Source organism: Mesorhizobium sp. IMUNJ 23232, assembly GCF_044326205.1.
In the GTDB taxonomy this organism is placed as follows: Bacteria; Pseudomonadota; Alphaproteobacteria; order Rhizobiales; family Rhizobiaceae; genus Kumtagia.
In genome coordinates this window covers 1-57671 of record NZ_JBIRCY010000007.1, presented here as the reverse complement: position 1 = coordinate 57671, position 57671 = coordinate 1, and the positions used below count along the sequence as shown (strand labels likewise).

Here is a 57671-nt window from a genome sequence, read left to right as displayed (position 1 = left end):
GGCGCGAACCTCCTCCCGGTTGCGCGCTCCGTAAACCCCAAACAACAGTCCGGGCGCAACCCGGACCGCGAACAGGGGTACGTGAATGCTTCGCAAACTGGCCGGTATCGTCCTCGCCGCCTCGCTCAGCCTTCCCATCGTTTCCGCCGCCGACGCGGCGCCCAAGAAAGACTTCAAGATCTGCTGGTCGATCTATGTCGGCTGGATGCCCTGGGGCTATCTCTCCGACAGCGGCATCATGAAGAAATGGGCCGACAAATACGGGATCAATGTCGAGATTACCCGCATCAACGACTATGTCGAGTCGATCAACCAGTACACGGCCGGCGGTTTCGACGGCTGCTCGATGACCAACATGGACGCCCTGTCGATCCCGGCCGGCGGCGGCGTCGACACCACGGCGCTGATCATCGGCGATTTCTCCAACGGCAATGACGCGGTGATCCTCAAGGACAAGTCCGCGCTGGCCGACATTGCCGGCCAGAAGGTCAATCTCGTCGAGCTTTCCGTCTCGCACTACCTGCTGGCGCGGGCGCTGGAGACCGTCAAGCTCGCCGAGAAGGACATCACGGTGGTGAACACCTCGGATGCCGACATGGTCGCGGCCTATGGCACCGCCGACGTCACGTCGGTCGTCACCTGGAATCCCCTCGTCTCCGAGATTCTCGCAATGCCGGGCGCCAGCAAGGTTTTCGATTCGTCGCAGATCCCCGGCGAGATCATCGACATGATGGTCGTCAACACCGAGACGCTGAAGGACAATCCGGCGCTGGGCAAGGCGCTGGCCGGCGCGTGGTACGAAGTCATGGGCCTGATGAAATCAGGCTCGCCGGAAGGCCAGGCGGCCAAGGAGGAGATGGCGAAGGCTTCCGGTACCGACCTCGCCGGCTTCGACGCGCAGCTTGCCTCGACGCAGATGTTCTTCGAAGCCGCCAAGGCGGTCGATTTCACCAAAAGCCCGGAGCTGCCGAAGACCATGGACCTCGTCCGCAACTTCCTGTTCGACCACGGCATCCTCGGCACCAATGCAACCAGTGTAGACATGGTCGGCATGAGCTTCCCCGACGGCTCGACGCTGGGCGACGCCGACAATATCAAGCTGCGGTTCGACCCGGCCTATATGGCGGAGGCGGCGGGCGGGAAGCTCTGAGGCGGCGGGCGCGGCATGCTGTCCAGGGGATCCGGCGCGATGGGAGCGGTGGTCGACGCCGGCAGGCCCGAGGAGCCCTTGCCAGTGCACCGGCCAAAAGTCCGGCTGCGGCTGGTCAATGCCAAGGTGTCGCGCGGCGCGGCGCTGTTTCTCGGCGCCCTGCCGTTCCTCGCCGTGGCGATCGCCTATCTGCTCGCGTCGGGCGAGAGGCTGTCGGTCAACCCGAACGACAAGCTGCTGCCGTCGCCGGCCCAGATGTGGCGGACGTTTCTCGAGCTTGCCACGGTTCCCGACAAGCGCTCCGGCGACCTCATCCTGTGGGTCGACACCTATGCGAGCCTGCTGAGGCTGTTCGCCGGCGTGGGGATCGCAACGCTCGCGGCGCTGACGCTGGGTATCGCCATCGGCTTCATTCCGCGCGTAAAGGCCTTCCTGCTGCCGTTCGTCACCGTCGTCTGCGTCATCCCGCCGCTGGCCCTGCTGCCGATCCTGTTCATCGCGCTCGGCCTTGGCGAGACGGCGAAGATCACGCTGATCGCCGTCGGCGTCGCGCCGGTCATGGTGCGCGACATCGCCAACCGGGTCATGGAACTGCCGGCCGAACTCGTCGCCAAGGCGCAGACGCTGGGCGGCAACAGCTGGACCATGGTGCTGCGGCTCGTGCTGCCGCAGGTCATGCCGCGCCTCATCACCTGCGTGCGCCTGGCGCTCGGGCCGGCCTGGCTGTTTCTCATCGCCGCCGAAGCCATCGCTTCAACAGAGGGCCTCGGCTACCGCATCTTCCTGGTCCGCCGCTATCTGTCGATGGACATCATTCTTCCCTACGTCGCCTGGATCACGCTGCTTGCCGTCATCACCGACTGGCTGCTGGTGCGGCTTTCCCGCGCGATCTCCCCCTGGGCGCATCCGGTGGGCAAATGAGCCGCATCGTCGTCCATGCGCTTGAGAAGAACTACGGCGACGCCCGCGTGCTGGAGCGGGTCAGTGTCACCGCCGAAACGGGTGAATTCCTGTCGCTGGTCGGGGCCAGCGGCTGCGGGAAATCGACCTTCCTGCGCATCCTGCTCGGCCAGGAGCAGCAGAGCGGCGGTGTGATCGTGGTCGACGACCGGCCGATCGTGCCGCAGCCGACGCCGCAGCGCGGCATAGTCTTCCAGCGCTATTCGGTGTTTCCGCATCTGACCGCCCTGCAGAACCTGATGCTGGTCGAGGATTTCCGTTCCGGCGGACCGTTCGGCCGCGTTTTCGGCGTCCGGCGCAAAGAGGCGCGCCGGGAGGCCGAGATCATGCTGGAGCGCGTCGGCCTCGCCCACGTCCGCGATCTCTATCCGGCGTCGCTGTCGGGCGGCATGCAGCAGCGGCTGGCCATCGCCCAGACGCTTCTCGGGCGTCCCAAAATCCTGCTTCTCGACGAACCGTTCGGGGCGCTCGATCCCGGCATCCGCGTCGAGATGCACGAGTTGCTCACCGAATTGTGGACCGAGCACGGCATGACGGTGGTCATGGTCACCCACGACATCGCAGAGGCGTTCAAGCTCGGCACCCGCGTGCTGGTCTTCGACAAGGTGCGCCACGATCCGCAATTCCCGTCGGCCTATGGCGCGACGATCACCTACGATCTGAAGCTCGACCGCAAGAACCGGGCTTCCCAAAAGGACGTGGCCGAAGTGGCCGCGATGGTCGGGACGGCCCGGCTGAAAACCGCCGATGCGGCGACGGCGCCGCAAGGGAGACTTTGAAATGCCCAGAAACATTCCGGAACGCGGCCACCGCCGCGCGGGTTTTTTCGCCCGCGAGCCGATGCAGCGCTTCCACCATCCCGATTTCGACGCCCGCGGCACCCAGGGCTGGAAGTCGATCGAGGCCGAGGGGAAATTGCCCGAAAGCGGCTGGCGCAAGGAGCAGCAATGGGCGCTCGACATGGGCCTGCCGGGTTCGGACTCCATCGTCGACAAATCGATCCCGACTTTTGCGCGCGGGGAGCTGCCGCATTTTGCCGGCATCAACACTTTCCTGAAGGCGCCCTATGTCGAGAATGTCCGCGACGTCGGCAAATATGACGCCGCTGTCATGGGCATCCCTTTCGACAGCGGCACCACCTACCGCCCCGGAACCCGCTTCGGGCCGCAAGGCATACGCCGCATCTCCGCGCTCTACACGCCGTACAATTACGAGCTCGGCGTCGACCTGCGCGAGCAAATGACGCTGTGCGACGCCGGCGACGTCTTCACCATCCCAGCCAATCTCGAGAAAAGCTTCGACCAGATCACCAAGGGCGTCAGCCATGTTGCCTCGTCCGGCGCGCTGCCGATCATGCTGGGCGGCGACCATTCGATCGGCTTCCCCTGCGTTCGCGGCATCGCCGACGTCACCTCCAAAAAGATCGGCATCATCCATTTCGACCGCCACATCGACATCCAGGAAAAGGACCTCGACGAGCGCATGCACACCACGCCCTGGTACTGGGCGACCAATTTGCCGAACGTCTCGGCAACCAACCTCGTGCAGCTCGGCATCGGTGGCTGGCAGGTTCCGCGCTACGGCGTTGCCGAGGCACGCAAGCGCGGCACCAATGTGCTCACCATTTCCGACATCGAGCAGATGGGCCTTGAAAAGGCGGCCGAAGTCGCACTTGAGCTTGCCTGGAAGGGCACCGACGCCGTCTACATCTCCTTCGACGTCGACAGCCTCGATTGCGGTTTCGTGCCGGGCACGGGCTGGCCGGAGCCTGGCGGTTTCCTGCCGCGCGAGGCGCTGAAGCTGCTCGGACTGGTCACTGCGCCCGGCATATGCGGGTTGGAAGTGGTGGAGGTCTCGCCGCCCTACGACACGTCCGACATCACGGCGCTGTTCGGCGTGCGCGTCGTCGTCGAGGCGCTTGGCTCGATGGTCGCCCACGGCAATCTCGGCAAGCACAAGGCGATCATCGACAAGCCGGTGAGTTTTTAGCCATGCACGACGATCATCATCACCATCACGACCATGACGGCCATCACCACCATCATGGAACGAACGGCCACCACCATCCTCACTCGCCCGGCCACAATGGGCCTGCGGGCAAGCCGCTGCAGTGGCAGACGCCGCATCTGCCGCCCGACCAAGCCAGGGAGGCGCCGGTCGATCCGGGAACTGTCGATCTCGATCTGGTCGAGACGGCCTTCCTCGAAGGATTTGCACGAGCGCCCGACCCGTCCAGCTTCCTGCGGCTGGCTGGTATTCCATTCGTCGGCGAAACCGGCGACGGAACGCGGCTGCATCTGCTTCGGGTCGAGACCGAGGATCTGGTCGATGTCGGCGCGGTCATGCCGCTCGTCGGTGGCGCCGGCGTCGCCTATCACCCGCTGCCGGCGCGGCTCACCTCGCACCGGCGTAAGCTCGCCTTCGTCTATCACGACGGCGTGGAACAAAGGCAACTTGGCTTCGCCGCCGCTCGCGCGCTCGGCGACCGTTCCGCCGCCTCGCAATTTGCCGTTCCCGGACGTTGATGCCGGAAACCCAAACCAGTTTCATCAAACAGGTACGATCATGAAAATCTCCTCAAAACTCTCCTTGGCAGCGCTGTCGCTCACGGCGGCGCTGATGCCCTCGCCGGCATTCGCCCATCCCGGCGGCGACCACGTCCACGGTCTGCTCGCGGGTCTCGAACATCCGCTGTTCGGCGTCGATCACCTGCTTGCCATGGTGGCCATCGGCATGATTGCGGCGCGTAGTGGCAGGATCGGATTTCTCGTCGTTCCGCCGGCGTTTGTGCTGGCCATGATGGCGGGCGCCGCGTTCGGCATCGCCGGCGTCGGCTTACCCTCAATCGAGACCGGCATCGCGCTGTCGCTCGTGGTCTTCGGCGCCATGGTGGCGCTGGCGAGGCCGCTGCCGTTGGCGGCCACCGCATCGCTCGCGGCCATCTTCGGGCTCTTCCACGGTAGCGCTCACGGGCTCGAAATCCCGGAAAGCGCCAGCGGCCTCGCCTACGCCGCCGGTTTCGTCGTCGCCACATCGGCCCTGCATGCGGCCGGCGCGCTGTCGGCTCTCAAGCTCGCTGGCCGGTCAGGAATGGTCCGCGCGGCGGGTGCCGCGACCTCGCTGGTCGGAATGGCCATGGTCTCGCAGGTGTTCTGAACGGGGCGCCGGAAGGCCCTTTCTCCAACCCGGAATGGAAGATTGCGATGAAGCAAAAGTGGCTCATGGGACTTCGGCGTGTTCGCCACATCTTGTATCAGTTCATGAAAGTCCGCGCCGAGCGGCTGTAAGAGGGGGGGCTTGGTCTTTAGCAGAAGGTTTGGGTATGCCCGCCGCGATGTGGACGCAAGGCGTTTGGCGATCGGCCCGAAAGTCGCATAAGATGCAGTCCTCCCCCAGCCGCGTGGGAAGGAGATCGTCGATGGGATAAGGCCGCTGGTCTCCAACTCTCTTTCACGCGGCGGCGAGGACCTCGCTGACATAGCGACGCCAGCCCCCGAACCTGGAAATGTCGATTGCACCGCGCAGGCCAGCGCTTTCCACAAGGAATCCCTTGCAGTTCGCGCCGTCCTCAAGCTCCAAGGTTCCGATTCCGAGCGGCGCCGGGACTGCTGCCACGAAACGCCCGAACGACGCGGGATCGAGACGCCATATCTCGACCTCGATGGATTCGCCGCCGTCGGCGGTGCGCACAAGGCCGGGCTTGGCCACTTTCTGGCCGGCCAGCGCGTAAAGCTTGTACGAGGACGCCGTACGCGTCGTCCGGCAGAAACGTGCGCCCAAGTCCTGAAGCTGCCAGTTCAGCGGCATGCCGGAGAGATGCGCGCCGACGACGGCCAGTTCGATGCCGTCGGCCGCCTCCGCTGGTTTTTCCCGTGCAGCGAGAAGCGGCCAGCCGGTTCCGCCAAGCGGGACGCCGGCCAGCGCATGCACCTGTTCGGCAAGCGACGCGACAAGCCCGTCCTTGCCCGCAGCGGCGAGCAACGTGACGCTCATCGGCAATCCGTCCGAGCGTTTGCCTGAAGGTACGGCAATGCCGCACATGTCGAGCAGGTTGACGAAATTGGTGTAGGTGCCGTTGCGGCTGTTGGTGACGACCGGGTCGGTCAGCACCGCATCGACCGTGTAGTGCGTCGGCGCGGTCGGCACGCAGATCAGGTCGACCGAGGCAATCAGCGGCGCCAGCTTGGCCTTGTAGGCCTGCAGCGCGTAGAGGCCGCGAAACGCATCCGCCGCCGAGAGTTTTCGCGCCCCGCCGATGATCTTTGCGGTCACCGGATGCATTTCAGCCTCATGCGCGTCCATGAAGCCGGCAATCGTCGCATAACGTTCCGCCACCCAGGCGCCTTCATAGAGGAGATTGGCGGTGTCGTAGAAATCGCCGAAGGGAATCTCGACGAGACGGCAGCCCAGCGACTGGAGTTTTGCGAGCGCGGCGTCGAAGCCGGCTTCCATGGCCGCGTCGCCGAAGAATTGCCGGTCGGCGCGTGCCGGGACGCCGACGGTCACGACCGGCGGGCAGGGTGCCAATGGTGCGACTGCCACGGTCTTCGAATAGGGGTCCGAGGCGTCGGGAGCCGCCGCCACCGAAAACACCGAATAGGCATCGTAGACCGTCAACGCAAAGATCGAAACGGAATCGAGGGTCCGGCAGGCAGGCACCACGCCGGTGGTCGACAGCGCGCCGACGGTCGGCTTCAGCCCGACGATGTTGTTAAGGCCGGCCGGCACGCGTCCCGAGCCGGCCGTGTCGGTGCCAAGCGCAAAGGAGACGATGCCTTGCGCCACGGCCACGGCTGACCCGGAGGACGAGCCGCCGGGTACAAGCGCCGGATCGATGGCGTTGCGCGGGACCGGATAGGGCGTACGCACGCCGACGAGGCCGGTGGCGAACTGGTCGAGATTGGTCTTGCCGATCACCAAAGCGCCGGCCGCCTTGAGCCGAGCCACGACGGTCGCATCCTTGTCCGGTGTGTAGGCGAAGGCGGGGCAGGCGGCCGTGGTCGGCATGCCGGCGACGTCGATATTGTCCTTCACCGCGAAGGGAACGCCCCAGAGCGGTTTTGCAACCGGATCGAAGGCGCCGAGCGCCCCGGCCTCGGCCAGCAACGATTTCCTGTCGGCGAGATGGAGGAAGATGCCGGGATCATCGACGGCTTCCAGCCGGGCGAAAACCGCCTCGATAGCGGCTTCAACGGAAAGCCCGCCCGCATAGGCTTCCTGCAGGCTCCTGATGTCGAGGCGAATCGCGATCATATCGTCTCCCTCACGAAGATCACCGGCAGGTCCCACTGGATCAACACGACGCAGCCATTTTCCGTCCATACGGAATGTTCCGTGCCCACCGGGTTGAGCACCACGCTGCCGGCGGCATAGTCGCCATTCTCGTCCGACTGGATGCCCTCCAGCACCACGATCGTCTCCAACCCTGCATGCCGGTGTCGCGGCACCCCGGCGCCGGGCTGGTATTTCAGGACCGCGACCGACGGTTCGACCGGGCCGCCCTTGAGCAGCCAGTGCACCCCGATCCCGTCGCGAAAATGCTCGAACGCCAGATCGCGCCAGCCTCCGTTTATGAGGCCGGCAAAACTCAGATTAGGCATCCGCTATTCCCTGAAGCACCTCGTCGGTGGTCGCGGTCCAGCCGACGATCGCGCCCTGGGCGCGGATCATCGCCAACGCTGCCGCCTTGAACTCCGGAAAATAGCTTTCCGTGGCGTCCTCGGCGAGCAGGCATTCATAACCCCGGTCGTTGGCCTCGCGCATGGTCGTCTGCACGCAGACTTCCGTGGTAACGCCGGCAAAGACAAGCTGCCGCGCGCCGAGCCGCTTCAGCTCGTCGCCGAAGGGTGTGGCATAGAAGGCGCCCTTGCCGGGTTTTTCGATGACGATCTCGCCGGGCAACGGCGCTAGCTCCTCCAATATCGCCGTGCCCGGCTCGCCGGCGATGAGAACGCGGCCCATGGGACCCTCGTCGCCGATGCGGATTGTGGGGTTGCCGCGGTCGCGCTTGGCGGGCGGCAGGTCGGAAAGGTCGGGCCGGTGGCATTCCATCGTGTGGATCACCGGCAGGCCGGCAGCGCGAAATCCCTCGATGAGTTTCTTCACCGTCGGCACGATCTTCTGGACGCGCGACACGTCGTTGCCGAGGCTCGCGCCGAAGCCGCCGGGCTCGGCGAAATCGCGCTGCATGTCGATGACCACCAGCGCCATGGACTTCGGGTCGAAGGTGAACGGGAATGGTGCGGCTGGAATCTCTGCCATCAGTGGTGCCCCGCCATGTGCTCGCCGATCGCCTGCACGCTGGCCGTTGCGATCGGCGTTTCATAAACCAGCGCGCCGTCGGACATGACCAGGATTCGATCGGAGAGCTCCAGCAATTCGTCGAGATCCTCCGACATCAGCAGCACCGCCGCACCGGCATTGCGCGCCTTCATGATGCGGGCGCGAATTTCGGCCACCGCCGAGAAATCCAGCCCGAAACACGGGTTGGAGACAATCAGCAGGTCGACCGCGCCGGTGAGTTCGCGCGCCAGCACGGCACGCTGTACGTTGCCGCCCGACAGCGACTGGATCGGCGAGGCCAGCGAGGCGGTCTTGACCTTGAACTGCGCAACCAGTTGCGCCGCATAGGCCTTGATGGCGCTGGCCGACACCCACCTCACCGGCTTGCCTGACTTGCCGAGGTCGAAAGTACGGAAGGCGATGTTTTCGGCCACGGTCATTTTCGGCGCGCAGGCGTTGCGCAGGGGTTCTTCCGGGATGAAGCGCACGTTGAGCACCCGCGCCTCGCCACGGCTCGCGCCATAGGGCGCGCCCTTGACCTTGACCTCGCCCGCATCGCGTGGGCGCTGGCCGGCCAGCACCTCCAGAAACTCCTTCTGGCCGTTGCCGGAAATGCCGGCGATGCCGACGATCTCGCCCGACTTCACGTCGAGGTCGGCGATGTTGATGGTCTTGAGACCCGTGCGGTCGGGCGCCTTGAGCCCCTTCACCGCCAGCACCGTCTTCGACGAGCCGTTGAAATGGGTGCGCGTGTCGAGCTTGGCGATCGGCTGGTCGCCGATCATCATCGCCGCCATGGCCTGCCGGTCATGCTCTGACACCCTGCCCGTACCCGTCATCCTGCCCTTGCGCAGGACCGTAAAATCGTCGGCGAAGGATGTTACCTCATGGAACTTGTGGCTGATCATCAGCACGGTCAGGTCGCCCGCCACCGTCATGCCGCGCACCAGCCCCAGCACCTCCTCCGCCTCGCCTGGAGTCAGCACCGAGGTCGGCTCGTCGAGCACGAGGAAGTTGCGGCCGAGATAGAGCTGCTTGATGATCTCGAGCTTCTGCTTCTCGCCCGCCGCCATCTCCGCCACCTTGGCGTCGAGCGGCAGCTTGAACGGCATCGTCTCCATGAAGGTGGCGAGCGCCTTGCGTTCGTTGGCCCAGTCGATGACGCGCGGCACGTTCTCGCGCGAGATCACGAGGTTCTCCGCGCCGGTCAGCGACGGGACGAGGGTGAAATGCTGGTAGACCATGCCGAGCCCGAGCGCGGAAGCATCCTTCGGGCTGGCGATCGGCTCCTCCTTGCCGTCGACCATGATCTGGCCGGAGGTCGGGTGGTAAAAACCCATGATGCATTTCACCAGCGTCGACTTGCCGGCGCCGTTCTCGCCGAGCAGGGCGTGGAAGGAGCCGGCCGGCACCTTGATCGACACGTCGTCCAGCGCCGTGAAGGCGCCGAAGCGCATGGTCATGCCGAATGTCGAGACGCCGACGGCCTTGTTCTCGCGCGGGGCGGGCGGCGGGATGATCATGGCAACTGCTCCACGAAGGTCTTGGAATTCGACACCGCGCCGAAAACGCCGCCCTGCATCTTGATCATCTTGATCGCCGCGAGATGGTTGCCGTAGTCGGTGGCACCGCAGCAATCCTCCAGCATCACGCATTCGAAGCCGCGGTCGTTGGCCTCGCGCATGGTGGTGTGCACGCACACATCGGTCGTGATGCCGGTCAGCACGATGTTCTCGATGCCGCGCTGGTTGAGGATGAGTTCAAGGTCCGTCGCGCAGAACGAGCCCTTGCCGGGCTTGTCGATGATCGGCTCGCCCTCGATCGGATAGAGGTCGGGGATGATGTCCCAGCCCGGTTCGCCGCGCACCAGGATGCGGCCGCATGGGCCGGGATCGCCAATGCCGGCATTGATGCGCCGCGAGCGCCAGCGCTTGTTGGCGGGCAGGTCGGCGAGGTCCGGACGGTGGCCTTCGCGCGTGTGGATGATCGTATAGCCCTTGGCCCGCATGACTGACAGTACCGACTTGATCGGCTCGATCGGCGCGCGCACCAGAGACAGGTCGTAGCCCATGTGATCGACGTAGCCGCCCGGACCGCAGAAATCGGTCTGCATGTCGATGATGATCAGCGCTGTGTTGTCGGGCCTGAGCGCGCCGTTATAGGGCCATGGATAAGGATCGGCCTCGATGAATTTTTCGGAGATTTCCAGCATGGCATCCACAGCGAAAACTCCTATTTGGTGATCGACAGTTCGCCGGGTGCGCCGGCCAGCGACCGGCCGGGCGACGAGGTGAGGATCATGATGGCGAGGGTCAGCAGGTAGGGCGCGGCGTAGAATAGGTAATAGCCCTGGGTGACGCCGACGGATTGCAGCGCCGGCCCAAGCGCCCCCGCGCCGCCGAACAGCAGTGCGGCGGCGAAGCAGCCGAGCGGATTCCAGCGGGCGAAGATGACCAGCGCCACCGCCATCAGGCCCTGTCCGGACGACACGCCCTCGCTCCAGCTTCCGGGATAATAGAGCGACAGGTAGGCGCCGCCGATGGCGGCGAGCGCGCCGCCGGTCGCCGTGGCCAATAGGCGCACGGTGTCGGGATTGAGGCCCATGGCGCGGGCGGCATCCGAACTGTCACCGACGACGCGCAGGATCAGGCCGGCGCGGGTGTTCTTGAACGCCCACCACAGGAACACGGCCAGTGCTGCGCCGATCAAGAACAGCACGTTGATGCTGAGCGCGGCCTGCACCTGCGGGATCGATGACCACCAGCCGAAGGGGATCGCCGGCAGGTCCGGCGCCGACGGCTGGATGAACGGTTTGCCGAAGAAGAAGGCGAGGCCGGAGCCGAACAGCATCAGTGCGATGCCGATGGCGATGTCGTTCACCTTCGGGAACTTGCAGATCCAGCCATGGAAGAGGCCGAACACCCCGCCGGTCGCGGCAGCGACCAGCACGCCCAGCCATGGCGAGCCGGTCAGCACAGCGGTCGCATAGGCCGACATCGCGCCAAAGACGAGAATGCCTTCGAGGCCGAGATTGATTCGTCCCGACCGTTCGGTGATCGCCTCGCCGAGCGACACGAAGATGAACGGAGTGGAGACACGGATCGCCCCGGCCAGAATGGCGAGCGGCACGCCCCAGAGGCCGATGTCGACGGGCTCCATCATGCGCTCCTTTTCCAGAGGTCCGGATTGAAGGCCTTGAAGCGGCCGTAGAAGGTCTCGCTGAACAGGATGACGATGAACAGCATGCCCTGCAGCACCTGCACGGTGGCGTCGGGCAGTTCCATGCGCCGCTGCAGCAGACCGCCCGAAGCGTCGATGCCGCCGAGCAGGATGGCGACGGGAATGATCGCCAGCGGATTGTGGCGCGCCAGGAAGGCGACCAGGATGCCGGAATAGCCGTAGCCGGCTGCCAGCGAGCCGTTGGCGTTGCCCTGCACCGCCGCCACCTCGATCATGCCCGCGAGCCCGGCAAAGGCGCCTGCCAGCGCGCAGAAGCCGAGGATCAACGGACCGACGGCAAGACCCTGTACCTGGGCCGCGCGCACATTGCCGCCGGCGATGCGCGCGGCAAAACCCCAGCGCGTCTTCTCAATGAGAATCCACGAGATCACGCAGGCGACGACACCGACGATCAGTCCCCAATGAACATCCATCCCCGGCATCGGCCCGACCACGAAAGCCGGGTCGATCGGATGCGTCGACGGCTTGTTGAGCGAGGCCGGGTCGCGCAGCGGTCCCTCGACCAGATGGTTCATCAGCGCGATCGCGATATAGGCCATCAGCAACGACGAGATGGTTTCGTTGACAGCGCGATAATGGCGAAGTGCGCCGACGGCGCCGATCCAGACGCCGCCGGCGACCGCCCCCGCGATGCCCATCAGGAGAATGCCCACGAAAGACGGAGCGCTCTGCACCCAGACGGCGACGGCCGCCGCCGCGACACCACCGAGCACGATCGCCCCTTCGCCACCGATCACCACCAGCCCGAGCCGGGCCGGCAGCGCCACGCACAGCGCCGCGAGCAGCAGCGGGGCCGCTCGCGAAAGCGTGTTCTGGATCGAGAACCAGGACCCAAAGCCGCCGCGCCACATCAACTCGAACAGTTGCGCCGGCGATTTTCCGAGCAACGCGATGAAGACGGAAAACAGCGCCATGCCGACGACCAACGCGGCGAGGGGAATGACAAAGCCTTCCGCGCGACGCGCCAGCCATTCAAGCGCGGATGAGAGCGCCGGAGAATGAAAGCTCGGTGCTGGATTGGACGCGATGTCGGTCATGGATTGCTCCGATGCGTTGGCAGTTCCATCGACGGGCTTGCGCCCCACCCTCTCCAGCACGACCTTACGAAGTCGAACCGACGACGCCTTCGACCAGATAGTCCATGCTTTCGAGTTCCGGAGCAGTTTCGACGAAGACCTGGCCTTCCGCCGCCACAGCGTCGCCCTTGTTGTTCTTGAGCGGTCCCTTGATGACGGCAAAGCCGCCCTTCATGATTTCCGCCAGCGTATCATCGAACTGCTTCTTAGCCGGCTCACTGACCGCCGGGCCGAGCGGGCTCATCTTGACGAAACCGTCGGCCAGGCCGCCGCGCGTGAAATTCGGCAGTTCCTCGCTGGCCATCAGTTTTTCGACATACATCTTGTAGACGTTTGCCCAGTTCCACTCGGCGCCGGTCAGGTATTTTTCGGGTGCCAGCGGCGACTGGTTGGCATGGTAGCCGCAGATGAAGGCACCGCGGCCGGCGGCCGTCTCGACGACCACCTTCGGGCTGTCGACATGGCAGGTGACGACGTCGACGCCCTGGTCGATCAGCGCGTTGGTGGCTTCCGCCTCCTTGACCGCCAGCGACCACTCGCCGGTGAAGATTACCTGGCAGGTGATCGCCGGATCGACCGCGCGCGCGCCGAGCAGGAACGAATTGATGTTGAGCAGAACCTGCGGGATCGGCTTTGCCGCGACGAAGCCGATCTTCTTGGTCTTCGACGTGTGTCCGGCGACAATGCCATTGAGATATTGGCCCTGGCCGATATATCCGAAATAGGAGCCGGTATTCTTCGGGTGCTTGCCCTCGGTCCACATGCCGCCGCAGTGACGGAACTGGATGTCCGGAAATTTCGCCGCCATCGCCAGCATATGCGGGTCGAAATAGCCGAAGGAGGTCGGGAACAGCAGCGACGCGCCGTCGAGATTGATCATCGATTCCATCGTCTTCTGGACATCGACGGTTTCCGGCACATTCTCTTCCTCGACGATCGTGATCCCTTCGATCGCCTTCAGCGCCGCCGCGCCCTCGGCATGGGCCTGATTGTAGCCATAGTCGTCCTTGGGGCCGACATAGATGAAGCCGATGGTGGCGGAAGCGGCGAGCGCGCTCTGCAGCGGCAGCCCGCCGCCGACGATGCCGAGGGCGGCGCCGGCGGCCGAGGTTTGCAGGAAACGGCGGCGATTGATCAGGAACTGCGGATTCATGAGGATGCTCCGGAAGCGTTCGAGGAAACAGGCATTGGTCCGTTAGGAATGTGTATGCAATGGCTATGCCAACTATTTTTATGACGTAGAAACAATGTGTTGTATAATTTCCAAGGCGCGAATGAGGCTAAGAATGCGCTAAGTGCATGCACAGTGTGATTAAATATTAGCCATGTTGACACATGCATAAATTGTAGGCATACGGGGCTTGTCGCAAAAGGTTCGGCGGCCGCGATTCAGGAACAAGGCCGGGAGGAACTTTGCAGAGATCGGGAAGGAAACTCGTTAGGGCAGGCACGACGGTCGACCAGATGGTGCGTGCCATCTCGGATCGCATTGTCACGGGCGTGCTGCGTCCGGGCGAGAAGCTCGACGAAACCGCGCTGGCCGAGCGCTACGAGGTATCACGCACGCCGGTCAGGGAGGCCCTGAGCCAGTTGAGCGCCATGGGGCTGGTTGACCGCCGGCCGAACCGCGGGGCGATCGTCGCTATCGTCACCCCGCATTACCTGGCTTCGATGTTCGAAGGCATGGCCGAACTGGAAGGGATCTGCGCGAGGCTGTCGGCCGAGCGCATGACGGTGTCGGAGCGGCGCGCGCTGGAGCGCCATCACCAGGACGCGGCGCGCCTGGTGCGCCTGGGCGCGGAGGAAGACTACGAGCAGTTCAACACGGAATTCCACACCCGGCTCTATCTCGGTGCCCACAGTCCGCACATCGCCGACCTGACGACGCAGACGCGCGACCGCCTGTCACCGTTCCGGCGCGCCCAGTTCCGCATCGCCGGCCGTCTCGCGAAGTCCTGGCAGGAGCACGACGCCATCGTAACCGCGATCCTGCGCGGCGATGCCGAAACCTCGCAGCGCGCCGCCACCGCGCATGTCGCCATCGTCAGTGAGGCGAGTTCGATATTCGCCTTATCGGCACTCGACTGATCGGCAGAATCGACAACGGTCGCGCGGCGCATCGACCTCACGCAACCCGTTGTGGGTGGCGTATCTAATCGATTGGGGGGATGATCCCTTCAAGGCCAGCAGCCGACAAGAATGGCTGCATCAAAGGCCGGACACACGACTGCACTCGAGCTGGGCTGCATAACCGAACCAAATTTGCTTCAGCGCGAGAGCCTTCCACACACGTCTAAGGTGGAACGTATCAGGAGCATCTAATACAATAGGTATTATGCCGCTACCCGCTGTGGTAGAGCGATCGGAACGACCGGCGAAAACGCCAAACGCACAAAATTGCGGTAGATCATGACCTGCCGCTCCAGCCTTGAGCTGTCGCCCAAGATCTTGGCCATCAGGATGCCGCCGTCGACGATGCAGCACAGCGCATCCGCCATATCGGACAATTCGATGCCGTTGCGGATCGGATAGACATCCGCGATCTCGCGCAGATAGCCCTGGAAGCGGGCGTTCCAGTCGATTGTGACCTTGCGGATCATCTCGACCACTTCGCGGTCGAACAGCCGCTCCTGATAGCAGATCGAGGCGATCAGGCAGCCCGGGTGTTTTGCCTTCACCTCGGCCAGCGTCTCGGCCAGTAGCTTCAGGCCGATCATGAACGCCTGCAGCGGGTCGTCGGAAAGCTGTTTTCCGCGGCCGAACAGGTCGTCGAAGAGCGCGTTGTTCTCGTCGATGAAGCGACGTACCATCTCGCGCGCCAACTCGTTCTTATCATGGAAATGATAGAAGAAGCCGCTTTTGGTGATGCCGGCCTCGCAGATGATCTCGTCGATCGACGTCGCCTCGAATCCCTTGGCGAGCACCGACGCCTCGGCGATCTCAAGGATTCGTACGCGTGTCTCCGCACCCTTGCCCATGTCACTTTCCCTCGAATTCAGTGCACCAGCGGTACAGTTTTCCGCGTGGCGCAATACCACAAAGGCCGGTCAAAAAACCACAGAAATAGTCAACCTCTTGATTTGTATGGATTTGTCGACACCGCGCCAATTCCGGACCACGAGATTTCTAGTTCCGAGCCTCGCCATAGGCCAAAAAGCAGCATCTTCCAAGGCTGGCCGCGACGCGAATTTGCGCCGGAAGCCATAGAACGAAAATGGAGACGATGATGTCAAAATATCGGCATGACCTGCCGCAGCTGAAGGGCGGACTGTTCTTGAGCGACGGCGGGATGGAAACACAGCTCATCTTCCTGGAAAGTGTGGATCTGCCGCATTTCGCTTCCTACGTGCTTCTGGAGAGCGAAGAGGGGCGGGCGCGGCTGAAGCGCTACTACGAGCATTATCTCGGCATCGCGGCCAGGCGGAATGTGGGATTCTTGCTTGAAAGTGCCACCTGGCGGGCGAACCCGGACTGGGCAGCCAAGATCGGCCACGACGCAGAAGACCTGAAGCGGATCAACACGGCGTCGATCCGGCTGCTCGAAGAGCTGCGGGAGAAGTGGGAAACGCCGGAAATGCCCTGCGTGATCAGCGCGGCGATCGGCCCGCGCGGCGACGGCTACAAGGCCGACCGCATGGAGGCGGACGAGGCGGAGAGCTATCATGCAGCGCAGATCGAGACGCTTGCCGGGACGAATGCCGACATGGTGTCGGCCTTCACCATGAACAACCACAACGAGGCGATCGGCATTGCGCGGGCGGCGAAGAAGATAGGCATGCCCTGCATGATCTCCTTCACCGTCGAAACCGACGGAAAGCTGGTCACCGGCATGACGCTGGGCGACGCGGTCAATGCGGTGGACGACGCCACCGGCGGCGCGCCGGCCTATTACATGATCAACTGCGCGCACCCGACGCATTTTTCGCTGGCGCTTGCCGCCGGCGAGAGCTGGATCGAACGCGTGCGCGGGGTGCGGGCCAACGCCTCAGCCAGGAGCCATCAGGAACTCGACGAGTCCGACACGCTCGACGCCGGCGATCCGATCGATCTCGGCCGCCGCTATCAAGCGCTCCGCCGCGATTTCCCCGGCATGCGTATCCTGGGCGGCTGCTGCGGCACCGACCACCGCCATGTCGCCGCCATCTGCGAGGCCTGCGTGCCCGATGAAGCAAAGGTCGCCTGAGGCCCGCTGGGCGACTCGACTGATCACATCCCCGGCGTGGCCCATCCGGCCGCCCTTTGGACAGACCGGCAGGCGGGCTCCCGCACCGGAGAAGGATTTCGACATGACCACGCATTACCGAGCCGCCCGCGCGACGGGCGGCCTGACCGACTTGTTCGGCCTGCTTTTCTCGCCCTGGAGACCAAGGGCCGGCGGTCGGTTGCAGCGCACCGAACTGGAGGTCCTCAACGACCACCTGTTGCGCGACATCGGACTGACACGCCTGCCGAACCGGCTGCACCGCCGCGACTGACGCGGCCCGCACAGTCTTCACATGCCGGCGCGTGATCCGCGCCCGGCGCCAAAGCCCCGCCGTTCCCAAGAGGCGGGAGCAACGATCGGCCGAGAATGCCGACGACCAATCCATGCTGGAAAAATCTGACCACACAGCAACGGGCGCCGCGACCGGCAGCCCGAACGGAGAATCATCATGGCTACCATACGTTTCGAAGGCGCCTCGGCGCTCAATCTCGAGGATTCCGGGCTCGTCGCGTTCGACAGTTCCTTCACCAGGCAGAACGACTTCTGGCGCTACGAGACGACCGTCGGAGACTTCGTCGAGGTCACCGGCGGCGGCTTCAAATATGACGATGGCGGGCGGCCTGTCGCCGGCACGGTTACCGACATCGCCATCGACATCGGCGGTGACTTCGGCGCGCGCAACGTCATCATCGGCGGCCTCAACGTCGCCGCCAGCGAACTCGACAACAGCCCGCAGAAATTCTGGGATCTGGTGCTCGGCGGCAAGGACGTGATCAATGTCCAGGGCCTCGACACCTCCAAGGTCGGCCAGAACTCGTCGCTTGTGTTCGGCGACGACATCCAAGCGGCGGTGAGCACCAGCGCGACTGTCATCACCGACCGCGGCGACAACGACGTGTTCATCACCGGCGACGGCTCCTACACGCTGATCGGCGACGTGGCTTTCGTCGGCGGCGGCACCCGCCAGGAATTCATCCCGGCGCAACCGGGCACGGGTACAACGCCGCCGGTCTCGGGCGGGCTGGTGACCGTGACGGAGTTCGCCCGCTACGACGCCGGCAACGATTTGATCACCGGCGTCTCAACGGACGAACGCCAGCAATTTATCGGCGACGCCCGCGAGGTCGGCGGCCGTGGTACGCTGCTCGGCGGCGACGACAAGGTGTCGATTGCCAGCATCACCGGCGACTCCATCGCCGTCGGCGACGCCTTCCGCGCAGGTGGCGACGCGGCGGACGCCAAGGCGCGAGTCGAGGGCGGCAACGACACCATCACTGGGCTCGATCCGGTACGGGTTGACGGATCGCGCGCGATTCTTGCCGGCGACGTCGCGTTCGTCAGCGACTTCGCCGACGTTATCGGCGGCAACGACACGATCGAGGGCAGCGACGAGGGTGAACTCATCACCGGCGACGTCGTGCAGGATATTTCCGAGGCTGGCAGCCGTATCGAAGGCGGCGACGACATCATCAACGGTGACGGAGGAAACGACGAGATCGCCGGCGATCTGTTCGCATCGGTCGCCAGCAATTTGGCTTCGCAATCCCTGACAACGACAGAGGGTTTCGCCATCGCAGCAACCGGCGCGGCAACGGTCGTCGGCGGCAACGACACGATCCATGGCGGCGATGGCGACGACACGATCTTCGGCGAACTCGCCTCCAATAGCGCGGCGGACCTCGCCCGGGTCAGCGGCGGCAACGACAAGCTGTTCGGCGACAACGGCAACGACATCATCTTCGGGCAGAGCGGGAACGACCTGGTCGACGGCGGGTCCGGCGACGACGACATGGCCGGCGGCACGGGCGACGACATCTTCATCGTCGACTCGGTTCGTGACGAGGTGATCGAGAAGGACAACGAAGGCACCGCCGACCGCGTCAAGGCGACGGTGGATTATGCGCTCGACGCCGGCACCCGCATCGAGATCCTGACGACGATCCTGTCGACTCAAACGGTCGACATCGACCTGACCGGCAACACACTTGCCCAGGAAATCGCCGGCAACGCCGGGGCCAACGTGCTGCATGACGGCGGCAAGGGCGCCGCCGACATTCTGCGCGGTTTCGGCGGCGACGACACCTACCGGGTGTTCAACACCGGCGACACCATCGTCGAGACTTTTTCGCAAGGTGCTTCCGACCGGGTGATAGCGGCGGTCGACTACACGCTGGGCAAGGGCGTCTATGGCGAACATCTCACCACCAACGGCTCGTCCGGCACGTCCAGCATCGATCTCACCGGCAACGAGATCGGCCAGCAGATCGCCGGCAATGCCGGCGTCAACATCATCGACGGCAAGGGCGGCGCGGACGAACTGCGCGGCGGCAGCGGCAAGGACTTTTTCGTCTTCTCCACCGCCCTCGGCGCCGGCAATGTCGATACGATTGTCGATTATTCGATCGCGGCCGACACCGTCAGATTGGAAAATGCCGTATTCACGGCGCTGGCGGCGACGGGCGTCCTCAACGCCGCCGCCTTCCGCGTCAACACCACCGGGCTTGCCGACGATGCGACCGACCGCATCATCTTTGAAAGCGATACCGGAAAGCTGTTCTACGACGCGGACGGCACAGGTGTGACCGCTGGCGTCCACTTCGCCACGCTTGGCGCCGGCTTGGCGCTGACCAATGCGGATTTCGTGGTGATCTGATCCCCTTCAGCCAATCGACCGGCCTTTCGAGGCCGGCCGTCCCCACGTGCTCCCCACTCGGGAGCGCGTCGACCGGTCACGGGTTCTTGAAGGCAGCTTGCGCCGGCCCTCCCAGAAATCGCCTTCCATCAAACCAAGGAAAACGACAATGACCACCAAACTCGTCGGCGCCCTCACGGCGCTCGCGGCGGCCTCGATGCTTGTCTTCGCGGCCCCATCGGCCACGGCGCAGGATATGCCAACAGCCGAAGAGACCTACAAGGACATCGAAATGACCTTCGGCTTCGTGCCGACCTTCATGAAGCTTTATCCCGAGCAAGGCATCGCCGGTGCCTGGGCGATGACCAAGGGCCTGGAGATGGAGAAGGGTGCACTCGAGCCGAAGATGAAGGCGCTCATCAATATTGCGGTGGCCGCGCAGATCCCCTGCCGCTATTGCGTGTGGCTGGACACCAAGTTCGCCAAGGACATGGGTGCCACCGACGCCGAGATCGCCGAAGCGGTCGCCCAGGCGGGCCTTACGCGGAACTGGAGCGCCGTCCTCAACGGAATGCAGGTCGACTTTGAGGCGTTCAAGGCCGAGTTTGAACGGGAGTAAGCAAAGCTCGCGGGACCATAACGGATATTGATCCCCATATCTTCTCAGATGGGCCGCGGCGCAAAATGGCGCCGCGGCTCAGGCGATAGATGGCGGCGTCGATGTGACCTCGGATGGCTGACGGCGGCTCCCTGTCCGCTGGCGTGTCTGCCTCAATGCAAAAGTCGCTGACTCTCATTCGTCGCTGGAGCATGGCAGCCCGCGGTGACGATGTTCAGCGTCAATGTTCGCAGCGGCAATGGGCGATCGGTGGCCGCCACACCGAATCGAGCGGCGTGCATCTCAACGAAGCGTCTCAAGGCCGATATCAACTCGCTGCCGGCAAAGACGGCAAGCGGGAACATGAAGTTCGGAACCTGTTGATTTCCATTGAGAAGTGACCCAGCCGGCTGGGGTTTTTCCACCGAGAATTGACCCATGTTTGAAGCTCGTCACACGCGGTTGTGTGGGGACATCGGCGTTATCGACGTGGAGTTGTTGAGCGTCATTTGACGCTGGCGATACGGGGCCCATTTCTCGATCCGGCCGATATCGCGGCGCACCGGACTATCGAGGAATACGGCCCGCAAATATCTGCGCACGGACGGCCTCGATCCCCAGTTTCCACGGTGGTGGCGGATCCAACAAACTCGATCCCCCGCCGACAAGCTGTCGGCGATGCTGCGTGTGGAGACGGGCAAATCGCGCAAGCATAAGCACACAGACCCATCGTGCCTGCGATGACAATTTATCCAATTTCCAACAAACACCCGGCCTAGTGAGTCAACCATATGGCGCGCGTCCTGATGCGGGCAAGCGTGGGCGGGAGGATCTTATGCGAAAGAGATATTGGGTCGCTGTTTCAATCGTCATCGCCGCGGTCCTGACCCTAACCTGGCATCGTGACGGTGGCCCTGTCGACCTGGAGGAGGCGATTGTCAGGACCGCTGTGGTGGACACGCTAACTGCGGCGGAGTCGCGGTGTCCACTTTCAGATCGGGCGATCGATACAACTGCGTCATGGCTGCTTGCAGCCTGCGCTGAAGGCGGCTTGGCCTGGTATGACGCGGCGCAACGATATGGTGATGATGCGGCCAAGGTATTCACTACGTTTGGTAACGACCCGACATTCAAGGAGATTTTTCAGACGCTCGGCCCACCTGTCGTGCCGGTCGTCACCTATTTCGTCCGCAACGGGTCTACGCAGTACCTACTGCAGGAGACGATCGGACAAGGTGTTTCTCACTTGTGGAACGGCGAGGCGATTGGCTTCGGGATCGCGGAGCTTAGTCCTGAGCAGTACGGGCTGATTGCTATTGAGGAACTCAAGACCCGCGGCCACGAGATGCTGTCGGAATTCGAGATCGTCAATGGAACTGCAGTTCGCAAACAATTCACGCGAACAGTCCTGGGAGCCAAGAGTCTATTCCTGGGCGGAATTTCAGATGTTGAGACAGTGATCGCCCGCGGCGAGAGGCTGCCGAAATGGAGCGAGGTGGGCTGGGCGGCTCTCGACGCAACCGTGATCGCCGGGGGCATCGGAGTTGCCGTCAAATCCTTACGTGTGGCCAAGATACCCGCAACGATTGTGGGACGAGGTTCAACGAAGCTCGCCGTTCTGCGGCGCGCCGCAGGAGGGGCGGTGCGATCGTTGTCGGCGGTCGCCAAAGTGTCGGGCGTTGCGGCGGCAGTGGCAATACCCTACCTGGCCTTCACCCGTCCGCAGCTTGTTGCCACCGCAGCGGGATGGGTTGCCGAACAGATCGGGATGCCCGCTTGGCTGGGCGTGTTCCTGGTCTTCTCTGCGCTATCCCTGACCTTCTTATTCGCGGTTCGGCTCATTCTTGCACCCGCCCTTTTTGTAGCCAGGAGCCTCAATCTGTTACGACTGAGCGCATCCTAACCTAGGGGCTGTGAAATTGGCGACATGTCTGATGGGAAGCAAGCTCCAATATTGGCCCCATTTCGATGTCGTGCGCACTGTTGTGGGAATAGGATTTTACCCTAGAAGCCAATGATCTGGGTGGCCATCAGTCGGATGAGAAAAGCCGGCGATTTTGCGTAATACTTGGATGCATGCTTTTTTCCAAAACAATAAAGGAACTTACCATTTCTAAATGGCGCCGATCTTCGGTGCATATCCGTATGCGTCCGCTTGGGTGGCTTGCGATGTCGTGCCGCAATGTTCGACGTCCTGATTAGGTGGCGGTGTGCCGGCATCGCGAGTTATTTGTCTAGTCAAAAGGCTCGCCGGCTACTACGCTTGATGCACAATGCACCGAACCGGTTCCTCTGCATCCCTGCCTATCAGCCTTCAGTCATAACTCGAGCTGCAACGAGACCGCCGAGATGTCCCTTGATATCGCTTTGCTCAGCCTTGCTCAGCTTTCGCAACTGATCCGACAGAGGAAGATCTCCCCAGTCGAATTGGTCGAAAACTATGTGGACCGGATCGAGCGCCTCGATCCCCTGCTGCACAGCTTCAACCATGTGCTACTTGCCGAGAGCATCGAGTCGGCGCGTGTCGCGGAACGGGAGCTGATGGGAGGTACATGTTACGGTCCCCTTCACGGGATACCGATCGGCTTGAAGGATCTCATAGATGTGGCCGGCGCCCCTACGACGGCACAGTCAGCCCATCTGCGTGACAACATCGCGACCGCTGACGCCGAGGTTGTGAAAGCCCTGCGCAGGGGCGGTGCCATTATCCTCGGCAAGCAAGCTACAGCCGAGTATGCTGTGGGCGGGACACAATTCGATCTGCCTTGGCCGCCGCCACGCAATCCTTGGAACCTTGAACTCGACACGGCATCGTCCTCGAGCGGGTCGGCGGTAGGCGTTGCCGCGGGTTTGTGTGCGGGCGCGGTGGGGTCGGACACCTCAGGCTCGATCCGTGTGCCGGCAGCCTGGTGCGGTGTTGCCGGACTGATGCCCACGGAAGGTCTTGTAAGCCGAAGAGGCATTCTCCCGTTATCGCGGACGATCGATTGCATCGGTCCGTTGGCCTGGACCGCGGCGGACTGTGCGCTCATGCTTGGCGCAATGTACTCCGACGACCCCGAGGACCGGAGATTGCCCGGCTGGCATGTGCCACGTCTTTCCGGTGTGACGGAACCGGCCAGCGGCCTGAGGATCGGGGTTCTTCGCCACTATTACGAGGATGATCCCGATCTCGACGGCGACATCCGGCAGGCCATGGCAAACACGTTGGCAGCGCTGCAAGCCGCCGGTACATCTATACAGGACGTTCGCCTGGCGGACTTCGAGACTTACGCTGCCGCCGCGCGGAAAATCTCCTGGCCGGAGGAATACGCCGAGCACGGGCCTGAACTCGAAGCGTTTCCGGAGCGATTCGGCAAGGTGACACGCTCCCGGCTGCAGGACGGGCGCGGTGTTCCCGCTTACGACTATATCAGGGCGCAATGCAAACGGCGGGCGCTGACAGCCGAAATTGAAGCCGTACTGCGGGATGTCGACGTCATCGTGCTGCCGACCGTCAGCAAACCCGCTCAGGTTCTCGGCTACGAGCACACCGAGCTTGCAAAGACCACGCGCTGGCTGACGCGGCCGTTCAATCTGACTGGCAGCCCGGCCCTTTCCGTTTGCAACGGCTTTTCGGTGTCAGGTCTGCCGCTTGGGCTCCAGATTGTCGGCCGTCGCTACGATGACGGCACCGTGCTTCAGGTCGGCCATAGCGTCGAAACCGAGCTTGGCATGCGGGACAGGCGACCGCAGATCGCCGCCTTGGGACAGGCCGTCATTGCGCGATGCGAAAACGTTGCGCGGGGCTCAAATTCCAATTGACTAGACAATTGGCGTTGGCTAACTTCCGTATTGTCTAGTCAATTAGAAGCGCGCCGAATGGTGCGACATGGGGAACAGGCATGAACATCGATCGGCGTAGACTTCTTTTGGGCATGGCTGGCTTGCCGGCCTTTTTGTCGGGGCTGGCACCCTTCGCACTCCACGCCCAGGATGGCGGGACGCTCCGCGTCGCGGCCGGCAAGGCGGCGGGAGACCTCAACCCACAGAAATACAATGGACTTTGGTCCGTCCAGGATCTGATGTTCGAGCCGCTCGTCCGCTATGGCGCTGGCGGCAAGTTCGAACCCGCCCTAGCCACTGCATGGAAGCTGGCCGAAGACGGCAAGTCGATCCGGTTCGATCTGCGCAAGGGCGTCACCTTCCAGGACGGCACGCCGTGGGACGCGACGTCGATGACGTGGAATCTCGACCGTTGGATCGGCAAGGAGGACTATTTCTGGCTGAACGTGGCGCGGCTGTTCGCCGGCCACAAGGTGATCGACGACCACACGGTCGAACTCACCTTCAAGGAGCCGGTGCTCGGCCTGCTCAACGAATTATCCTATGTGCGCCCGACCCGGTTCCTCAGCCCTAAGGCGGTCGATGCCGAAGGCAACTACCAGAAGCCGATCGGCACCGGACCCTGGGTCGAGGAAAGCGCCGGCAACGACGGCAGCGTGTTCATCCGTTTCGAAGGCTACTGGGGCGAAAAGCCGTCCTTCAGCCGGCTCGAAGTGAAGGTACTTCCCGACTCGCGCGGACGCATGGCGGCCCTGCGGGCCGGCGACATCGACCTGACCGGCGGCGACTTCCTTGCGCCGATCAAGGCCACCGAAGCCGCTACACTGAAAGACGCCGGAATTCCGGTCGTTGTCGAACAGGGCACGACGGCCATCGTCGCGGGGTTCAACACGCAGCGCAATGCGGCTCTGGCCGACCGAAAAGTGCGCGAGGCCATCAACATAGGCTTCGACCGGCAAGCCATTTGCCAGGTCCTCTACAAGGGGCTGGCGCAGCCAGCGGGCAACCTCTTCCCGGACTCGGTACCGCTAAGCGGCACGCGCTTCCCGGCTCCGGCGCGCGACATCGAGAAGGCCAAACAATTGCTTGACGAGGCCGGATGGACCGGAGAGGGCGTGCGCCAGAAAGATGGCAAGCCGCTCCAGATCGAACTCGTCGTCAGCGAAGAACAGCTTGCCGGCTCGCGCTCCCTCGGCGAGATCATGCAGGCGCAGCTTGGCGAAGCCGGCATCGGCATCACGATCCGCTCCGTCGATCACGCCTCGCGGCATTCGGATATTCCCGCGCGCCATTACGATATGGCGCTGTTCAGCACCTTCGGTGCCCCCTACGAGCCGTTCGGCACGATCTTCGGCCTGCTACTGTCAACCTACGACAACGGCGTCGACGGAAAGCTGGTGGTCGATCCCGAGCATCTCGATCCCCTGGTCCTCGCCGTGCAGACGACCTCGGAAGCCAACGCCCCCGCCGCCTACCAGGCGATCTTCGACTGGCTGCACGACGAGACCGCGTTCCTGCCGCTCTTCTACAACCCGGCGATCTGGGCGCACACCGACCGCGTCAAGGGCTTCAAGGCGCCTGCGACAGAGTACGACATGCCCTACGAAGGCTTGAGCATTGAGTCCTGAGGTCGGCGGCAATGGCAACTCTGATCGCGATCCGGCTGCGCAACGCGGCGGTGATGCTGGTCCTCGCCACGCTGCTCTGCTTCACGCTGGTCGTGTCGGCCCCGGGCAATGTCGCGGTGCTGATCGCCGAGCTGCGTACGCCGAAGGCCACATTCGAGCAGATCCACAAGGTCGAGGAAGAGCTCGGGCTCGATAAGCCTCTGATCGTCCGCTACGGCATGTGGCTGACGGGCGCGCTCGAGGGCAACCTTGGCGTGTCCTACAAGACCGGCCAGAACATCGGCGACACACTCGCCACCCGGCTGCCCATCACGCTCACCCTCATCTTGGGTGGCGCGAGTTTCGCCACTTTGCTTAGCTTTGCGCTCGGCTTCATCGGTGCGCTATGGCCGGGCCGGATCGGCGATGCGGCGACCCGTGTCCTTGCATTGCTCGGCGCTTCGATGCCATCATTCTTCGTCGGGGCGTTGCTGATCTACGGCCTCGCCGTCCAGCTCAGGCTTTTTCCGACCTTCGGGTCTGAGGGCATCACCAGTTGGGTGCTGCCCTGGATGACGATCGGCTTCCTGCCGGCGGCGGTGCTGAGCCGCGTGGTGCGCGTCGGGCTCGAGGAAGCCATGGCGCGGCCGTTTGCCTTGACCGCAACGGCGAAAGGGCTGTCGCGCGCGGCGATCCTGTTCCGCCACGCGCTTCCGACCATCGCTCCAACCTATGTGAACGCGCTTGGTGCCCAGGGTGGCGCGATGGTCGTCGGCGCCATCGTGGTCGAGCCGCTTTTCGCGCTGAAGGGCGTCTCTGATCTGTTCCTGCAAGGCGTCCTCTTCCGCGACTTCATGGTGGTTCAGGCCTGCCTGCTGGTGTTCCTCACCTTCTTCATCGTCCTCAACCTTTTGATCGACATCGCAATCATGTTCCTTGATCCGAAGCTGCGTCGCCAGGGAGCAGGCGCATGAGAATCCTGCGCGAATTCCTGAACTCCATACGGCAGTTGCCCAGGCTGGCCGTGGTCACCATCCTGGTGTTCATCGCCCTGGGCGTGCTTGCGCCGTACATAACGCCCCACGATCCGAATGCCCAGGATCTCCTCGCTGCGCATGCCGGACCGTCCTGGCAGCACTGGCTGGGAGCCGATCATCTTGGCCGCGACACGTTGAGCCGGCTGATCGCTTCGGCGCGAACATCGCTGGTCGGCATGAGCCTCGTGCTTATCTTGGCGCTCACCGTTGGCATTACCATCGGCACCATCGCCGGCTACCGGCGGGGCTGGGTTGATGAAGTGCTGATGCGCATCGTCGACGTTGGCCTTGCCATGCCAAGCCTGATCGTTGCGCTTGCCGTGATCGGCATCTTCGGGACGGGGTACTGGAACATGATCCTGGCCCTGGCCCTGGCCTGGTGGCCCGGCAGCGCCCGTATCAGCCGTGCAGTCGCAGTGAACGTCATGAACCGGCCGCACATCGAATCTCTGCGCGTCTTGGGGGCGAGCCCCGCGCGCATCTACTTCCACCACCTTCTGCCGACGACGATCGGCGCGGTGCTGGTCTATGCGACCGCGGAAGCAGCGGCAGTGGCGCTGTCCATAGCGACGCTGAGCTTCCTCGGCCTCGGTATTCAGCCACCCACGCCGGAGTGGGGTCAGATGCTGGTGGACGCGCTTCCCTATCTGGAAGAGGTTCCGATGCAGGTCATCCTCCCAGGTCTCGTTCTCACCGCAGTTGTCGTCGGGTTCAATCTGCTAGGCGAATCCATTGCGCTGAACCGCGTGCCGACCCCCCTGCGGCGCCGCGTCATCAACCAGCGGCGGGCCGTGTCGGCCGCGTGGCAGAAGGTGTCGTCATGAGCGCGCGCAGCCTGCTCCAGGCCGAAGATCTTTCGATCGATCTTTTCACAGCGCGGGCCGCGCTGCGCCCGGTCGACCGGGTGAGCTATTCGGTCGAGGTCGGCGAGACACTCGCCATCGTGGGCGAGAGCGGCAGCGGCAAGACGGTTCTCAACTTTGCACCCCTGGGGCTCATGCCCACCGGCGTGGTGACGGACCTTCACGGCTCGCTTCGCTTCGACGGAACCGACCTGGTCGGCCTTCCCGCAACCGCGTTGCGCAAGATCCGCGGTGGCCGGATCGGGACCATCTTCCAGGACCCGATGAGCGCGCTGAACCCCGCCATGAGGATCGGACGCCAGATCGCGGAGGTCAGCGAACTCCACCTCGGCCTGACAGCCACCCAGGCGGAAAGCCGGGCGTTGGAGCTGCTCAAGGTCGTGCGGATGTCGGACCCGGAGGCCCGGCTCAGACAATACTCGCATGAGCTATCGGGTGGCCTGCGCCAGCGCGCCATGATCGCGATCGCCATTGCCGCGGAGCCCAAGCTGCTGATCGCCGACGAGCCGACCACGGCGCTGGATGTGACCGTGCAGGCGCAGATCATCGCCCTGCTGAAGGATCTGCAGCGCCGTCTGCATATGGCGATCGTGCTGATCACCCATGACATGGGCGTGGTGGCAAGCATCGCCTCGAAGGTGGCCGTCATGTATGCCGGCCGCGTCGTCGAATATGGTGGCGTCGAACAGGTTTTGCTCGCCCCGCGTCACCCCTACACGGGCGGTCTGATCGCAGCGCTGCCACGTCCGGAAGATCTGCCAGGCACGCTGTTCCGAGGACTGCCCGGAGCGCCGCCCATTCTAGGCGCGCCTCAGCCCGGCTGCCCCTTCGCGCCGCGCTGTCCCCAGGTCATCGAGATTTGCAGCGTTCGCCGCCCCCCGTTGGCGACGGTTCCCTCAGGGACCGCGGCGGCGTGCCATGTGGTCAACGACATTCGCTATCGGGAGGTGGCGCATGCCTGAAGCAGCACCCTTGCTCAGCATCCGCAACCTCGTCACCCGCTTCAAGAGCGTCGAGCGCGGCAAATGGATCACTGCCGTGGACGACGTGTCGATCACGCTCGCGCCCGGCGAGATGGTCGGCCTGGTCGGCGAGTCCGGCTGCGGAAAGTCGACGCTCGGAAGGTCCATCGTCGGGCTGGAGCGGCCGCAATCCGGCAGCGTGGTCTATGACGGGGTCGACCTGTCGACCTTGAGCGGGCGCGCGCTGCGCGAGAAGCGGCGGGCGGTCCAGTATGTTTTCCAGGATCCTTACGCATCCCTGAACGACCGCCAGACGATCGGGGAGACCATCGCCGAGGCACTCATCATCATCGGCATCAACGACAAGGCGGAACAGGGTCGCCGCATCAACGCGCTTCTCGATCAGGTTGGCCTCCCGTCTGCGCTCGCGGAGCGATATCCGCGCGAGCTCTCGGGCGGCCAGCGCCAGCGCGTTGCCATTGCCCGCTCTCTCGCGGTCGACCCGCGCGTACTGATCTGCGATGAGCCCGTCAGCGCGCTCGACCTCTCGATCCGTGCCCAGGTCATGAACCTCTTTCTGAAGCTGCACAGGGAATTGGGGGTTGCGTGTCTCTTCATCGCCCATGACCTGGCACTGGTTCGGCAGGCGACGAGCCGCACCTATGTCATGTATCTCGGCAAGATCATCGAGGAGGGGCGCTCCGAGGAGCTCTATGCCCGGCCGAGCCATCCCTATACGCAGGCTCTGCTGGCATCCATCCCGAGCGCGGATCCGCGGATCGAAGCGAACCGGCCGCCACCTTCGATCTTTGGCGAGATTCCAAGTCCCACCAATCCTCCTTCCGGTTGCCGCTTTCGCACACGTTGCCCGCAGGCGATGGAGATTTGCTCGAGTGCCGCGCCCCAATCTGTAGCGCTGACGCCATCACACCATGCACGCTGCGTTATCGCCGGCGAGCTCTACCAGAACAACAGAACAACCGCTCACACCGAGCCAATGTTGGCCTGAAAAGCCATTACAGGCCGCCATCCAAAGGCCGGCCAATTCCAGGGAGTTCACTTTGTCCATAGCAGGCCCGACTCACGACCGCGCGACACCGTTGCGGACCGCTCCCGACGACGAGGCCTATTGGCTGTCGATACGGGCGACCATGCAGCCGATGTATGTCAACACCCAACTGGCCAACACGCGCCGCGGCCCGGCACCGTTGCGGGTGCGCGAGCGGGTGCGCTCCCTGGTCGATCTGTCGCTGGCCTACGAACTCGACGAGTACGAGCCGTTCCGGGATCTCAAGGAAAGCGGCTCGTCGGTGGCGATCCGGCAGTCGCTAGCGGATTATTTCGGCGCGTCGGGCGACGAGATCGCGCTCACCCGCAACGCCATGGAAGGTATCGCCACGGTTCTCAACGGGGTTACGCTCAGTCCCGGCGACGAAATCCTCGCCACCCGCTTCTGCTACGATTCCAATCTCGCGATTATCCGCCAGAGGGCGCGGCGCGAGGGCATCGTCCTGAAATTCGTCGACCTGCCCTTCGGCCCAGCGACGGAAGCCAAAATCATGGCGGCGTTCGAAGCCGCGATCGGCGAGCGGACAAAGCTGGTTTCGTTCCCACACATCGTCGCCCGGACCGGCCTGGTGATGCCTGTCAAGCCGATCTCCGACCTTGCGGCGCAGCGGGGCGCCTTCAGCTTCGTCGACGGCGCACACTCGGCCGGCCACATCGCCGTCGCGCTCGATCAACTGGGCTGCGATGCCTATGCGGCGTGCCTGCACAAATGGATGTATGGACCACGCGGCACGGGGTTCCTCTTCGTTCGCCGCGAAAGGATAGCGGATGTCTGGCCGTTGTTCGCAAGCTGGTCGAACAAGCCGGATGACTCGATCGAGAAGTTCGAGGAGGTAGGCACGGTGTTCAAGGCACTGCCGGCGTCGATCCTCGAAACCATGGCCTTCAACCTCGACGTCGGACAGGCGGAGAAGTCGGCGCGACTGCGGTACTTGCGAGATCGCTGGGCGCGCAGACTGGCTGCCCATGAACGCGTGACGCTCCTGACCGACCTAGACGCGGAGCCGGCAACGGGCTTCGCCGCGTTCAACATCGAAGGACTGACGCCGCAAGAGTTCGCGGCGGCCATGCTCACCGACTACGGCATCAGCGTTCGGCCGTTTGCGATGGAAGAAGACCAAGCCATGTCCGGCATCCATCTGTCGCCAGGCCTCGCCAATTCCGTCGAGGAGGTCGACCGGTTTGTCGAGGCGGCTACCGCGATCCTGGCCCGCACGCACAACAGTTTCAGGCGGGCAGGATAATCAGCTCGGGCTCAAGGGTCGTCAGGGGCTCGGCGCCGGTCTCGGTCACCAGCAGGGTCGCCTCATACATGAGGCCGCCCCAGCCGGGGCGGTAGTATGGCGGCTCGACGTTGACAACCATGCCGGGCTCGAGAGGAACGGGATCGGAAGGACCGAGTGTCGGAAACTCGTGAGGTTCCAATCCGAGCCCATGCCCGACGTGATGTCGTCGATAGCCGGGTAGGCCGCCGGCACGTACCGCCTCGACCGTTGCGTTGAAAATCGCGTCAGTGGTCACGCCAGGTCCGACCAAGCTGAGCGCAGTGCGCTGACCCGCGCCGATCGCCACATCGACCGCACGCTGATCGGCATTGGGCTCACCGACGACGGCAGTGGTCGCAATATCTGACCAGTAACCATTGAGCGTGCCACCGATATCAAAGCGGACAAGGTCTCCGGCTGCGAGGCGCCGTGACGAGGCGTGCGCGTCGGCGAACGCCGAGCGCGGGCCAGACGTGACCACGATGAAGCCCGGCCGCACGCCTGCACGTATCATTTCGGCCGAAATCATGGACGCAAGGTCCAATTCCGCTATGCCCGCGCTTGCGGCGGCGAGAGCTTGCAGAAGGGCACCCTCGGTCGCCCGCGTGGCCTGTCGCAAAAGTTGAACTTCAGCCGGGTCCTTTCTGGCGCGAGCCCGCCGGAATGCGGATGCCGTCACCCGTGGGTCTATCGTCGCCAGTCGTGCGAGGCCGGCATGGGTCTCGAACCCTTCCATTGCAACCGCCCGCTTGCCAACCGCAACGGCGCTCAGCGCGGCTTGAACCGCCTCGTCGAAACTGCCGAAGGGACGGAACTCGAGAAACTCGCCATGATCGTGGTCGGCAAAGAAGAAATCCCGATACCCATAATAACGAAGACGTTCGCCGCCAGCCTCCGTGGCCGCCCAGGCATCCGCGCTCGGTCCGACCAGAATCCAGTCGTCGCGGTCGAAGACGACGGCCATCCGCAATCCCGGATTGGTATCGTAGCCCATGCTGCGGTAGCCGCTGCAGTAGACCACCGCGGCCGGTGAACTGGCCACGACCACCGCGCCTCCGATCCCAAGGAGATCATGCACCTTGAGCCGATGGACCCTTGCGAGGGCGCCAGGCTCGGTCATCCGGGTCCTGGTTCCAGCGGATTGAACTCGCCGACAAATTCATTCTGCGCGCTGGGATAGCTGAGCTTCACCGACGTCACGGGCATGTCGTCGGCCCAGGTCTGTCGCATCGACACGAGAAGCGGTGATCGTTCGGCGATGTCGAGCAGTCTCGCTTGTGCAGCCGTTGCCGCCTCGGCGCGGATCGTGTGGCGCAGCCGCGTGCAGGGCAGCCTGGCAAGCAACCAGACATTGGGCGTCTCTGCTTCGAAATCCGCGGTCGCCGCGTCCGGCGCGGCGTCAAGGCTGATGTAGCGCTCTTCCAGCACTTCCGCCTTGCCGAAGCCGCAGTGCGCGGCGGCAAGAACCAGGACCGGCGTCCCCTCGCTGACCGCGGCCCAAGGCGGGGTCAGTTCACCAGCCGTCATCTCGCGTTTGTGGAGCACCTTGTAGCTATAGGTTCGCCCCTTGGCCTCGATGTCCTTGCGAACGTCGAGAAACCCGAGCACGGCGTGACTTTCCGTCGTCTTCGCAACGCGTGTCCCATGTTTGCGCCTGCGCTCGAGAAGCCCGGCCTCGGTGAGCTTTGACAAGGCTTTGCTGACGGTCGCGCGTGTGGTGGAGAATGCCTCCATCAAGGCGTGTTCGGAAGGAACGCGATGCCCCGAAGGCCAGCGACCACTCATGATTTCTGATCGCACAGCACGTTCGATCTGCTTGAACAGCGGGCCTTGACCATCCAGCGATAGACCACTGTCGTGTGATTGGTTTTCCGCGTCCATCAGGCTCTGCACTTCCGTTGAGAAGCAGCTTTAGCGCCTGGACCCGTTTTGTCTAGTCATTTCGCCTCTGTGTTCAGTCGCGGCATCGTCGAAACTGCCGCCGTCAATCTCGATTCTGCGTGGCCTCGCCTGCAGAAGCGCAACGTTACGGCTTATGCCGATCAACCTCCCGAAAGCTGTCGGTCAGGTTACGGCCTCGTTTCCGCCAATCGAGAATGTGCACCCACTTGCCGATGTTGGCAGAAACCCGCCGCTGAGGCGAAAGAAATTCGGGTCCGTACTTGTCTCGGAAGGCTCGGCGTCGCCGTCGGACTTGGGCGCTATGCTGCGAAAGTACCGCGCGCATCGACCGAGCAACGAAAGGTGGACTAGTAGGTGGCTTTCGGCGTTGCCGATAATCCATTGATTTGATTGGCATAAACCAAAAAAGTGGTGCAGCCACCAGTTTGGATAGAACCCGTCTCCACTAAAATTCCCTGATAACAGGGAAAAAACAGGGAAAATCCGCAAATTTGCCCGCTACATCACTTTTTGCCTCAGAAATTGACACGCAATATCAATGGCTTGGTACGAATTTCCCTAAACGCAAGAACAGGGAATTTGCCGAAACAAACAGGCAAAATAACAGGCGCGGAGGCAAAATATCACGGAAACTGACGGCAAAGCGTTGTCGAAAGCTGGGAACGGATTGTCGTTATCCGGGATGACATTGTCGTTGGGTGGGAACGCATTGCGCCAAGCCGGGAAGACATTGCAGTTGGCCGATTGAGCACTGTCCGTCGGTGGGAAGCGATTGCCGTTTGGCGAGATCGTTTTGTCGTTAGGTGGGATCGGATTGCCGTTCCATGGGACGCGCCTTCGATTGCTAGACGTACGCAGCAAATGGACGTGGGAGGGGCTCGCGTGGCCAAAAGTCGTGAACAGCACGGTCGACTTACACTCGGCCGGAAGTTCGAGTCCTATCACCGCAAGCCGACGCTATTGATATTGGGGCGCAATCGGGAGCGAGAAGGAGAAGTCGGCACCACCCGACAGGTTGGTAGCCGCCCACAAATGGCCTCCATGTTCTTCGACGATCGACCGGCTTATCGACAGGCCTATGCCAATACTGCTCGGTTTTGTGGTGAAGAAGGCCTTGAAGATCTGATCCGGCGGAAGCTGCGGCAGGCCAACGCCGGTGTCGCTCACGGACACCGTGACCCGCCCATCTTCTCTTTCTTGTGATCTTATCAGGAGATCTCGTCCGTCGTCCTTCTCCTTCATCGCTTCAATTGCGTTGATCATGAGGTGCATCAGCACCTGCATCAATTGCGCGCGATCTCCCGTCACTGGAGACGGCTTTTCCACCTGCTCTGTGCGGATCGACACCCCATATCTCGCAGCCTCGCCGCCTAGGAGAACGGTCATCTCCCGAATGACGTCATTGACGTCGACAATATCGCGCAACGGCCCCCCCTTGTCGAAAAGCTGCTTCATGCGGGCGACTGTTCTCGAGGCGCGACTTCCATCCTCCACTATCCTGTCCGCGATCGCGCGGGCTCTTTCGACGTTGGGAGTTTCATCCGACAGCCATCGCCGGCAGGTCTCGGCATTGATCATTATCGCGCCAATCGGATGATTTACCTCATCGGCGAGTGAACTGGTCAGCTCTCCCATGGAATTCATCCTGCTGACGCGCGCCAACTCCGCTTGCGCGCGGCGCAGATCCTCTTCGATCTGCAGGCGGTTGGTGATTTCGCTCTGCAGCGTTTCGTTCGTCTGCAGTAACTCCGTTGCGTGCTCCTTCAAATGGCTCGCAGCCGCGGCAAGACGCCGATAAAGACGCCCGTTTTCGAGCACCACCACCGCGAGGACGAAACTTGCGGCAAACGCGCCATAGGTCCGGCCGGCGTAGAAACCGAAGTCGTAGCGACCTCCGTTCAGGTACGAACTCAGCGTTATGTCGCAGAACCAGTAAACCATCACGACCATGAGCCAGAGGTTTGGGAGTGTGGGCCGCGAACGCGTGGACAGCATTACAAGTGCGGCAATGACCAGGATAATATCGATCAGATTGATAATCCTCTGCCAGGGCGTGAATCCATCGGCGTCAAGAAGCGGCGGCAAGAAGCCTGCGCTTCCTGTGCCCCAGGTAGCCACAAACCAGCATACAAGGACCACGCCGACCGCCCCAATGACGGCCGCCGCAATCGCGAAGCGCGGCGCCATCGAGATTTCCCTGCTGTTGGTGTGAAACAGCGCATAAAAGATCACGATGAGCGGAAAGCCTCCATGCCAGAAAATACACAACCACAACGCCGTCTGCGGAGTCGCCCCAAACAACCCTGCAGAACCGAACGCGCCAGGAAAGGTCAGGAGCTGGATGACGCTGATCAGCGCAGCGAAAAGGTATCCGCTCGCCAGCAGCAACAACGCTCGCGAGCGCAGAAAATTAAAATGCCCAAAAAGAATGATCGCGGTCGTGAAGTCATTGCATGTCGATATCGCGTTGTACGCTGCCACGAATGCGGGGGACTCCGGCAACGGCACACGAACGAAAGGCACGCACGCAAGGAACACCAAAGCCGAGACACCGATGATCGCAAGGCAAAGACGCCACTCGCGAGGGCCAACCGCAGCTGTCGATAGAAACTCTCCATTCCGGATTGGATACGCGGGTGAAGCACTCATTCCAACCGGCACGCGGAATCTCGCCCCATGCCCCACCTTTCCCGACCGTGTTTGTCGATGAGCGTCAGACCGAATACAATTCAACCTTGACCACTCCACCGCCAACGTCCGGTCGAGCATGCTCATGCACAGCCTCGACCACTTACGGCCTCATCTTCCGCACTCCCTGCAAACGCCACCATTCAACCGTCGGAAAGCATTCTAACACCAACGTATGATGGCGAATTTGGTAAGGCTCAATAGAGCTACTTGGCGGTGTATACGCCCCCGCCGTGCCAGGAAGAATCCTTTGGTCCGCGAGAATAACAGCGCGGAGCGGTCTGCGCGGGACCGCACCGCGCGACTAATCATTGTCAGCAGACTACGAGGATGACTTGCGACAGCATTTTCCGGCTGGTGGCTCAGTGACGCCGAATGAGATCGTGCGCGGGGACGCACAACGATGCTAATCCTAGCGCTCCCAAGCGATACGGCGCCGTCGGGCTAACACGGGAGTTAGAGGTGGATCTGTCTTTTCAAGCGGGCGCGAGCAGAGTCAGCGGACTGCGCGTCGTTTGGGAGGACGGTGGACTTGCTTTCTGCAGAGGATGGTCTGACGACGCCGAAGGACGACACAACGGCGTGCTGGTCGCGCTTCCTGCCTCTGAGCAGCCGGCAACGGCCCTTCTCGATCGGCTTGCCCACGAATATTCCCTGAGGGACCAGCTTGACGGCGAGCGGACTATGCGTCCGCTGGAACTGGTGCGCGATCAGGACCGCACAATGCTTGTGTTCGAAGACCCAGGCGGCGAACCGCTCGGACTAGGTCTTGGTGCTCCGATGGAAATCGCAAGATTCTTGCGCATCGCCATTTCGATCGTCGAGTCAATCGGAAGCGTGCACGCGGCCGGCCTGATACATAAGGACATCAAACCGGCCAACTTTTTGATCGACTCCGCCACCGGCACTGTCCGGCTGATGGGTTTCGGGATCGCATCCCGCCTGCCGCGCGAGCGCCAATCGGCTGGTCCGCCGGAGGTCATTGCCGGCACGCTTGCCTATATGGCGCCCGAGCAGACCGGCCGGATGAATCGCTCGATCGATTCACGCAGTGATCTCTACTCATGCGGCGTCTCTCTTTACCAGATGCTCACCGGAACGCTGCCGTTCTCGGCGACCGAGCCGATGGAATGGATTCATTGCCACATCGCGCGCCAGGCAGTGATACCCAGCGAGCTTGTGAATACGATACCGTCGCCGCTTTCCGCAATCGTCATGAAGCTGCTCGCCAAGATCGCGGACGAGCGATACCAGACCGCGTCAGGCCTCCTGGAGGACCTTCGGCGCTGCGAAGCGGAATGGACGGCGACAGGCACGATCACGCCTTTCGCTTTGTGCGCACGAGATGTCCCGGATCGGCTGAGCATTCCTGAGACGCTGTACGGCCGTGAGGCCGAGATTCGTCAGTTGCTCGCCGCGTTCGATCGCGTGGTCGCGGGAGGCCCTGCTGAACTTGTTCTCGTTTGCGGCTATTCCGGAATTGGCAAGTCGTCGTTTGTGAACGAACTGCAGAAGGCGCTGGTCCCGCCGCGAGGCTTGTTCGCGTCCGGGAAATTCGACCAGAACAAGCGCAACATCCCCTATGCAACCTTGGCCCAGGCATTTCAGAGCCTCATTCGACCGCTGCTTGGCAAGACTGAGATCGAACTTGGCCGATGGCGCGACGCTCTGAGTGAAGCGCTTGGTCCGAATGCTCAGCTTATTGTGCAGTTGGTTCCCGACCTGGAATTCGTCATTGGCGAACAGCCACCCGTCCCTGACCTGCCGCCACAGGATGCCAGGACGCGATTTCAAGCAATCTTTCAACGGTTCATCGCTGTGTTCGCCACTGTCGAGCATCCGCTGACGCTGTTTCTGGACGATCTGCAATGGCTGGACGCAGCGACGCTCGACCTGCTCGAACACCTGGTCACGCATCCTGAAATACGCCACCTCCTGCTGATCGGCGCGTATCGCGACAATGAGGTAGGTCCATCTCATCCGCTTATGCGGACACTCGAAGGCTTCAGGCGAGCCGGTGCTGCGATCGAGGAGATTCAGCTTGCGCCGCTCGCCCCTGATGACCTTGGTCGTCTGATTGCGGATGCCCTTGACTGCGACTTCGTCCGGGCGGATCCGCTGGCTCGCTTGGTGCATGAAAAGACCGATGGCAATCCGTTATTCGCGATTCAGTTCCTGTCTGCGCTTGCCGATGACGGGTTGCTCGCCTTCGATCGCAACACGGAGAGCTGGCGCTGGGACCTCGACCGCGTGCACGCCCGGAAGTACTCCGACAATGTCGTAGACCTGATGGTCGAGAAGCTGGGCCGACTGCCTTTGAAGACTCGGACAGCGCTGCAGCAACTTGCGTACTTCGGCAACCTCGCCGGGACTACGATGCTTTCAATCGCGCTCGGAAAATCGGAAGAAGATACACGCCACGATTTCTGGGAAGCCATACGCCTGGATTTGGTCGAGCGCGTGGATGGAGCATACAAATTCGTCCACGACCGCTTCCAGGAAGCCGCCTATTCGCTGATACCGGAGAAATCGCGTGCAGCAACTCACTTGCGGATCGGACGACTACTCGTAGCCAACACACCTGCGGAAAGACGCAACGACGCGATCTTCGATATCGTCGATCATCTCAATCACGGTATCGATCTGATCTCGTCCTCGCAGGAGCGCGAACAGCTGGCCGAATTCAATCTTCTTGCCGGCCGGCGCGCCAAAGCCACGACCGCCTACGCATCGGCGCTCGGCTATCTCGCGGCCGGGGCCGCCTTGCTGCCTGCCGATTGCTGGGAACGGCTGCATCAACTTGCGTTCTCCCTGGAAATTGACCGAGCGGAATGCGAGTTTCTGACCGGCCAGACGGCGGCTGCCGACAAGCGCTTGTCGACGCTGGCATCCAAGGCTGCGAACACCGTCGAAAGGGCAGCTGTCGAGTGTCTGCGCATCGACCTTTATACAGTTCTCGACCAGACCGATCGCGTCGTGACAGCATGCCTCGATTATCTGCGACATCTCGGGATCGAATGGTCGCCTCATCCGACCGATGAAGAGGCGCGGCGTGAGTACGACCGAATATGGTCTCTGCTGGGGGATCGCCAGATCGAGGATCTCATTGATTTGCCATTGATGACCGATCCGGAGTCTCTCGCGACACTCGATGTTCTGACCAAGAGCTTCCCGACAGTCACGCTCATAGATGCCAATTTTCTCGCCATGGCCGTCTGTCGCGTTATCAATCTGAGTCTGGAGCGAGGCCACAGCGACGCGTCGTGCGTCGCTTATGTGCATTTCGGCACCGTCGGCGGACCACGCTTCGGCAATTATGAAGCCGCCTTGAAATTCGGACAGCTGGCCTACGATTTGGTCGAGAAGCGCGGCCTCGCGCGGTTCCAGGCACGCACATTCCACTGGTTGGCACAGTACGTCTTGCCGTGGGCAAGTCATCCAAGATCTTTTCGCAAGCTGACCCACCGGGCGTTCGACGCCGCTATAGAGACCGGCGATCTGAGCGTCGCGGTATATAGCTTCGACATCCTGAATGCGAACCTTATCGCCGCGGGCGATCCGTTGGCTGATGCGCAGCGGCAGGCCGAGAAGGGGCTTGAATTCTCCAGGAAGACGCAGTTCGGGCACCAGATAGGCGTCCAGGCAACCGAACTCGCCCTAATCAAGACCATGCGTGGCTTGACTCACAAGTTCGGTTGGCTGGATGACGAACACTACAGTGAAGCCTTTATGGAGCAGCAGCACACGCCGCATCCGGCGGTGTACTGGATCCGAAAACTACAGGCCCGCTTTTTCGCTGGAGAGCATAGGTCAGCCCTTGATGCTGCGATGCGCGCACAACCAAAGCTCTGGACGGTGGCAGGGTTTTTCGAAGAGGCAGAGTATCATTTCTACGCCGCGCTTTCTCTTGCGGGATACGCAACTGCCGTTGCGGTCGGGAGCGACCCTTCGCAAACTGCGGAGCGGCTTGCGCCTTCCTCGGCGGAGCGTCAGCACAATCTTCAGTCTTTGGAGATTCATCATAGGAAGCTCGAAGCATGGGCGGCCAACTGCCGTGAGACCTTCGAAAACCGGGCCGCACTGGTCGGCGCCGAGATCGCGCGACTGAAAGGTCAAGACCTGGACGCTCAACGCCTTTACGAGCATTCCATTCATTCGTCCCGAGCGAGCGGCTTTCTTCACAACGAGGCGATCGCGTATGAACTGGCTGCGAGATTCTACGCCGAACGTGGCTTCCAGCAGATTTCCGATCTCTACCTGCGGAATTCTCGCTACTGCTACCTGCGATGGGGAGCCGACGGCAAGGTTCGGCAACTCGATGAAATTTTTCCGGCACTGGTCAAAGGAGAATCGCCAGCCAGCCCTACGAGCACGATGCGGGCTGCCATCGAGCATCTTGATCTCTCCACGATCATCAAGCTCTCGCAGGCCGTATCGAGTGAGATCGTCCCTGAGAAACTGATCGACACGCTCATGCGCACAGCAATTGAGCATGCGGGCGCCGTGCGCGGCGTTCTGGTTCTGTTGCAAGGGGAGGTTCCAAGAATAGAGGCAGAAGCAACGACCGCCGGCAATAAGATTATAGTGCAACTGTCAGGAGCACACCTGCGGGGAGTCGCGTTGCCGGACACGATTATCCAATATGTCGTGCGTACCCGGAGCAGCGTCATTCTCGACGACGCTTCCGCCGAGAACCAGTTTTCCTTCGAGCCCTACATGGGTCACCATCGGTCGCGATCGATCCTCTGTCTGCCGCTGATCAAACAGAGCAAGCTCATCGGGGTCCTCTATCTGGAAAACAACCTGTCGCCGCGGGTGTTTACGCCGAGCCGTGTCGCTATCCTCGAGTTGCTCGCATCGCAGGCAGCGATCTCTCTTGAGAACATGCAGTTGTACGTTGAACTCGAGGAACGCGAAGCAAAAATCCGACGCCTGGTCGATGCAAATATCGTGGGAATCTTCATCTGGAATTCAGAGGGGAGGATCATTGAGGCAAATGAGGCCTTCCTCCAGATGGTCGGCTATCGCAAAGAAGATCTTCGTCAGGGCGGCCTATCCTGGGCCGACTTGACTTTACGGGAGTGGCACGACCACGACGAGCGCGCCGTAGAGGCATTGCGCACAACCGGAATTGTACACTCGTTCGAAAGGGAATTCCGAAGAAAGAACGGCAGTCCGGTGCCGGTTCTTCTGGGTGAAGCCGCCTTCGGCGGACGACAAGACGAGGGTGTTGCGTTTGTCGTTGACCTGACCGAGCGTAAGCGGGCCGAGTCAGAGGCGCGCGAAAGTGAGCGAAGACGCCGAGAGGCGCAGTTCGAGCTGGAGCACGCCAATCGCGTCGCAGCGATAGGGCAACTGTCCGCATCGATCGCTCACGAGGTCAACCAGCCGGTTGCAGCATCTATTACCAATGCAGAGACGGCTTTGCGCTGGCTTGGTGCCCAAAATCCAAATCTGGAGAAAGCCCGCGAAGCGCTTGGCCGCATCGCCGACGACGGCCGGCGAGCCGCTGACGTCATCGGCAGGATTCGCGCGCTCATCAAGAAAGAACCTCCGCGCATGGTCAGCGTGGAGATCAACGAAACGATACGAGAGGTCATCGTCCTGACCCAGGGCGAGATGACCAAGAACGAGGTTTCACTGCTGACGCAATTCGAGGAGGGACTGCCGCTTGTCCAGGGGGACAAGGTTCAGTTGCAGCAGGTGATACTCAACTTGATCATCAACGCAGCCGAAGCGATGGCGAACTCGGACAAGGAGCTGCGTGAACTCCATATCACGACGCGTAGCGCGAATTCGCAAAGTGTGCTCGTCCTGATCGCGGATTCGGGACCGGGTCTGGCCTCGACCAACTACGAGCGGCTCTTCGACGCCTTCTACACCACGAAACCGACCGGCCTGGGAATGGGGCTTCCCATCTGCCGCACAATTATCGAAGCGCATGGAGGACAGCTATGGGCGGCAGCGAATGTGCCCAGAGGCGCTGTCTTTCAGTTCACGGTGCCAGTTCTGCCTGCGGTCTAGCCGCCATCCGGCAACGGGCTACTTTGCGATGCAGGTATCCACATTGGCCGGCGTACACACGTCCAGGCTCGTATAAGTCGGATCGGCGGGCGGCGCTTTGCCGTCCTTGATCGCCTTGAGCGCGAACATGGTCTTGTAGCCCATCTCGAACGGTCGCTGGCCGACCTGCCCGAGGGATAGACCTTCTCTCATTTGCTGGATCTGGATCGGCAGCGTGTCGGCAACCACCAGTGCAAGCTCATTCCTCGCGATCCTGCCCTTGTAGGGCGCAACCGCGGCACGATTGGCGTCCGGCAAGGATTCCGCGAACCCCGCGGTCGGCGTGAATGCGTCGAGAGCAGGATTCCTGGCCATTACGTCCTGAAATTGCTGGACCGACAACGGGAAATCGTCGTTTGTATAGAGCGGGCAGCCATCGATCTCCTTCCAGCCACCTTGGCCAGTCAATCTATCTCCCGGTGGTTGAGCAGAGACCCGACCAGCCAGCGTGTCGCGGATGCCCTTCATGCGATCGTTGTGATTGGCTGCAGCCGCACCGCCCGACTGAATGCAGATCGTTCCGCCGTTCGGTTTAATCGTCTGGACGATTCTGGCGATGGCAGCACCGATCTCGTAATTGTTGGTGCCGATATAGGCGAGGCGAAGACTCTTGTCCTCGGGCAGGACGTCGGAATCCCATGTCAGTATGGGAATGCCGGCATTTTTTGCGGCTTGCAGCGCGACGGCCATCGCGGCCGCATTGGCAGGCGCCACGGCAATGCCATCTACCCTTCGGGCGATGAGGTCCTGGACAATCTGTACCTGTTCCTCGCCACCGCCATGCTCGCCCGGTCCGATGTACATGCATTCAAAGGCGCCCTTGGAGTCCGCCTCCGCATTCTTGCAGCCGTCTCGCGCCTGATCGTAGAACGGATTGTTCATGCTCTTGGGAACGAGCGCAAAGATGGGCTTCTGCTGCGCGCAAGCCTCTCCGCCCGCCAGCATCAAAAGTGCTACGAGTACTATTGACAGGCATTTTTGCACGGCATTGCCCTATTTTATTGACCCGGATTTTGTTGCATTCCGAGTTAGCATTGCTCCGACGAACCACTTGCACATCGTGGCACGAAGCAGCGTTTCACCCATCAGGCACAGCGGATGGGAGTAAATGCCGGATTTGGCGAAATTGAAAGGCCCTATGAAATGGGCATGGGGTGTCGGTGGTCGGGTCGATCCTCTCGCGCGGATGACAGGCTTGCTACTGGAGCGCACCGCGCCAGATGCACACCTATACGGTCGAGCTTCCCGCAGCGCCTTCGATGCAATTGATCAGATCGCTCGTCTTGAAAGGCTTTCTGAGCAGGCACACGGCTCCGACGGCAGATGCCCTCACGGCCAGGCTTGCTTCCGAACGTGCCGTTATCAACACCACGGGCGTGGTCGAGCCGTGCGCGGCAAGGCGTTGAACCAGATCGAACCCGCTCATACCAGGCATGTGGATGTCCGTTACAATGCAGTCAAACAGCTTTTCTCCAACGGAACCAAGGTAGTCCTCTGCCGAAGTGTAGCCCCCGGTTCCATAGCCCAGCGAAACTAGCGATTCGACGAGCGCCACCCGGAAAGACGGATCATCGTCGATGACTGCGATTTCGAGGTTCTTGGGCACACTGCATCCTTGCCCCGAATTGAAGGCTGGAACCGGGGAGTCCAATTCTGCATCGACCTGCCGCGCCTAGAAATCATACAACAGTGTTATAGCAGCAAGCGACTGCACGTTCCGAAGGCAGTACCACCGGTCCAGCATCACCGGCATACCTTCGTTGCTGGCGACGCCCGCATCATACGATCCGTTAGCCAGAGATGGCTGACGTACGATGGGATGTCCGCCGGTGGCGACGTTCACGGGAACTTGGGACCACCTCTGTCCATCGACGCCGGCCTCGGTTAACGTCCGAATTTGCTGCGCTTTTGCTGAAATTTTTGGCAGGCAATTCTTGTCCTACCTATACGTAGGTGTGATCAGCGCCCGGTTGCCATCCGTGTTAGATGTCAGGGCAACCATAAGGCGCGTATCTATATCAATGCGAGTCGAGACCAGCCAAAAGCCGATTGTGCACGTCGTCGACGACGACGTCTCTATGCGCAATGCATTGGCTGGGCTGTTTGATTCCGTTGGACTGCAGACCGAAACCTACCATACGGCGAACGATTTCCTTTCAGCGAAGCTGACGAATCGGCCTGGCTGTATCGTCCTCGACGTCAGACTCCCGGATATGAATGGGCTCGAATTTCAAGGTCGCCTGACCCAGATCGGAGTGGGCATTCCCGTGGTCATGATGACCGGCTTCGGCGATATCCCCATGTCGGTCAGCGCGATGAAACTCGGTGCCGTTGACTTTCTTGCGAAACCGTTCCGCGATCAGGACATGCTTGACGCCGTCATGGCCGCGATCGAGCGCGACAGGCAAAGACGAGCCATCGACAACAACGTGTCGCAAATCCGAAAGCGGTTTGAGACCCTCACCCCACGCGAACAGGAAGTCATGTCCCACGTGACTGCCGGCAAGATGAACAAGCAGGTCGCCGGCGACCTCGGGATCAGCGAAATCACAGTCAAGATTCATCGCGGTGCGGCCATGCACAAGATGGCTGCACGGACATACGCGGAGCTGGTTCGCATGGCCGACGCACTCAATCTGGACCGCCACAAGATCGGCCGATAGGCGCATCGCCACCCGACGCCACCTGCATATTCCAGACCATTGCTCCAACCACCCCCGCGTCCTGGGCCAAAGCCCTCGTGGCAGGCGATTGCGGACAAGATTGCTTCCTAACGCTGGTCGGACAACCAGGCCAACGGACGCTGCTCGGCGCGTCCGACAGTGCGAGCCATCCCTGCTGATTGTCGCATACCTAGATATGAACCCTCTCTTCCCATCGTTGAATGGTCCGAAAGGCGACCGACGGACATTCTGCGCACAACGGCGGCATTGACGGATCGCGGTTTTCAACTGTCCCGGAAACGTCGAAGGCCGGCAGACCGGCCGCCAAAAGGCCAAGGAGATGATCAGTGGACGAGACCGTTTATCCGCGCGAACGAACCGCGCTGTTGTTTGTGGACCCTTACAACGACTTCCTGTCGGAGGGCGGCAAGGTATTTCCGCGTGTCAAGGCGGTCGCCGACGAGAACGGGCTCCTTAACAATCTGCGCCGACTGGATGGCGCCATCCGCGCCGCTAAAATTCAAGTGGTGATCGTCCCGCACCGACGCTGGGAACCGGGCGACTATGAAAGCTGGGATCATCCCAATCCAACGCAGAAGTCGATCATGCATCGCCATAGCTTCGCTCGCGGCGAATGGGGGGGCGACTGGCATCCGGATTTTGCACCGAAGGAAGGCGACATCGTCGTCCATGAACATTGGGGTCAGAGCGGATTCGCCAATACCGACCTGGATATGCAGTTGAAGCAGAAGGACATCAGCCACGTCATCGTGGTCGGACTGCTCGCCAACACGTGCATCGAGTCGACTGGTCGCTACGCCATGGAGCTCGGCTACCACGTAACCTTGGTGCGCGACGCCACCGCCGCGTTTTCACACGAGATGATGCATGCCGCACACGATCTAAATGGTCCCACTTTCGCCCATGCGATCCTGACCACGGCAGATCTAATCGCGGCTCTGCCGCCAGCTTCATCGAAAGAAGCAGTGCAACCGGCATGACCGTGAAAGCGGTCGCCGTTGTCTCGGCGACGAAACCCTGAACTGTGCAGACTTCACGCGACACCGATCGCAGGCAGCGGGCGGCGTCCTAATTCTCAAAGGAAACTCACATCGTGCGCGACAATCAGATCGTTGATTCAAGCTTCACCGCCATCATCAACGCCTCGATCGACAAGATCGACATACCTGCCTGGTGTTTTAGCTTGTCCGAGCGCGAGTACCAGGGCTGTTCGCCAGCCCACATCGCCGCCGGCTTCACCACCGCGCCGGACGGCAAGCGCATGTCGATCAACGTCGAGACGATCGGCGGCAGCCTGATGGTGCAGCATTACGTCGAGACGCTCGGCCAGAAGGACCATTTGATTCTGGACTCCGACTCGGACGTTTTCACGCCCACCGGCCGCACGACCATTCACGTAACGTGGGAATTGAGTGCCAAGCCGATCGACGACGGCAAGTGCGAGTTCACGAACCGCGTCAGATCATACGGAACTGACGAGTTCATGTCGTTTTTGGCGCGACAGGGCATCCCGTTCGAACAATTCCGCATCCAGCGCCAGCCGGCCTCGATTGCGCATAACCAGGGCGAAACGCCTTTCTTCGCAGCCAGCATCGAGCGGGCTGCTCTCAAGAGGTAGGCGGCGAAACGTACTCGCGGCGACTTCTGTTGGGACGGCGAGGAGCGCAGCTGGCTCAATACGGCTTTCATGACCAGCCTTTTCCCAGGCGGCGCCATCGGTGCGGACGCCGTCGCCTTTCTTGATCGCAAATCTTGTGTCGTCGGAATTGTCGCCAACAGGGGTTGCCTTCGCCTCGTCGGCACTGTGGACGTTCCCGCGGCAGGTATCGTCGCTACCTCCTCGTCAGCGGCCTTAAATGCTCCAGCCGGTAGGCGAGGCGGCCCTTTCCGTCGGCATCGAGCCGGAAAGTGCGTGCCTCAGCCAGGTATTGTCATCCGTTTCGGAAAATCCCCTCGCGCATCTGAACCATGGCTTCGGTCCGCCCGATCGCCGATCGCTTGTTGAGCGGCGCGGTCGTGCCACCTGCGCGGCGACCCTATTGCTGCGCGTCGGAACACGTTTGCGACGCAAGCCATTCGCAATCTCGAATCGGCTATCCCGGACACGGCGCCCAGACCGACTTCGCCGCGCCGATGATGATGACGTGATGGCTGTGATCGACGATCCCGTGGGCTTGGGCATGCTTTATGCCCGGCGGTAGACCTTGATGAAATCAGGATCCGGATCAAGACCCAATCCCGGTCCATGCGGAACAGCAATGCCGCCGCCCACGGTGCTCAGCGCGCCACCGTAGATCGTCGCCTCCAGATCGAACCACCGCCACTCGATCATCGAGTCGGCCGTGCCAAGCGCAGCTGTCGCATGGATCGCGGCGAGCAGGCCCGGGCCGTCGTAGAAGGCATGAGGCATGACCGTGGTGTTGTGGACGGCTGCAAGCGCAAACACTTTGCGCAGTTCGCTGACGCCTCCCATCTTAGCAGGGCTTGGCTGCACGAAGTTGACTGCTTTTGCTGCCAACAGGCGTTCGAAATCCATAAGCGTATAGACGTTCTCTCCCGCAGCGACCGGAATTCCGCTGTGTCCACGGAGTTCGGCGAGACCGTTGAAATTTTCCGGTGGCCAAAGCGGCTCCTCCAGCCACTTCAGCCGGATCGGCCTGAGCTCTTCAGCGATCAAGCGCGCCTCATTCATTGTCCAGGGGCAGTTGACGTCGAGCATCAGTTCGATGTCGGGTCCCGCCTCCTCGCGAGCAGCGCGAATCGCCGGAAGCTCGATCTCGTGAAGTTTCAGCGCACGGAACCCCGCTTCGATGGCCCGCCGAACGGCTGCGCGGACCAGCGACGGTTCCGAATAGCGAACCAGGCTCGCATAGCAGTCCAGCTTGGATACACCACCACCCAACAGGGTACGCAATGGCGCGTTGGCTGCCTTGCCTGCGATATCCCACAGCGCGATGTCGACCGCCGAGATTGCGAACGCCAGTGCACCGCCGCGTCCAAACACGTGAAGCGCCTTCTGAACACTCAACATGAGCGATCCAATTTGCGTCGCGTCCTTACCGATGCAAAGCGGTGCGATCAGTTGGTCGACTGCGAGCGCTGCCGATGCAACCGCTCGAAAGCCGAAGGCCTCGCCCCATCCCACCAATCCCTCGTCAGTTGTCACCTTCACGAGCAGCGCGTCTGCTGCCGGCAGATTGCTGTCACCCCACGCAGATGCATCAGAACTCGTTCCCTTCTTGAACGGGACCCGGAGCGGAATGGTCTCGATGCGTGAAATGATCATGGTTCGACAACCTTTTTTTGCGCGGCGCTAGTGGGCCGTTCGCTGGCTCACGGGGCCGCCGGCGACATTCGATTGTTGATGACGCGGGTCATCCCGCAGATCGTGATATTCGAGGCCGAGCGGACCGATCGCTGTCACCTGCGTGACGTATTCGCCGGATTTCGCCCAATGGAAATGCCAGGTGTCACCGGGGAGGACAATGACGCTTCCTGGCGGATAAGCGTTCACCTTGTCCCCATCGAAGGTATCGCCAAGACCAATGTAGAACACACCGGACATCACGGTGTAGATTCGGTCTTCCGGATGCTTGTGCGGCATCAATTTCGTGCCGCCCGGCACCTTGACCCTGACCACGTAAGGGCCGGCTTGTGTAGGATGTCCGACAACAACGGCAAGACGCGCTCCAGATGGAAAAGCCGGGAACGGCTTCCAAACGATCTCTTCGGGCAGGATCGCTCTGAACTCGGCCTGGTCGGGTTGATGAGTGCGGGACATGGATTTGGACCTTTCCTAGTGAAGCGGTCACGCGATCAAATTCGCGTCCAGCGTGATGGTGGCGTTGAGAACCTTCGATACCGGACAATTCTTCTCGGCTTCGCCGGCGATGCGAGCGAATCCCGCCTGATCCAGGTTTGGCACCTTGGCGTGCAAAGTCAGAGCCGAACTGCTGATTTTGAATCCCTTGCCGTCCGGCTCGAGGGTGACCGTGGCTTCTGTGACAAGCTCGGTGGGAGTGAAGCCCGCAAGCTGAAGAGCGAAGGCCAGCGCCATCGTGAAGCAACCGGCGTGCGCGGCAGCGATCAACTCTTCCGGGTTGGTCCCCTTCTCATTCTCGAAGCGAGTCTTGAACGAATAGGGCGTATTGGCAAGCACACCGGATTCGCTCGATAGATGACCATCGCCCTCGCGGCCGGTTCCATGCCAAACAGCCTTTGCCTTGCGGATCATGTCTCTGTCCTCTGATTGGTTCTGTTGCTCGTTCCGGGTCACGCCTTCAGCGCGTCGGGATCGATCGGCATTTCCCGCAATCGCTTGCCGGTGGCGGCGAACACTGCGTTGGCTATCGCCGGTACGATCCCCGACGTGCCGGCCTCGCCCATTCCACCCGGCAGCTCCGAGCTTTTGACGACGTAAACCTGGATGGCCGGCGCCTCGTTGATCCGCAGCATTTGATATGTGTCGAAATTGCTCTGTTCGACACGCCCATTCTTCAGGGTGATCTTACCGTACAGCGCCGCGGTCACGCCGAACATGACCCCGCTCTGGATCTGCGCCTCGACCGTATTGGGATTGATAACCGTGCCACAATCCATTGCGCAGACGACGCGATGGACCCGCACCGATCCATCGTTGGCGACCTCCACTTCGGCGACCTGTGCGAGGTAGCTTCCGAATACGTTCTGCAACGCGACGCCACGCCCACGCCGCTGAGGCAACTGCGCGCCCCACCCCGCCTTCTCGGCGGCGAGGTCCAGCACAGCCTTCGCGCGCGGATTGTGCTCAAGCAGTGCCCGTCGATAGGCAACCGCGTCCTGTCCAGCGGCGACAGCCAATTCGTCGATGAAGCTCTCGGTGACGAAGACGTTATGCGACGGTCCGACACTCCGCCAGAACGCCGTCCGTATGCCAGGCGGCTCGACTTGCAGATATTCGACGTGGAGATTCGGCAGCGCATAGACCAGATCGATCGCGCCTTCCGTCGTATCCGGGTCGAGACCGTTCTTGAACGCGGCAGGCAACCAGCGTGCGATCACCGACGATCCGGCGAAGCGGTTGATCCAGGCGATTGGCTTCCCGTCCTTGTCGAGGCCCCCGGCGACACGATCGACCCAAAAGGGCCTGTACATATCTTGCTGGATATCTTCTTCGCGCATCCACACCACCTTCACGGGTCCATCGACCTGCATCGCGATCTGTACGGCTCGCACCGCGCCGTCAGCTTCCAACCGCCGGCCAAAGCCGCCCCCGCTGAGATGATTATGTACGATGACCTTATCGACTGGCAGGCCGGCGGCCTTCGCCGCCATCTGCTGCACGCGCGCGATCGCCTGGGTGCCGATCCATATCTCGCACTCATCGCCCCGGAAATGCGCTGTGCAATTCATCGGCTCCATGGCGGCGTGCGCGAGGAATGGCAATCGATAGGTAGCCTCTACCCTTGTCGCTGCGGTCGCGATCGCCTTCTCCGCATCGCCAATATTCTGCGCGACTGATCCTCTCTTGAGGGTGGCCTGCTCCAGTTCACGCGCAACATCTTGCGTGTCCACGGCAGCATGGATTCCGTCGTCCCACTTGATGCTGAGCGCCTCCAGCCCCTTTTTGGCCGCTCCCATGTGGTCGGCCACGACCGCCACAGCATCCTCAAGCTGGACGATCTGGCGCACGCCTTTCACGGCCTTCGCTGCGCTGTCGTCCACGCTCTTCAGCCGGCCGCCGAAGACAGGCGATTGCGCCAGCGTCGCGATCTTCACGCCCGCTGGCCGCGCGTCGATCCCGTACACGGTGGAGCCATCGACCTTGCCCGCCGCGTCCAGCCGCTTTGCCGGCGTGCCGATCAACTTGAATGCGGCCGGCTCCTTCAGCGCCACGTTTTCCGGCACCGGTATGCGCGCCGCATCCTCGGCAAGGTCGCCATACTTCAAACGTCGCCCACTTGAGGTGTGGATAATCTCGCCCGCTTCGGCACGGCACTCTGTTGCTTCAACGCCCCAACGCCTGGCGGCGGCCTCGGTCAGAACAATGCGCGCGGCTGCACCAGCTTCACGCAGCGGCTTCCAGGCGCCGCGGATGGCGTTCGAATTGCCAGTGGCCTGTACGCCCAGCATTGGATTGGCGTAGAGCTTTTCATTCGGAGGCGCATGTTCGAGCTGGATCTGGGTCAGGCTGACTTCGAGCTCCTCCGCGATCAGCATCGGGATCGAGGTGTAGGTTCCTTGTCCCATTTCAACGTAGGGCATCGTCAGCACGATCTGCCCGTCAGTGGTGATTTTGACGAACGCGTTCGGCGTAAAAGCCTCGGACGCGGCCGCATGGCTGGCGCCGAGCGGCAAACTTAGACTCAACAGAAAACCACCACCGGCGGCGGCGCTGTTGATAAGAAAACTGCGACGAGAGAGATTTTCCCGCTTTTGGCTGTGATCTATATTCACGATCAGCCTCCATTCACCTGAGCGGCGAGCTTTATCGCCTCACGAATGCGGACATAGGTGCCGCAGCGGCAGATATTTCCACCCATGGCATCATCGATGTCTGCATCGGTGGGCTCCGGAGTCTCCGCAAGCAGCGCAGAGGCCGACATGATCTGTCCGGATTGGCAGTACCCGCACTGCGCGACCTCATGATCGAGCCACGCTTTCTGGATCCTGGCGCCTGCGGGCGTTGCACCGATCGCTTCAATCGTCGTGACCTTCGAATCCCCGATGCTGTCGATGGTGGTGATGCAAGAACGAACCGCTGTTCCGTCGAGATGAACGGTGCACGCACCGCACAACGCCATACCGCAACCGAACTTGGTACCGGTCATGCCCAGGACGTCCCTCAGCACCCATAACAGGGGCGTGTCGCTATCGACGTCGACGCTTCTCTGACTTCCATTGATGTTGATCGAAAAGGCCATCGTGCAATTCCTCGTGTTCCGAAGGGAAGTGACCGGGGATGTGACGGCGGGCAGAGTTCGCCCGCCCAAAGCGTCCTGCGTCCGCGCAAGGGGTGGTGATCCACCTCAGATCGACTGACGCAGCGAACGGAACGACGCGCGCATTTCCGCACTGAACAGCGCAGGCTGCTCCCAAGCGGCGAAGTGGCCGCCCACCCCGAGCTTGTTGAAGTAGATCAGCTTTGGATACGCCCGCTCGGTCCAACTGCGCGGTGCGGCGTAGATCTCGTCCGGGAACACGCTGACTGCAACCGGGATCGTGACGTGTTTCGGCTCGAAGAAATTCAGCTTGTTCTCCCAGTACAGGCGCGCCGACGAGATCGCCGTGTTGGTCAGCCAGTAGAGCGTGATGTTGTCGAGGATATCGTCTCGTGTCAGCCCTGCCGGCTGGCCGTCGAAGACGTGAGCGATGAGCGCCAGGCTGCGCGCGTCGTGGTCGAGAATCCATCCCGCCAGGCCCGATGGTGAATCGACGATTCCCTGCAGGGTCTGCGGGCGGTTTGCCATCTCGATGGCGTAGCCGAGGCCATGCTTGTAGAAATCATCCAACTGGTCGAAGGCATGCTGCTCATCCGCCGACAGACCGGAAGGCCGCAAACCGCCGGGCTGGAGCGCTTTGGCAATATCGTCCGGGACTGTGGCCGGCATATTGGTATGAATGCCGAGCAAACCGGGAGGCGCCTGCAGCGCCATCTGTTCGGTTACGGCATTGCCCCAGTCACCACCCTGCGCCACATAGCGTGTGTATCCGAGCCGCTTCATGAGCACGATCCATGCGCGCGCGATGCGGATCGGATCCCAGCCTGTCGTGGTCGGCTTGCCCGAAAACCCGTAGCCAGGGATAGAAGGGATCACGATGTCGAACGCGTCCGAAGCGCTTGCACCATGCGCCGTCGGATTGGTCAGCGGCTCGATAATCTTTAACTGCTCGATAATCGAGCCTGGCCAGCCGTGCGTCACGATCAGCGGCAATGCATTCTCATGCCTCGAGCGCACATGGATGAAATGAATGTCTACACCGTCGATCTCGGTGACGAACTGCGGCAACCCGTTGAGTCGCGTCTCTATCTTTCTCCAGTCGTACTCCGTCTGCCAATATTGCACGAGCTTCTGCACTGTCGCCAGTTGCACGCCCTGCGACTGATCTTTAACCAGTTCGCGATCCGGCCAGCGCGTCGCCTTCAAGCGGTCGCGCAGGTCGACGAGCGCGTCCTGGGGAAAATCGACCCGGAAGGGACGGATGTCGTCGGTCTTGGCCGCAGATGCGGGGTCTCCGGACAGAACACTTGCCCCGCTTACGAGCGCGAGACCGATTGCGGCCGTGGCGAGAAATTCGCGGCGGTCCTGACGGGTCGCGAGGGTGGTTGACGCTTGGGTCGATCGATCGAGATTGGTCATGGCTGTTGCTCCTGTCGTGAATTGGCTTGCGTATTAGGCTTTGCTGACGTCGATCACGGCTTGCGAAAAAGCTTCCGGAGCCTCCTGGGGCAGGTTGTGGCCGATGCCACCCCTCGCGAGGCGATGCGCATATTTGCCGGAGAACTTGCTCGCATAAGCTGCCGGGTCCGGGTGTGGCGCGCCGTTCGCATCGCCTTCGAGCGTGATGGCCGGCACGTTGATCTCGGGTGCGGCAGCGAGTTTCGCTTCCAGCGCATCGAGGGCCGGATCGCCGCCGGCCAGGCCGAGCCGCCATCGATAGTTGTGGATCACAATGGCAACATGATCCGGATTGTCGAAAGCCTCTGCGCTTCGCGCAAAAGTAGCGTCGTCGAATTTCCATTTCGGGGACGCAAGCTTCCAGATCAACTCGGCGAACTCGCGTCGATACTTGTCGTATCCCTCGCGGCCTCGCTCCGTCGCGAAGTAGAATTGATACCACCATTGCAACTCGGCCTTCGGCGGTAGGGGTGCCTTACCCGCAGCCTGGCTTCCGATGAGATAGCCGCTGACTGAGACGATGCCCTTGACGCGATCCGGCCACAGCGCACCAAGGATGTCCGCGGTGCGAGCGCCCCAATCGAATCCTGCGACGATCGCGTCTTTGATGCCAAGTGCATCCATCAATGCGATGGTGTCGACAGCCAGAGCCGATGGTTGCCCAGTCCTCATCGTTTTATTCGATAGGAACCCGGTCGTGCCATAGCCTCTGGTAAACGGCACGATTACGCGAAAACCTGCCGACGCCAGTCGCGGCGTGACCTCGTCGAAGCTGTGAATGTCGTAAGGCCAGCCGTGCAGCAGAATGACTGCCGGTCCATCGAGAGAACCCGCTTCGACGTATCCGACGTTAAGCAAGCCGGCATCAATCTGCTTCAGGGACCGAATGGCCGCAGCCGCCGCGGTTTTCTCGACCTCGGCGGACTTGTCGATGATCTGTCTTGCATTCGCAGCTTGGGCGGGCACGACTTGTGTCGCCACGAGTGCTCCGGCAGCAACCTCGAAGAATCTCCTCCGACCGAAGATGTTTGGGCCGTTGTTCCCAGTCATGTGCATCATCCGTTGTTGGTCCGTATCGGAAGAGCTTTCGCGATACGAGCGTCGATCGGCTGATGATGGCCGCGCACTGAGTTCCGAACCATTCAACGATGGGAAGACGTCCCTCATCTTCACGTATTAGGGACCCGCAATCACTGGATAAGTGCGCTGCGCGCTCGGGCCGCTGAAGATGAAACATCGCTCACCTTCGTTGTGTCGGAGAGCGAGAGAACCAATCGCGCCGAAACATCTCCGTCATGGTGTCTGTGGCGCCTTATCAACGGCTGTACAACAGGAGACACTCATGAAAGTGCTGATGGTGATTACGTCACACGACCAGCTGGGCAACACCGGACGGAAGACCGGCTTTTGGCTCGAAGAGCTCGCGGCACCCTACTATACGTTCAAGGACGCCGGCGTTGAGGTCACGCTCGCCTCGCCGAAGGGCGGACGCCCACCGCTCGACCCCAAAAGCAACGAACCCGACTTCCGCACCGACCTGACACTGCGCTTCGAGAAAGACGCCGCCGCGGAAGCGCAGTTGGACAAGACAGTTCGCCTCGACAGCATCAGGCAGGAGGACTTCGACACTGTCTTCTACCCAGGTGGTCATGGCCCGATGTGGGACCTTGCCGAAGACAAAAACTCAATCAGGCTTATCGAGACCTTCATTGCGGCCGGCAAGCCGATCGGCATCGTCTGCCACTCCACCGGCGCGCTGCGTCACGTGAGGGCGCCGGACGGCAAGCTCCTGGTTCAGGGCAAGGAAGTGACCGGCTTCACCAACGGCGAGGAAGAGGAAGTCGGACTCACCAAGGTGGTGCCTTTCCTCGTCGAGGACGAGATGTTGAAGCTCGGCGCCGTCTTCTCGAAGACGGCGAATTGGACGTCACACGTGGTCAGCGACGGATTGCTCATCACCGGACAGAATCCGCACTCCTCCGGTCCGGCCGCAAAGACCCTGATGGCGGCGGTGATGCAGCAGACGAAGCCGGCCGTCATCGCGCGGGCTTCGTAGCTCGAATATCGACGAAGCGTCGACTGCTGCATAGCGGTCGCAACATCATTGGAGGCACGCGGTCAGGCGTGCTTCTCCCGTCGTCTCTCATTGAAGCACTTCGCGGACTTCGGCGGCGTCGGTGGTCGATTCCAACACTCGGAGAGGACAACATCATGGATCTGCTCGCCTTTGCGAAAGTCATCGCGAATCGTATCGAAACAGAGTCTGCGCGAGCCGACGTGCCGGTCTCGGTTTGTGTCATCGACATTCATGGCAACGGCGTACTCATGCACCGCATGACGGGCGCACCGGCCTTCTCGATGGAGATCGCCGAGCGGAAAGCCTACACGTCCGCACTTGTGGGACTTCGCACGGCCGAGCTCTCCGCGCTCGTTCAGCCTGGGAAGGATCTCTTCCCCTTGATGGGACTGGCGGGTGGACGATTTTGCTCAATGGGAGGCGGCGCGCCACTTACGACCGACGGTCAGAGAGTAGCCGGCGTCGGTATCAGCGGCGGCACTGTCGAGCAAGACGTCTCCATTCTTGAAGGGGCCCTTCGGGAGACTTCCTCCACCCTCAACGCAGCATCGTGACGGCAGCACGCTTTCAGGAGACCGAACATGAACATCACCGGATTGCCAAGAGAAGCCGCAGGCGAAGCATCCCCCACCGGCGCAATCGACATGAAGCTCGAAGTCGTCGTCATCCCTGTGTCGGACGTCGATCGGGCCAAGCATTTCTATCGCGACCTCGGCTGGAGGCTCGACATCGATTATTCGGATGAGGTCGACTATCGGGTGGTCCAGTTCACGCCGCCAGGCTCCGGATGCTCGATCATCTTCGGCAGGAACGTCACCACGGCCTTCCCGGGCTCGGTGCAGGGACTGCACTTGATCGTATCCGACATCCAGGCAGCGCGCGCCGACCTGCTCCGCCGCGGCGTCGCGATTGGCGAGCTGTTTCATGATGTGGATGGCATCTTCCACCATGCCAACGGTGACCGCCTGGTCGAAGGCGCAAATCCGCAGCGCAAGAGCTATGCCTCATACGCCTCGTTCAGCGATCCGGACGGCAACGGCTGGGTGCTCCAGGAGATCACCGCGCGACTGAGCGGACACATCGCGCCGGACGACACCAGTTTCACGGCCGAGCTCACTGATTTTGTCCGGCGCGCGGAGGCCGGGGCATAGCGCCCTGACGGAAACATCTTTGTTCATTACGTCGAAAAAGAGCGATGACATGAAATCCCTGCCCGCTTTTGCCCTGTCAGCCGCCATCGCCTGCATGAGCATTCAAGCGTCGGCGCAAGACCTGCGATCGAGCCGGCGGTCGATCTCGTATCATACGGCCGAGATCGATGGGCTGAAGATTTTCTACCGCGAAGCGGGGCCGGTGGATGCGCCGACCGTGCTCCTGCTTCACGGCTTTCCGTCGTCTTCTCGCATGTGGGATTCCCTGCTGCCGCTTCTCGCCGACAGGTATCATCTCGTCGCACCCGACTATCCCGGCTTCGGCAACAGCAGCGCACCCTCGCCGGACAATTTTGCCTACACTTTCGACAATCTCGCGAACACGATGAACGCACTGACCTCGAAGCTTGGGATAACCGATTATGTGCTCTTCATGCAGGACTACGGCGGCCCAGTCGGCTTCCGCTTGGCGCTCGCACATCCCGAGCGGGTCCGGGCCATCATCGTCCAGAACGCGGTTTCCCACGAACAGGGACTGAGCCCGCTCTGGGAGGCTCGCCGGAAGTATTGGGCGGATCCGTCCCACGAACTCGAGAATCTCAAGGCCAACTTCACCTCGCTCGAAGCGACTCGCCAGCGGCACATCGGATCGAGTCCAAATCCCGATCGTTACGATCCGGATGCGTGGACGGACGAGTACGCCTTCCTCACCCGTCCAGGTCAGGCCGACATTCAGGCGAAACTTTTCCTGGACTATCGGACCAACGTCGCGTCCTACCCGCGCTGGCAAAAGTGGCTGCGCGAGGTGCAGCCGAAGATGTTGGTCGTGTGGGGAAAGTACGACCTTTCATTCACGGTCGACGGCGCAACTGCCTATGGCGAAGATGTGCCCGGTGCGGAAGTGCATCTTCTGGAAGCCGGACATTTTGCCCTTGATGAGGCGACCGACGAGATCGCAACACTCGTTCTCGATTTCCTTGACCGTCTAACCAGGCACACGGAATAGTTCTTCTCTCCGCGACAATGCCCCGCCGAAGCGAAAGTTCGTACTCCCTGCAACCGGACACCGGCGGCCTTATCGATGAGAAAGCCATCCTTATCGGCGCGAGCGATCCTGTTGAACTTGGACCAGGGTAGTTACGCGGTAGAGTGCGACCAGTGTCCTGCCGCCCTGCACCGCAACGGAAGGGGAAAATAACCTCAATGCCGTAACGGCATGGTTCTGCCTATTAAGTTTCGTCTTCGTAGCATTGCATGCCGGAGTACCCCCTTCAAACAGGTAGCTATAAGCGGTGTTTTGCCGTTGACCGAGGTGTTAATGGACCCGATTGCCGACGAGGGGGGTTACGCCGAGCCAAGGCGGTGAAACCTGTAACTGGTAAAGAACGAGCAACGGGGTAAGAACGATGGCGAAGTCAGTCGCGGCACTTATGGTGGATACATTAAGACGGGCAGGTGTGAAGCGCATCTACGGCGTGGTCGGCGACAGCCTCAACGGATTGACCGATGCCTTGAGGCAGCAGGACGATATTGACTGGGTCCATGTTCGCCACGAGGAGGTCGCGGCGTTCGCGGCGGCCGGAGAATCTCAGATCACCGGGCAACTGGCAGTTTGTGCGGGATCCTGCGGCCCAGGCAATCTGCATCTTATCAACGGCCTATTCGATGCGCATCGCAGCCGCACGCCGGTTCTGGCAATTGCAGCGCAGATTCCAACTGCCGAGATCGGAGGCGGCTATTTTCAGGAAACCCACCCGCAAAACCTTTTCGCGGAGTGCAGTCACTATTGTGAACTGGTGTCGGACCCGGCCCAACTTCCTTTCGTATTGGAGTGTGAACCGGCGTGCAATTTTGACCCCTTAGCTGGGAGGATCGGCGTCCAAAATTGACCCCCCTCATTCAGTCGATCTGCGACCATCCGTTTGTTTCGGCAAGCGGATGGAGAGGGGATGAAGTCAG

49 protein-coding genes and 1 pseudogene are annotated in these 57671 nt (G+C 61.8%); 29 read left to right on the top strand and 21 right to left on the bottom strand.

Annotated elements, in window-relative coordinates:
- Window positions 1-85: 85 nt before the first annotated feature.
- The 6 genes from ACH196_RS07040 (at window position 86) to ACH196_RS07015 (ending at window position 5266) form a co-directional block, all read left to right on the top strand.
- Complete coding sequence (locus ACH196_RS07040) at window positions 86-1150, top strand: putative urea ABC transporter substrate-binding protein (protein WP_396646081.1); 1065 nt, start codon at window positions 86-88, stop codon at window positions 1148-1150.
- Window positions 1151-1255: 105 nt separating this feature from the next.
- Window positions 1256-2071 (top strand): ABC transporter permease, encoded by an 816-nt coding sequence (locus ACH196_RS07035; RefSeq protein WP_396646280.1) that lies wholly within the window; start codon window positions 1256-1258, stop codon window positions 2069-2071.
- Complete coding sequence (locus ACH196_RS07030) at window positions 2068-2889, top strand: ATP-binding cassette domain-containing protein (RefSeq protein ID WP_396646080.1); 822 nt, start codon at window positions 2068-2070, stop codon at window positions 2887-2889. Before ACH196_RS07035 ends, ACH196_RS07030 begins: the two co-directional genes overlap by 4 nt.
- A gap of 1 nt (window position 2890) precedes the next feature.
- Window positions 2891-4099, top strand: coding sequence for an agmatinase family protein (locus ACH196_RS07025; RefSeq protein WP_396646079.1), 1209 nt, complete (start codon window positions 2891-2893; stop codon window positions 4097-4099).
- A gap of 2 nt (window positions 4100-4101) precedes the next feature.
- Window positions 4102-4635 carry a hypothetical protein gene (locus ACH196_RS07020; RefSeq protein WP_396646078.1) on the top strand — a complete coding sequence of 178 codons (534 nt, stop codon included), beginning with the start codon at window positions 4102-4104 and terminating at the stop codon, window positions 4633-4635.
- Window positions 4636-4675: 40 nt separating this feature from the next.
- On the top strand, window positions 4676-5266 hold the full coding sequence (locus ACH196_RS07015; protein ID WP_396646077.1) for a HupE/UreJ family protein: 591 nt from the start codon (window positions 4676-4678) through the stop codon (window positions 5264-5266).
- 294 nt (window positions 5267-5560) lie between these two features.
- On the opposite strand, the gene atzF is transcribed toward ACH196_RS07015, so the two are convergent.
- From atzF to ACH196_RS06975, 8 genes are all read right to left on the bottom strand, one after another.
- Window positions 5561-7363: an allophanate hydrolase gene (atzF, locus tag ACH196_RS07010; protein WP_396646076.1), complete on the bottom strand. Its 1803-nt coding sequence runs from the start codon at window positions 7361-7363 to the stop codon at window positions 5561-5563.
- Window positions 7360-7710, bottom strand: coding sequence for a cupin domain-containing protein (locus tag ACH196_RS07005; protein ID WP_396646074.1), 351 nt, complete (start codon window positions 7708-7710; stop codon window positions 7360-7362). The genes atzF and ACH196_RS07005 overlap by 4 nt, the downstream gene beginning before the upstream one ends.
- Complete coding sequence (locus ACH196_RS07000; protein WP_396646073.1) at window positions 7703-8371, bottom strand: cysteine hydrolase family protein; 669 nt, start codon at window positions 8369-8371, stop codon at window positions 7703-7705. The genes ACH196_RS07005 and ACH196_RS07000 overlap by 8 nt, the downstream gene beginning before the upstream one ends.
- Window positions 8371-9915 (bottom strand): ABC transporter ATP-binding protein, encoded by a 1545-nt coding sequence (locus ACH196_RS06995; RefSeq protein ID WP_396646072.1) that lies wholly within the window; start codon window positions 9913-9915, stop codon window positions 8371-8373. Before ACH196_RS06995 ends, ACH196_RS07000 begins: the two co-directional genes overlap by 1 nt.
- A complete protein-coding gene (locus ACH196_RS06990) occupies window positions 9912-10604 on the bottom strand; it encodes a cysteine hydrolase family protein (protein ID WP_396646278.1) in 693 nt (230 codons plus the stop codon). The genes ACH196_RS06995 and ACH196_RS06990 overlap by 4 nt, the downstream gene beginning before the upstream one ends.
- Before the next feature lie 20 nt (window positions 10605-10624).
- A complete protein-coding gene (locus ACH196_RS06985) occupies window positions 10625-11551 on the bottom strand; it encodes an ABC transporter permease (protein WP_396646276.1) in 927 nt (308 codons plus the stop codon).
- The gene (locus tag ACH196_RS06980) at window positions 11551-12669 is read right to left on the bottom strand and encodes an ABC transporter permease (protein WP_396646071.1); all 1119 of its coding nucleotides are present in this window, start codon (window positions 12667-12669) and stop codon (window positions 11551-11553) included. Before ACH196_RS06980 ends, ACH196_RS06985 begins: the two co-directional genes overlap by 1 nt.
- A 64-nt stretch (window positions 12670-12733) precedes the next feature.
- Window positions 12734-13861 (bottom strand): BMP family ABC transporter substrate-binding protein, encoded by a 1128-nt coding sequence (locus ACH196_RS06975; RefSeq protein WP_396646070.1) that lies wholly within the window; start codon window positions 13859-13861, stop codon window positions 12734-12736.
- A 311-nt stretch (window positions 13862-14172) separates the two neighbouring features.
- Between ACH196_RS06975 and ACH196_RS06970 the strand changes: the two genes are divergently transcribed.
- Window positions 14173-14796 (top strand): GntR family transcriptional regulator, encoded by a 624-nt coding sequence (locus ACH196_RS06970; RefSeq protein WP_396646274.1) that lies wholly within the window; start codon window positions 14173-14175, stop codon window positions 14794-14796.
- A gap of 245 nt (window positions 14797-15041) precedes the next feature.
- Here ACH196_RS06970 and ACH196_RS06965 read toward each other — a convergent pair whose 3' ends face one another.
- Complete coding sequence (locus tag ACH196_RS06965) at window positions 15042-15686, bottom strand: TetR/AcrR family transcriptional regulator (protein WP_396646069.1); 645 nt, start codon at window positions 15684-15686, stop codon at window positions 15042-15044.
- Window positions 15687-15934: 248 nt separating this feature from the next.
- Here ACH196_RS06965 and ACH196_RS06960 point away from each other — a divergent pair, with 248 nt between their 5' ends.
- From ACH196_RS06960 to ACH196_RS06900, 13 genes are all read left to right on the top strand, one after another.
- A complete protein-coding gene (locus ACH196_RS06960; protein WP_396646068.1) occupies window positions 15935-16891 on the top strand; it encodes a homocysteine S-methyltransferase family protein in 957 nt (318 codons plus the stop codon).
- Window positions 16892-16994: 103 nt separating this feature from the next.
- Window positions 16995-17183 (top strand): DUF1127 domain-containing protein, encoded by a 189-nt coding sequence (locus tag ACH196_RS06955; RefSeq protein WP_396646067.1) that lies wholly within the window; start codon window positions 16995-16997, stop codon window positions 17181-17183.
- Window positions 17184-17360: 177 nt separating this feature from the next.
- Complete coding sequence (locus ACH196_RS06950) at window positions 17361-19565, top strand: calcium-binding protein (RefSeq protein ID WP_396646065.1); 2205 nt, start codon at window positions 17361-17363, stop codon at window positions 19563-19565.
- A gap of 148 nt (window positions 19566-19713) precedes the next feature.
- Entirely contained in the window at window positions 19714-20163 is a 450-nt protein-coding gene (locus tag ACH196_RS06945) for a carboxymuconolactone decarboxylase family protein (RefSeq protein ID WP_396646063.1), read from the top strand.
- 113 nt (window positions 20164-20276) lie between these two features.
- Window positions 20277-20543: a hypothetical protein gene (locus ACH196_RS06940; protein ID WP_396646062.1), complete on the top strand. Its 267-nt coding sequence runs from the start codon at window positions 20277-20279 to the stop codon at window positions 20541-20543.
- Between the two features lie 434 nt (window positions 20544-20977).
- On the top strand, window positions 20978-22045 hold the full coding sequence (locus ACH196_RS06935; protein ID WP_396646060.1) for a hypothetical protein: 1068 nt from the start codon (window positions 20978-20980) through the stop codon (window positions 22043-22045).
- Window positions 22046-22491: 446 nt separating this feature from the next.
- Window positions 22492-23946 carry an amidase gene (locus ACH196_RS06930; protein WP_396646059.1) on the top strand — a complete coding sequence of 485 codons (1455 nt, stop codon included), beginning with the start codon at window positions 22492-22494 and terminating at the stop codon, window positions 23944-23946.
- 80 nt (window positions 23947-24026) lie between these two features.
- A complete protein-coding gene (locus ACH196_RS06925; protein WP_396646057.1) occupies window positions 24027-25595 on the top strand; it encodes an ABC transporter substrate-binding protein in 1569 nt (522 codons plus the stop codon).
- An 11-nt stretch (window positions 25596-25606) separates the two neighbouring features.
- Complete coding sequence (locus ACH196_RS06920) at window positions 25607-26548, top strand: ABC transporter permease (protein WP_396646055.1); 942 nt, start codon at window positions 25607-25609, stop codon at window positions 26546-26548.
- Entirely contained in the window at window positions 26545-27435 is an 891-nt protein-coding gene (locus ACH196_RS06915; RefSeq protein WP_396646053.1) for an ABC transporter permease, read from the top strand. Before ACH196_RS06920 ends, ACH196_RS06915 begins: the two co-directional genes overlap by 4 nt.
- Window positions 27432-28436 carry an ABC transporter ATP-binding protein gene (locus ACH196_RS06910; protein ID WP_396646051.1) on the top strand — a complete coding sequence of 335 codons (1005 nt, stop codon included), beginning with the start codon at window positions 27432-27434 and terminating at the stop codon, window positions 28434-28436. The genes ACH196_RS06915 and ACH196_RS06910 overlap by 4 nt, the downstream gene beginning before the upstream one ends.
- The gene (locus ACH196_RS06905; RefSeq protein ID WP_396646049.1) at window positions 28429-29445 is read left to right on the top strand and encodes an ABC transporter ATP-binding protein; all 1017 of its coding nucleotides are present in this window, start codon (window positions 28429-28431) and stop codon (window positions 29443-29445) included. The genes ACH196_RS06910 and ACH196_RS06905 overlap by 8 nt, the downstream gene beginning before the upstream one ends.
- A 52-nt stretch (window positions 29446-29497) precedes the next feature.
- Window positions 29498-30748: an aminotransferase class V-fold PLP-dependent enzyme gene (locus tag ACH196_RS06900; RefSeq protein WP_396646047.1), complete on the top strand. Its 1251-nt coding sequence runs from the start codon at window positions 29498-29500 to the stop codon at window positions 30746-30748.
- Here the strand turns inward: ACH196_RS06900 and ACH196_RS06895 are convergent.
- The 3 genes from ACH196_RS06895 to ACH196_RS06885 form a co-directional block, all read right to left on the bottom strand.
- Window positions 30732-31889, bottom strand: a complete 1158-nt coding sequence (locus tag ACH196_RS06895; protein ID WP_396646045.1) for a M24 family metallopeptidase — start codon at window positions 31887-31889, stop codon at window positions 30732-30734. The genes ACH196_RS06900 and ACH196_RS06895 overlap by 17 nt on opposite strands.
- Window positions 31886-32650: a UTRA domain-containing protein gene (locus tag ACH196_RS06890; protein WP_396646043.1), complete on the bottom strand. Its 765-nt coding sequence runs from the start codon at window positions 32648-32650 to the stop codon at window positions 31886-31888. Before ACH196_RS06890 ends, ACH196_RS06895 begins: the two co-directional genes overlap by 4 nt.
- Before the next feature lie 978 nt (window positions 32651-33628).
- Window positions 33629-35152 carry an MASE4 domain-containing protein gene (locus ACH196_RS06885; protein WP_396646041.1) on the bottom strand — a complete coding sequence of 508 codons (1524 nt, stop codon included), beginning with the start codon at window positions 35150-35152 and terminating at the stop codon, window positions 33629-33631.
- 711 nt (window positions 35153-35863) lie between these two features.
- Here ACH196_RS06885 and ACH196_RS06880 point away from each other — a divergent pair.
- Window positions 35864-41383, top strand: a complete 5520-nt coding sequence (locus ACH196_RS06880; RefSeq protein WP_396646273.1) for an AAA family ATPase — start codon at window positions 35864-35866, stop codon at window positions 41381-41383.
- Between the two features lie 18 nt (window positions 41384-41401).
- Here the strand turns inward: ACH196_RS06880 and ACH196_RS06875 are convergent, their stop codons facing one another.
- Window positions 41402-42367: a substrate-binding domain-containing protein gene (locus ACH196_RS06875; protein ID WP_396646039.1), complete on the bottom strand. Its 966-nt coding sequence runs from the start codon at window positions 42365-42367 to the stop codon at window positions 41402-41404.
- Between the two features lie 283 nt (window positions 42368-42650).
- Window positions 42651-43028 carry a response regulator transcription factor gene (locus tag ACH196_RS06870; RefSeq protein ID WP_396646037.1) on the bottom strand — a complete coding sequence of 126 codons (378 nt, stop codon included), beginning with the start codon at window positions 43026-43028 and terminating at the stop codon, window positions 42651-42653.
- Between the two features lie 415 nt (window positions 43029-43443).
- Between ACH196_RS06870 and ACH196_RS06865 the strand changes: the two genes are divergently transcribed.
- The 3 genes from ACH196_RS06865 (at window position 43444) to ACH196_RS06855 (ending at window position 45724) form a co-directional block, all read left to right on the top strand.
- Window positions 43444-44085: a response regulator transcription factor gene (locus ACH196_RS06865; protein WP_396646035.1), complete on the top strand. Its 642-nt coding sequence runs from the start codon at window positions 43444-43446 to the stop codon at window positions 44083-44085.
- Window positions 44086-44432: 347 nt separating this feature from the next.
- A complete protein-coding gene (locus ACH196_RS06860; protein ID WP_396646033.1) occupies window positions 44433-45086 on the top strand; it encodes an isochorismatase family cysteine hydrolase in 654 nt (217 codons plus the stop codon).
- A gap of 113 nt (window positions 45087-45199) precedes the next feature.
- Entirely contained in the window at window positions 45200-45724 is a 525-nt protein-coding gene (locus ACH196_RS06855; protein ID WP_396646031.1) for a hypothetical protein, read from the top strand.
- Between the two features lie 567 nt (window positions 45725-46291).
- Here ACH196_RS06855 and ACH196_RS06850 read toward each other — a convergent pair.
- From ACH196_RS06850 to ACH196_RS06820, 7 genes are all read right to left on the bottom strand, one after another.
- Entirely contained in the window at window positions 46292-47392 is a 1101-nt protein-coding gene (locus ACH196_RS06850) for a mandelate racemase/muconate lactonizing enzyme family protein (protein ID WP_396646029.1), read from the bottom strand.
- Between the two features lie 27 nt (window positions 47393-47419).
- Window positions 47420-47887 (bottom strand): cupin domain-containing protein, encoded by a 468-nt coding sequence (locus ACH196_RS06845; protein ID WP_396646027.1) that lies wholly within the window; start codon window positions 47885-47887, stop codon window positions 47420-47422.
- A gap of 27 nt (window positions 47888-47914) precedes the next feature.
- Window positions 47915-48340, bottom strand: a complete 426-nt coding sequence (locus ACH196_RS06840; RefSeq protein ID WP_396646025.1) for an OsmC family protein — start codon at window positions 48338-48340, stop codon at window positions 47915-47917.
- Window positions 48341-48378: 38 nt separating this feature from the next.
- Window positions 48379-50541, bottom strand: a complete 2163-nt coding sequence (locus tag ACH196_RS06835) for a molybdopterin cofactor-binding domain-containing protein (protein WP_396646023.1) — start codon at window positions 50539-50541, stop codon at window positions 48379-48381.
- 2 nt (window positions 50542-50543) lie between these two features.
- Window positions 50544-51008 carry a (2Fe-2S)-binding protein gene (locus tag ACH196_RS06830; protein ID WP_396646021.1) on the bottom strand — a complete coding sequence of 155 codons (465 nt, stop codon included), beginning with the start codon at window positions 51006-51008 and terminating at the stop codon, window positions 50544-50546.
- Window positions 51009-51113: 105 nt separating this feature from the next.
- Window positions 51114-52445, bottom strand: coding sequence for an epoxide hydrolase family protein (locus ACH196_RS06825; RefSeq protein WP_396646019.1), 1332 nt, complete (start codon window positions 52443-52445; stop codon window positions 51114-51116).
- A gap of 33 nt (window positions 52446-52478) precedes the next feature.
- Entirely contained in the window at window positions 52479-53534 is a 1056-nt protein-coding gene (locus ACH196_RS06820; RefSeq protein ID WP_396646017.1) for an alpha/beta fold hydrolase, read from the bottom strand.
- A gap of 292 nt (window positions 53535-53826) precedes the next feature.
- Here ACH196_RS06820 and ACH196_RS06815 point away from each other — a divergent pair, with 292 nt between their 5' ends.
- The 5 genes and pseudogenes from ACH196_RS06815 to ACH196_RS06795 all read left to right on the top strand — a co-directional run.
- Window positions 53827-54540: a type 1 glutamine amidotransferase domain-containing protein gene (locus ACH196_RS06815; RefSeq protein ID WP_396646015.1), complete on the top strand. Its 714-nt coding sequence runs from the start codon at window positions 53827-53829 to the stop codon at window positions 54538-54540.
- A gap of 155 nt (window positions 54541-54695) precedes the next feature.
- On the top strand, window positions 54696-55115 hold the full coding sequence (locus ACH196_RS06810) for a heme-binding protein (RefSeq protein ID WP_396646014.1): 420 nt from the start codon (window positions 54696-54698) through the stop codon (window positions 55113-55115).
- Between the two features lie 27 nt (window positions 55116-55142).
- Window positions 55143-55712, top strand: coding sequence for a VOC family protein (locus ACH196_RS06805; RefSeq protein ID WP_396646013.1), 570 nt, complete (start codon window positions 55143-55145; stop codon window positions 55710-55712).
- A 49-nt stretch (window positions 55713-55761) separates the two neighbouring features.
- Window positions 55762-56718: an alpha/beta fold hydrolase gene (locus tag ACH196_RS06800; RefSeq protein WP_396646011.1), complete on the top strand. Its 957-nt coding sequence runs from the start codon at window positions 55762-55764 to the stop codon at window positions 56716-56718.
- Between the two features lie 400 nt (window positions 56719-57118).
- Window positions 57119-57544 (top strand): annotated as a pseudogene (locus ACH196_RS06795) (thiamine pyrophosphate-binding protein); the annotation flags it as partial.
- Window positions 57545-57671: the final 127 nt, after the last annotated feature.

Coding starts and splice junctions, on each gene's coding strand:
- ACH196_RS06995 (WP_396646072.1), bottom strand. CDS start 9,915: ATGATCATCCCGCCGCCCGCCCCGCGCGAGAACAAGGCCGTCGGCGTC.
- ACH196_RS07040 (WP_396646081.1), top strand. CDS start 86: ATGCTTCGCAAACTGGCCGGTATCGTCCTCGCCGCCTCGCTCAGCCTT.
- ACH196_RS06845 (WP_396646027.1), bottom strand. CDS start 47,887: ATGTCCCGCACTCATCAACCCGACCAGGCCGAGTTCAGAGCGATCCTG.
- ACH196_RS06800 (WP_396646011.1), top strand. CDS start 55,762: ATGAAATCCCTGCCCGCTTTTGCCCTGTCAGCCGCCATCGCCTGCATG.
- ACH196_RS06905 (WP_396646049.1), top strand. CDS start 28,429: ATGCCTGAAGCAGCACCCTTGCTCAGCATCCGCAACCTCGTCACCCGC.
- ACH196_RS06945 (WP_396646063.1), top strand. CDS start 19,714: ATGACCACCAAACTCGTCGGCGCCCTCACGGCGCTCGCGGCGGCCTCG.
- ACH196_RS06980 (WP_396646071.1), bottom strand. CDS start 12,669: ATGACCGACATCGCGTCCAATCCAGCACCGAGCTTTCATTCTCCGGCG.
- ACH196_RS06895 (WP_396646045.1), bottom strand. CDS start 31,889: ATGACCGAGCCTGGCGCCCTCGCAAGGGTCCATCGGCTCAAGGTGCAT.
- ACH196_RS06950 (WP_396646065.1), top strand. CDS start 17,361: ATGGCTACCATACGTTTCGAAGGCGCCTCGGCGCTCAATCTCGAGGAT.
- ACH196_RS06825 (WP_396646019.1), bottom strand. CDS start 52,445: ATGACCAATCTCGATCGATCGACCCAAGCGTCAACCACCCTCGCGACC.
- ACH196_RS06815 (WP_396646015.1), top strand. CDS start 53,827: ATGAAAGTGCTGATGGTGATTACGTCACACGACCAGCTGGGCAACACC.
- ACH196_RS07030 (WP_396646080.1), top strand. CDS start 2,068: ATGAGCCGCATCGTCGTCCATGCGCTTGAGAAGAACTACGGCGACGCC.
- ACH196_RS06920 (WP_396646055.1), top strand. CDS start 25,607: ATGGCAACTCTGATCGCGATCCGGCTGCGCAACGCGGCGGTGATGCTG.
- atzF (WP_396646076.1), bottom strand. CDS start 7,363: ATGATCGCGATTCGCCTCGACATCAGGAGCCTGCAGGAAGCCTATGCG.
- ACH196_RS06865 (WP_396646035.1), top strand. CDS start 43,444: ATGCGAGTCGAGACCAGCCAAAAGCCGATTGTGCACGTCGTCGACGAC.
- ACH196_RS07005 (WP_396646074.1), bottom strand. CDS start 7,710: ATGCCTAATCTGAGTTTTGCCGGCCTCATAAACGGAGGCTGGCGCGAT.
- ACH196_RS06990 (WP_396646278.1), bottom strand. CDS start 10,604: ATGCTGGAAATCTCCGAAAAATTCATCGAGGCCGATCCTTATCCATGG.
- ACH196_RS06940 (WP_396646062.1), top strand. CDS start 20,277: ATGGCTGACGGCGGCTCCCTGTCCGCTGGCGTGTCTGCCTCAATGCAA.
- ACH196_RS07020 (WP_396646078.1), top strand. CDS start 4,102: ATGCACGACGATCATCATCACCATCACGACCATGACGGCCATCACCAC.
- ACH196_RS06955 (WP_396646067.1), top strand. CDS start 16,995: ATGACCACGCATTACCGAGCCGCCCGCGCGACGGGCGGCCTGACCGAC.
- ACH196_RS06925 (WP_396646057.1), top strand. CDS start 24,027: ATGAACATCGATCGGCGTAGACTTCTTTTGGGCATGGCTGGCTTGCCG.
- ACH196_RS06970 (WP_396646274.1), top strand. CDS start 14,173: ATGGTGCGTGCCATCTCGGATCGCATTGTCACGGGCGTGCTGCGTCCG.
- ACH196_RS06890 (WP_396646043.1), bottom strand. CDS start 32,650: ATGGACGCGGAAAACCAATCACACGACAGTGGTCTATCGCTGGATGGT.
- ACH196_RS06985 (WP_396646276.1), bottom strand. CDS start 11,551: ATGGAGCCCGTCGACATCGGCCTCTGGGGCGTGCCGCTCGCCATTCTG.
- ACH196_RS06850 (WP_396646029.1), bottom strand. CDS start 47,392: ATGATCATTTCACGCATCGAGACCATTCCGCTCCGGGTCCCGTTCAAG.
- ACH196_RS07025 (WP_396646079.1), top strand. CDS start 2,891: ATGCCCAGAAACATTCCGGAACGCGGCCACCGCCGCGCGGGTTTTTTC.
- ACH196_RS07000 (WP_396646073.1), bottom strand. CDS start 8,371: ATGGCAGAGATTCCAGCCGCACCATTCCCGTTCACCTTCGACCCGAAG.
- ACH196_RS07015 (WP_396646077.1), top strand. CDS start 4,676: ATGAAAATCTCCTCAAAACTCTCCTTGGCAGCGCTGTCGCTCACGGCG.
- ACH196_RS06960 (WP_396646068.1), top strand. CDS start 15,935: ATGTCAAAATATCGGCATGACCTGCCGCAGCTGAAGGGCGGACTGTTC.
- ACH196_RS06965 (WP_396646069.1), bottom strand. CDS start 15,686: ATGGGCAAGGGTGCGGAGACACGCGTACGAATCCTTGAGATCGCCGAG.
- ACH196_RS06820 (WP_396646017.1), bottom strand. CDS start 53,534: ATGACTGGGAACAACGGCCCAAACATCTTCGGTCGGAGGAGATTCTTC.
- ACH196_RS06915 (WP_396646053.1), top strand. CDS start 26,545: ATGAGAATCCTGCGCGAATTCCTGAACTCCATACGGCAGTTGCCCAGG.
- ACH196_RS06875 (WP_396646039.1), bottom strand. CDS start 42,367: ATGCTGGCGGGCGGAGAGGCTTGCGCGCAGCAGAAGCCCATCTTTGCG.
- ACH196_RS06805 (WP_396646013.1), top strand. CDS start 55,143: ATGAACATCACCGGATTGCCAAGAGAAGCCGCAGGCGAAGCATCCCCC.
- ACH196_RS06840 (WP_396646025.1), bottom strand. CDS start 48,340: ATGATCCGCAAGGCAAAGGCTGTTTGGCATGGAACCGGCCGCGAGGGC.
- ACH196_RS06910 (WP_396646051.1), top strand. CDS start 27,432: ATGAGCGCGCGCAGCCTGCTCCAGGCCGAAGATCTTTCGATCGATCTT.
- ACH196_RS06810 (WP_396646014.1), top strand. CDS start 54,696: ATGGATCTGCTCGCCTTTGCGAAAGTCATCGCGAATCGTATCGAAACA.
- ACH196_RS06975 (WP_396646070.1), bottom strand. CDS start 13,861: ATGAATCCGCAGTTCCTGATCAATCGCCGCCGTTTCCTGCAAACCTCG.
- ACH196_RS06935 (WP_396646060.1), top strand. CDS start 20,978: ATGCGAAAGAGATATTGGGTCGCTGTTTCAATCGTCATCGCCGCGGTC.
- ACH196_RS06930 (WP_396646059.1), top strand. CDS start 22,492: ATGTCCCTTGATATCGCTTTGCTCAGCCTTGCTCAGCTTTCGCAACTG.
- ACH196_RS06830 (WP_396646021.1), bottom strand. CDS start 51,008: ATGGCCTTTTCGATCAACATCAATGGAAGTCAGAGAAGCGTCGACGTC.